General features: G+C 45.4%; 49 protein-coding genes and 2 pseudogenes (2 of these 51 only partly in view). 24 read left to right on the top strand and 27 right to left on the bottom strand.

Annotated features, from left to right (window positions below):
* Nucleotides 1-256, top strand: the 3' portion of a protein-coding gene (locus BLU97_RS10245; protein WP_074761458.1) for a UbiA prenyltransferase family protein. The gene continues 623 nt to the left of window position 1, outside the view; the window shows 256 of its 879 coding nt (coding positions 624-879); the start codon falls outside the window, past its left edge; its stop codon occupies nt 254-256.
* Nucleotide 257: 1 nt separating this feature from the next.
* Complete coding sequence (gene nth, locus BLU97_RS10240; RefSeq protein WP_074761457.1) at nt 258-893, top strand: endonuclease III; 636 nt, start codon at nt 258-260, stop codon at nt 891-893.
* Here the strand turns inward: nth and BLU97_RS10235 are convergent.
* From BLU97_RS10235 to mazG, 8 genes are all read right to left on the bottom strand, one after another.
* A complete protein-coding gene (locus BLU97_RS10235) occupies nt 883-1,323 on the bottom strand; it encodes a hypothetical protein (protein WP_074761456.1) in 441 nt (146 codons plus the stop codon). The genes nth and BLU97_RS10235 overlap by 11 nt on opposite strands.
* A gap of 13 nt (nt 1,324-1,336) precedes the next feature.
* A complete protein-coding gene (locus BLU97_RS10230; RefSeq protein WP_033149944.1) occupies nt 1,337-1,699 on the bottom strand; it encodes a hypothetical protein in 363 nt (120 codons plus the stop codon).
* A 31-nt stretch (nt 1,700-1,730) separates the two neighbouring features.
* Nucleotides 1,731-2,228, bottom strand: coding sequence for an RNA polymerase sigma factor (locus tag BLU97_RS10225; RefSeq protein WP_074761455.1), 498 nt, complete (start codon nt 2,226-2,228; stop codon nt 1,731-1,733).
* The gene (locus tag BLU97_RS10220; RefSeq protein ID WP_139208989.1) at nt 2,198-3,625 is read right to left on the bottom strand and encodes a L,D-transpeptidase family protein; all 1,428 of its coding nucleotides are present in this window, start codon (nt 3,623-3,625) and stop codon (nt 2,198-2,200) included. The genes BLU97_RS10225 and BLU97_RS10220 overlap by 31 nt, the downstream gene beginning before the upstream one ends.
* An 11-nt stretch (nt 3,626-3,636) precedes the next feature.
* On the bottom strand, nt 3,637-3,939 hold the full coding sequence (locus BLU97_RS10215; RefSeq protein WP_074761454.1) for a T9SS type A sorting domain-containing protein: 303 nt from the start codon (nt 3,937-3,939) through the stop codon (nt 3,637-3,639).
* Between the two features lie 87 nt (nt 3,940-4,026).
* Nucleotides 4,027-4,941 carry a ribonuclease Z gene (locus tag BLU97_RS10210; RefSeq protein WP_074761453.1) on the bottom strand — a complete coding sequence of 305 codons (915 nt, stop codon included), beginning with the start codon at nt 4,939-4,941 and terminating at the stop codon, nt 4,027-4,029.
* A 16-nt stretch (nt 4,942-4,957) separates the two neighbouring features.
* Nucleotides 4,958-5,641, bottom strand: a complete 684-nt coding sequence (locus BLU97_RS10205; protein ID WP_074761452.1) for a lipocalin family protein — start codon at nt 5,639-5,641, stop codon at nt 4,958-4,960.
* Between the two features lie 21 nt (nt 5,642-5,662).
* Entirely contained in the window at nt 5,663-6,520 is an 858-nt protein-coding gene (gene mazG / locus BLU97_RS10200) for a nucleoside triphosphate pyrophosphohydrolase (RefSeq protein WP_074761451.1), read from the bottom strand.
* 90 nt (nt 6,521-6,610) lie between these two features.
* Between mazG and BLU97_RS10195 the strand changes: the two genes are divergently transcribed.
* Nucleotides 6,611-9,382, top strand: a complete 2,772-nt coding sequence (locus BLU97_RS10195; protein WP_074761450.1) for a valine--tRNA ligase — start codon at nt 6,611-6,613, stop codon at nt 9,380-9,382.
* Nucleotides 9,383-9,413: 31 nt separating this feature from the next.
* Here BLU97_RS10195 and BLU97_RS10190 read toward each other — a convergent pair whose 3' ends face one another.
* Genes BLU97_RS10190 through BLU97_RS10175 form a run of 4 tightly spaced genes read right to left on the bottom strand, consistent with a single transcriptional unit; the run spans nt 9,414 to nt 15,494 of the window.
* Entirely contained in the window at nt 9,414-11,387 is a 1,974-nt protein-coding gene (locus BLU97_RS10190) for a protein-disulfide reductase DsbD family protein (RefSeq protein WP_074761449.1), read from the bottom strand.
* A gap of 15 nt (nt 11,388-11,402) precedes the next feature.
* Nucleotides 11,403-13,595, bottom strand: coding sequence for a glutamine synthetase III (locus BLU97_RS10185; protein WP_074761448.1), 2,193 nt, complete (start codon nt 13,593-13,595; stop codon nt 11,403-11,405).
* Nucleotides 13,596-13,638: 43 nt separating this feature from the next.
* Entirely contained in the window at nt 13,639-14,523 is an 885-nt protein-coding gene (locus BLU97_RS10180; RefSeq protein ID WP_074761447.1) for a carbon-nitrogen hydrolase, read from the bottom strand.
* Complete coding sequence (locus BLU97_RS10175) at nt 14,520-15,494, bottom strand: agmatine deiminase family protein (RefSeq protein ID WP_074761446.1); 975 nt, start codon at nt 15,492-15,494, stop codon at nt 14,520-14,522. The genes BLU97_RS10180 and BLU97_RS10175 overlap by 4 nt, the downstream gene beginning before the upstream one ends.
* Nucleotides 15,495-15,578: 84 nt before the next feature.
* Between BLU97_RS10175 and BLU97_RS10170 the strand changes: the two genes are divergently transcribed.
* Genes BLU97_RS10170 through BLU97_RS10160 form a run of 3 tightly spaced genes read left to right on the top strand, consistent with a single transcriptional unit; the run spans nt 15,579 to nt 17,838 of the window.
* Nucleotides 15,579-16,181, top strand: coding sequence for an ATP-binding cassette domain-containing protein (locus tag BLU97_RS10170; protein ID WP_074761445.1), 603 nt, complete (start codon nt 15,579-15,581; stop codon nt 16,179-16,181).
* Nucleotides 16,178-16,924 carry an ABC transporter permease gene (locus BLU97_RS10165; protein ID WP_074761444.1) on the top strand — a complete coding sequence of 249 codons (747 nt, stop codon included), beginning with the start codon at nt 16,178-16,180 and terminating at the stop codon, nt 16,922-16,924. Before BLU97_RS10170 ends, BLU97_RS10165 begins: the two co-directional genes overlap by 4 nt.
* Entirely contained in the window at nt 16,921-17,838 is a 918-nt protein-coding gene (locus BLU97_RS10160) for a nucleotidyltransferase family protein (protein WP_081352965.1), read from the top strand. Before BLU97_RS10165 ends, BLU97_RS10160 begins: the two co-directional genes overlap by 4 nt.
* Here BLU97_RS10160 and BLU97_RS10155 read toward each other — a convergent pair.
* Complete coding sequence (locus tag BLU97_RS10155; protein WP_175456358.1) at nt 17,835-18,848, bottom strand: acyltransferase family protein; 1,014 nt, start codon at nt 18,846-18,848, stop codon at nt 17,835-17,837. The two genes, BLU97_RS10160 and BLU97_RS10155, sit on opposite strands and share 4 nt — an antisense overlap.
* Nucleotides 18,849-18,918: 70 nt before the next feature.
* Here BLU97_RS10155 and BLU97_RS10150 point away from each other — a divergent pair, with 70 nt between their 5' ends.
* From BLU97_RS10150 to BLU97_RS10140, 3 genes are all read left to right on the top strand, one after another.
* A complete protein-coding gene (locus BLU97_RS10150; RefSeq protein WP_074761441.1) occupies nt 18,919-19,941 on the top strand; it encodes an acyltransferase family protein in 1,023 nt (340 codons plus the stop codon).
* 66 nt (nt 19,942-20,007) lie between these two features.
* Nucleotides 20,008-21,060 (top strand): glycosyltransferase, encoded by a 1,053-nt coding sequence (locus tag BLU97_RS10145; RefSeq protein WP_074761440.1) that lies wholly within the window; start codon nt 20,008-20,010, stop codon nt 21,058-21,060.
* Between the two features lie 3 nt (nt 21,061-21,063).
* Nucleotides 21,064-22,077 (top strand): stealth family protein, encoded by a 1,014-nt coding sequence (locus BLU97_RS10140; protein WP_074761439.1) that lies wholly within the window; start codon nt 21,064-21,066, stop codon nt 22,075-22,077.
* A 9-nt stretch (nt 22,078-22,086) separates the two neighbouring features.
* Here BLU97_RS10140 and BLU97_RS10135 read toward each other — a convergent pair whose 3' ends face one another.
* The 4 genes and pseudogenes from BLU97_RS10135 to BLU97_RS10120 all read right to left on the bottom strand — a co-directional run bounded on the left by BLU97_RS10135 (nt 22,087) and on the right by BLU97_RS10120 (nt 26,470).
* Entirely contained in the window at nt 22,087-23,172 is a 1,086-nt protein-coding gene (locus BLU97_RS10135) for a glycosyltransferase (protein WP_074761438.1), read from the bottom strand.
* A gap of 40 nt (nt 23,173-23,212) precedes the next feature.
* A pseudogene (locus BLU97_RS10130) lies at nt 23,213-24,060 on the bottom strand (glycosyltransferase family 2 protein).
* Nucleotides 24,061-24,335: 275 nt separating this feature from the next.
* Nucleotides 24,336-25,367, bottom strand: coding sequence for a glycosyltransferase family 2 protein (locus tag BLU97_RS10125; protein WP_074761437.1), 1,032 nt, complete (start codon nt 25,365-25,367; stop codon nt 24,336-24,338).
* A gap of 2 nt (nt 25,368-25,369) precedes the next feature.
* Nucleotides 25,370-26,470 carry a glycosyltransferase family 4 protein gene (locus BLU97_RS10120; RefSeq protein WP_254771700.1) on the bottom strand — a complete coding sequence of 367 codons (1,101 nt, stop codon included), beginning with the start codon at nt 26,468-26,470 and terminating at the stop codon, nt 25,370-25,372.
* Between the two features lie 131 nt (nt 26,471-26,601).
* Between BLU97_RS10120 and BLU97_RS10115 the strand changes: the two genes are divergently transcribed.
* Nucleotides 26,602-27,780, top strand: a complete 1,179-nt coding sequence (locus tag BLU97_RS10115) for a glycosyltransferase (protein ID WP_074761435.1) — start codon at nt 26,602-26,604, stop codon at nt 27,778-27,780.
* Here the strand turns inward: BLU97_RS10115 and BLU97_RS10110 are convergent.
* Nucleotides 27,777-28,916: a glycosyltransferase gene (locus tag BLU97_RS10110; protein ID WP_074761434.1), complete on the bottom strand. Its 1,140-nt coding sequence runs from the start codon at nt 28,914-28,916 to the stop codon at nt 27,777-27,779. The genes BLU97_RS10115 and BLU97_RS10110 overlap by 4 nt on opposite strands.
* Before the next feature lie 93 nt (nt 28,917-29,009).
* Between BLU97_RS10110 and BLU97_RS10105 the strand changes: the two genes are divergently transcribed.
* The 3 genes from BLU97_RS10105 to BLU97_RS10095 are packed head-to-tail and all read left to right on the top strand — an operon-like array spanning nt 29,010 to nt 31,907.
* The gene (locus BLU97_RS10105) at nt 29,010-30,215 is read left to right on the top strand and encodes a glycosyltransferase (RefSeq protein WP_139208987.1); all 1,206 of its coding nucleotides are present in this window, start codon (nt 29,010-29,012) and stop codon (nt 30,213-30,215) included.
* Nucleotides 30,178-30,768, top strand: a complete 591-nt coding sequence (locus tag BLU97_RS10100; protein ID WP_074761432.1) for an acyltransferase — start codon at nt 30,178-30,180, stop codon at nt 30,766-30,768. Before BLU97_RS10105 ends, BLU97_RS10100 begins: the two co-directional genes overlap by 38 nt.
* Complete coding sequence (locus BLU97_RS10095; RefSeq protein WP_074761431.1) at nt 30,765-31,907, top strand: glycosyltransferase family 4 protein; 1,143 nt, start codon at nt 30,765-30,767, stop codon at nt 31,905-31,907. The genes BLU97_RS10100 and BLU97_RS10095 overlap by 4 nt, the downstream gene beginning before the upstream one ends.
* Here the strand turns inward: BLU97_RS10095 and BLU97_RS10090 are convergent.
* The 3 genes from BLU97_RS10090 to aspS all read right to left on the bottom strand — a co-directional run bounded on the left by BLU97_RS10090 (nt 31,874) and on the right by aspS (nt 34,410).
* The gene (locus tag BLU97_RS10090) at nt 31,874-32,155 is read right to left on the bottom strand and encodes a hypothetical protein (RefSeq protein WP_013063982.1); all 282 of its coding nucleotides are present in this window, start codon (nt 32,153-32,155) and stop codon (nt 31,874-31,876) included. The genes BLU97_RS10095 and BLU97_RS10090 overlap by 34 nt on opposite strands.
* A 65-nt stretch (nt 32,156-32,220) precedes the next feature.
* Entirely contained in the window at nt 32,221-32,529 is a 309-nt protein-coding gene (locus tag BLU97_RS10085; RefSeq protein WP_074761430.1) for a winged helix-turn-helix domain-containing protein, read from the bottom strand.
* Nucleotides 32,530-32,649: 120 nt separating this feature from the next.
* Entirely contained in the window at nt 32,650-34,410 is a 1,761-nt protein-coding gene (gene aspS, locus BLU97_RS10080) for an aspartate--tRNA ligase (protein ID WP_074761429.1), read from the bottom strand.
* Between the two features lie 140 nt (nt 34,411-34,550).
* Between aspS and BLU97_RS10075 the strand changes: the two genes are divergently transcribed.
* Nucleotides 34,551-34,937, top strand: coding sequence for a DUF1573 domain-containing protein (locus tag BLU97_RS10075; RefSeq protein ID WP_074761428.1), 387 nt, complete (start codon nt 34,551-34,553; stop codon nt 34,935-34,937).
* Here BLU97_RS10075 and BLU97_RS10070 read toward each other — a convergent pair.
* A complete protein-coding gene (locus tag BLU97_RS10070) occupies nt 34,934-36,112 on the bottom strand; it encodes a DUF3078 domain-containing protein (RefSeq protein WP_074761427.1) in 1,179 nt (392 codons plus the stop codon). The genes BLU97_RS10075 and BLU97_RS10070 overlap by 4 nt on opposite strands.
* 109 nt (nt 36,113-36,221) lie before the next feature.
* Here BLU97_RS10070 and yidC point away from each other — a divergent pair, with 109 nt between their 5' ends.
* The 5 genes from yidC (at nt 36,222) to BLU97_RS10045 (ending at nt 44,810) form a co-directional block, all read left to right on the top strand.
* A complete protein-coding gene (gene yidC, locus BLU97_RS10065) occupies nt 36,222-38,111 on the top strand; it encodes a membrane protein insertase YidC (protein ID WP_074761426.1) in 1,890 nt (629 codons plus the stop codon).
* A gap of 5 nt (nt 38,112-38,116) precedes the next feature.
* On the top strand, nt 38,117-40,285 hold the full coding sequence (locus BLU97_RS10060; RefSeq protein ID WP_074761425.1) for an alpha/beta fold hydrolase: 2,169 nt from the start codon (nt 38,117-38,119) through the stop codon (nt 40,283-40,285).
* A gap of 105 nt (nt 40,286-40,390) precedes the next feature.
* Nucleotides 40,391-42,013, top strand: a complete 1,623-nt coding sequence (locus tag BLU97_RS10055; protein WP_013063985.1) for an MFS transporter — start codon at nt 40,391-40,393, stop codon at nt 42,011-42,013.
* A gap of 2 nt (nt 42,014-42,015) precedes the next feature.
* Nucleotides 42,016-43,479 carry a DUF1846 domain-containing protein gene (locus BLU97_RS10050; protein ID WP_033149916.1) on the top strand — a complete coding sequence of 488 codons (1,464 nt, stop codon included), beginning with the start codon at nt 42,016-42,018 and terminating at the stop codon, nt 43,477-43,479.
* A complete protein-coding gene (locus tag BLU97_RS10045; RefSeq protein ID WP_074761424.1) occupies nt 43,455-44,810 on the top strand; it encodes an MFS transporter in 1,356 nt (451 codons plus the stop codon). Before BLU97_RS10050 ends, BLU97_RS10045 begins: the two co-directional genes overlap by 25 nt.
* On the opposite strand, the gene BLU97_RS10040 is transcribed toward BLU97_RS10045, so the two are convergent.
* The 5 genes from BLU97_RS10040 to BLU97_RS10020 are packed head-to-tail and all read right to left on the bottom strand — an operon-like array spanning nt 44,800 to nt 50,853.
* Nucleotides 44,800-45,735, bottom strand: coding sequence for an endonuclease/exonuclease/phosphatase family protein (locus tag BLU97_RS10040; protein WP_074761423.1), 936 nt, complete (start codon nt 45,733-45,735; stop codon nt 44,800-44,802). The genes BLU97_RS10045 and BLU97_RS10040 overlap by 11 nt on opposite strands.
* Complete coding sequence (locus BLU97_RS10035; protein WP_028907628.1) at nt 45,732-47,129, bottom strand: Na+/H+ antiporter NhaC family protein; 1,398 nt, start codon at nt 47,127-47,129, stop codon at nt 45,732-45,734. Before BLU97_RS10035 ends, BLU97_RS10040 begins: the two co-directional genes overlap by 4 nt.
* Nucleotides 47,130-48,662: a peptide MFS transporter gene (locus tag BLU97_RS10030; protein WP_074761422.1), complete on the bottom strand. Its 1,533-nt coding sequence runs from the start codon at nt 48,660-48,662 to the stop codon at nt 47,130-47,132.
* Nucleotides 48,663-48,672: 10 nt separating this feature from the next.
* Nucleotides 48,673-49,482: a porin family protein gene (locus tag BLU97_RS10025; RefSeq protein ID WP_074761421.1), complete on the bottom strand. Its 810-nt coding sequence runs from the start codon at nt 49,480-49,482 to the stop codon at nt 48,673-48,675.
* 18 nt (nt 49,483-49,500) lie between these two features.
* Nucleotides 49,501-50,853: a LysM peptidoglycan-binding domain-containing protein gene (locus BLU97_RS10020; RefSeq protein WP_074761420.1), complete on the bottom strand. Its 1,353-nt coding sequence runs from the start codon at nt 50,851-50,853 to the stop codon at nt 49,501-49,503.
* 214 nt (nt 50,854-51,067) lie between these two features.
* Here BLU97_RS10020 and BLU97_RS10015 point away from each other — a divergent pair.
* From BLU97_RS10015 to BLU97_RS09995, 5 genes and pseudogenes are all read left to right on the top strand, one after another.
* A pseudogene (locus BLU97_RS10015) lies at nt 51,068-51,364 on the top strand (gliding motility-associated C-terminal domain-containing protein); the annotation flags it as partial.
* Entirely contained in the window at nt 51,348-54,188 is a 2,841-nt protein-coding gene (gene uvrA / locus BLU97_RS10010) for an excinuclease ABC subunit UvrA (protein ID WP_074761418.1), read from the top strand. The pseudogene BLU97_RS10015 and the gene uvrA, both read left to right, overlap by 17 nt.
* A gap of 367 nt (nt 54,189-54,555) precedes the next feature.
* Nucleotides 54,556-55,761 carry a tryptophan synthase subunit beta gene (gene trpB, locus BLU97_RS10005; RefSeq protein WP_074761417.1) on the top strand — a complete coding sequence of 402 codons (1,206 nt, stop codon included), beginning with the start codon at nt 54,556-54,558 and terminating at the stop codon, nt 55,759-55,761.
* 23 nt (nt 55,762-55,784) lie between these two features.
* Complete coding sequence (locus tag BLU97_RS10000) at nt 55,785-57,233, top strand: anthranilate synthase component I family protein (RefSeq protein ID WP_074761416.1); 1,449 nt, start codon at nt 55,785-55,787, stop codon at nt 57,231-57,233.
* 33 nt (nt 57,234-57,266) lie between these two features.
* Nucleotides 57,267-57,671, top strand: the 5' portion of a protein-coding gene (locus BLU97_RS09995; protein WP_073044142.1) for an anthranilate synthase component II. Its footprint extends 159 nt past the window's final position; the window shows 405 of its 564 coding nt (coding positions 1-405); its start codon is at nt 57,267-57,269; the stop codon falls past the right edge of the window.

Raw genomic sequence — 57,671 nt, 5'->3', positions numbered from 1 at the left:
AACAGCCATCATTGCATCTGTTACTCTGGTATGTTACATCATGTACACCATGTCGCCAGAGGTTATTCATCGCTTAGGCACCCGTTATGTTTACCTCACATCGGGCTGGGTATTGGCAGGTTTACTACGCTATCTGCAGAATATGATTGTGTTCGGACTGAGTGGAAGTCCTACAAAATCGTTAGTAAAAGACCATTTCGTGCAGTTCTGTATTCTGGGTTGGATAGCCTCGTTCTTTGTAATTATCTATCTGTAAGATGAAGAAGAAAGAAAGATACGACCTGATTCTGGGGCATTTCCGTGAAAGAATGCCACTGGTAACTACCGAGTTGGACTTTGGTAGTACCTTCCAACTGTTAGTAGCAGTAGTATTGAGTGCGCAGTGTACAGACAAGCGCATCAATCAGGTAACACCCGATTTGTTTGCCCACTACCCTGACGCTCAGTCGATGGCAAAGGCCGAAGAAGAGGATATCTTTGAATGGATCAGAAGCGTATCATATCCCAATGCCAAGGCTAAACACTTGGTAGAAATGGCCAGGGTGCTGATGGAGAAGTTTAATGGTGAGGTGCCAAGTACACTCGACGAGCTCCTAACATTGCCAGGCGTCGGCCGTAAAACAGCGAATGTGATTCAGAGTGTAGCTTTTGGCAAAGCCACCTTAGCCGTTGACACACATGTATTCCGTGTGGCACATCGACTTGGTTTGGTAAGCAAGAGCGATAATACACCTTATAAAGTAGAAATGGCGCTCACGAAGTATATCCCTGAAGAGGATATTCCAAACGCGCACCATTGGCTACTGCTGCATGGACGTTATGTTTGCACAGCGAGAAAGCCTCACTGTGAGAAATGCGAAATTAGTAAGTATTGCGCTAAGATTATTTCTTAGTTTCACGATTACGTTGCTGACCGAACTTACGAAAAGCACGACGATGGAACTTATCTTCGGCAACAATCGTTCCGATAACCTTTGAAGCTGGGATTACACGCAGAAACTTATTATGATAGGTCTGTGCAATCTGCTTCAATTCAATCTCCAATTGGTCGCGACGCTGAATAGCACGTTTGCACGAAGCTTCATCATGGGGCAACTTAAAGAGTTCGTGTATCTTATTATATACCACACGCTGTTTCTGCTGCATCTCACGATACAACGGAAAGAACTTTGCGGCCTCTTCGTTTGTAAGACCAGCTTCGGTAGTGATATACTGCTCTAAGTCAGCCTGGAACTTCTCAGGAGAGAACTTCTGCTGTTCCTCGGCTGAAGCACCAAGCACAACCATTATCATTATAACAGTAGAAAATAGTAGTTTTCTCATCTTTCAAATACTTTTAATTTTCAGCTAAGTAAGCGTAGATTTCGTGATTATCAAGCATCATGTAGTCAACAGCCTCATCCATATATTCGCTGCTGGCATCCTGTTGCTGAGGCTGAACTGCGGTCTGAGCCTGTATGCTATCAGACGAAACGGCATCATTCGCCTGCCACATCCAGACAGCACCTGCTACCAATAAAGCACACACGCTGGCTGCCGCATAGAATATGGGACGCATAAATACAGACTTGGCACGACGCTTTGGCTGCTCTGGCAGATTCTGCATCACCTGGGCAGTCAGATTATCAAAATAACCTTCTGGAACACGGAATGGATTCCGCTTTCCAACCTTTTCCTGTATGTACATTTCTTCGTTCATCGTATATATGACGTATTGATATTCAAATAGTTTAATCGCGCGACTTAAAAAATTCTGTAATCTTTTTCACCGCAATATGATAGGACGCTTTCAATGCTCCCTCCGACGTATCGAGCAGCTGACTGATGTCGCTGTATTTCATCTCCTCAAAGTATCGCAACTGGAATACCGTACGCTGCACATCGGGCAACTGCGATACGGCTTGCTGCAACATCGCCTCGGTCTCATTACCATCAAAATACTCATCGGCCAACAGCGAGTTGGCTACCGACAAATCATCAGAGGTTGCTGAACCCTGATGCTTATTGCGACGCAGAAAGTCGAGACTCTCGTTGATAGCGATTCGCGACAACCAGGTTGAAACCTTCGACTCGCCATGAAAATTATCAAAACCATTCCATGCCTTCAGAAAAGTATTCTGAAGCACATCGTTGGCATCGTCGTGGGAAAGCACGATGCGACGTATCTGCCAGTATAGCTGCTCGCTATATTCGCGCACTATCGACTCGAACTCCCTTCGCTTATCCATTTTAATTCTTTACTGATAACCTTATCAAATCCATACAAGTCGGGCCAGTAATCGATGGCACCAGTCTTAGGATTCGGGAAGGTGGTATAATATAATATGTATAACGGCACATGAGGTTTTACGGCATGATAGGATATCAGGCGATACGGATGCGGAGCATCGGCATGCTTGCGCAACCACTCACGACCACGATCGCTTACCGGTGGGATATCCATCGAGATGCGAAGACTCTCGAGTGTCCATTCATCGACATCCGAAAGCAGGAAACTGGCCAGTTCAAACGGTTTCTGCACACGAACACAACCATGCGACAGGGTGCGACGATCGCGCTGGAAAGCGCTGCGGTTATTGGTATCGTGAAGATAAATCGAGAAATCATTCGGGAAACGGAATACGATACGCCCCAAAGAGTTGCCAACGCCACCCTTTTGGCTGACGCGTAGTTTACCAGAAAGCAACGCGTTAGCACCAACACTGGAAACATTCAATGTATCACCCGATTCCTTATCGATAATAGAATAACGGTTACGTGCAAAATAAGCCGAATCGCCTGCATGATGCACCACTTCGGTCTTCACGATATTCTGAGGAATCACCCACTCCGGGTTTACCTGCATATAGCTGATAGCACTATGCAATAACGGCGTCTTGGTAGGCACAGCGCCACAACAGATACGCATATCGAGCACACTGTCGGTACCTATGGCCCAAAGCTGCTGAGCAGGAATATTTACCAATATCTGACGTTTCACGTCCTTAGGATGCTCAATCTGCCAGCGGCAACGCTCCATATTCACTGCTAACTGATGACGCTTATCTGCATCGGTAGTCTTATCCATTTCACGCTGCAAAGCCTTATAGATATAAGTATCAGGCGCTGAAGACACGAGATAAGCCAAACGATCGCTTTCCGTCATTTTTTTTGCCGCAACTGTTGTATCCGGTAAAGCGGGTTCATAATCAAACACACGTGCGAAAATGCCAGGATTACCCACCTTGGGATCCATGCGATTAAACACGCGAGGTTTCATAAAACCATAACGCTGACCAGTTGTATAGCGGATGTATGCCTTGGACAGATGAGCATCCAGACGAGGAAGAACCTCGTTGATACTTACACCTACCGAATCAAACAATAGCTGATGAACAATCTCTAAATCCTTGGCAATCTCGGGTACAAAAAAAGCTGCTGTATCCAAGCCATTACGTGGCACCTCACGACGCAGATAGGTGAGAACGGAATCAGCATCTGCCGACACCCCCATTCTATCAAACCAAGCACCAGTAATCGTACTGTCTAACTGATTTACATATTCACCAAAAGCAGAACGTTCAGCCTCAGAAAGTTCTTGGCTTCCATGACCGAAGCAGGAAACCAGCACCAAACAGATACTCAACAAACCGAAACTTATCGGATGGATACCTTGCGAACTACTTTTCCTACCTTTAATATGTAACACCCTTTAGAAAGATTTAGTTCCAAACGCTGAACGGGGGCATCAATCTCATATTCTGCCACCAACCGACCTGTGAGCGACACCACCTGAAGCGTTTTGCCCTGAGCACCACTTACAGTAACAGTATGCCCTTCGACCGCTATCGATGGTTCATCGAATTGCGCCGAAGAAGCCGGATCCATCAGCATTCCAGTAGCCAAAACCGGGGCTGCCAGAAGGAACAATATGGTTGATATGAGTAGAATTCTCCGCATAAGCAATCTATCTATATTCGGGGCAAAGATAGGCAAATCTTCCGAAATGAACAAATTTTCGGCTAAAAAAGTAGCTTTTCAAGGCGTTTACACATCGAAAACAGCCATTTCGTTCGTCAAAAAACTATTCTCAAATACCTCTTTGGCCTGATTCAGCAATACTGTTTCATCCTCATATCGTGAGCTATAATGCCCCAACAACAACTTGCCTGCACCAGCATCGCGAGCCACCATGGCTGCCTGACGGGCTGTGGAGTGGCAGTACTTCTCGGCCTGTGGCAAATGATCGTCACCATAGGTACTCTCATGATAAAGGGTGCTTACCCCTTTCACCTGTTGCCAGAGATCGGGAATATAACGGGTATCCGACAGATAGGCATAGCTGCGAACAGGATCGGCAGGTGTAACCAGTCGTTCGTTGGGAATCACATCGCCATCGGGAGTGGTCCAATCAGCCCCGCACTTGATATTGTTAACCTGTGAATTAGGTATCTGATAGGCATCCATCATGTCGCGACGGATATGAGGTTGCGATGGTTTCTCGCTAATCAGATAACCACAACAAGGCATACGATGAATCAACGGGATACTCTCAACCGTAATGCTACGATCTTCGTAAACTACCTGGCGCTGTGTGGTATCAACAGGATAGAATACCACCTCGTAACCCAAGTCGTGGGTATAGAACTTGAGCTGTCGGTCTAATTCCTCTCCCAGCTCCTTGGGAGCATGAACATGCAACTTAGCTGTACGTCCTAACAAACCGAACGTAGATATCATGCCAATAAGGCCGAAACAGTGATCGCCATGCAGATGGGTAATAAACACATGACTGAGTTTATTAAAACGCACCCTGCACTTTCGCAACTGCATCTGGGTGCCTTCGGCACAATCAAGCATCAATACCTTCTCTCGTACCTCGACCACCTGTGACGAAGCATTATGGCGGAGTGTGGGCAACGCACTGCCACATCCTAATATATGAACTTTAAAAGGTTCCAAATCGTTATAATTATATTTACAATTTCATATACTCATCCTGATGTTCCTCCAGCTTCAAGCCATGAAGATCAGGCTGTTCTTTCTCACGCCAACGACTATATTCATAAGTATCCACCTCATCCTGAGGTTTACCAATAGTTCTATAAACGAGGGAATCACCTGAAAGTTTCAGAATGTCATAACTAGTTGTTTCCTCTGACTCGCCACCATCTTCACGGATAGAGACAATCTCCAATTTACCATTAAAGATGCGCCAAGTACGATAGGTAATGTTGGTCATCTCGATTGACTCAGCCACACCACCCTCTTTGATACGGATACCAATCTCGTCACTGCCATCCAATGGATCTGGCATCACCCAGTCACCTAACAGCAGGTTGATATTAATCACTTCTGTAGCCATAGTCTGATTCTTGTTAGTCATCACCGCCAAGCGATCACCCACTCTTACAGAGCCTAACATCTTACGGTTTTCAAGAGCGGGCGTGATATCAAGTGTCAACGTGTCGCCGACATCTGTTATCACCTTCAATTGAGATGTAGAAGGAATCGCGCCACAGAGGCCATAGAGGGTGTGATCGCGAATCTGATCCATCACATCTACCGTATCCTCCTCACGCTCAGCTTGATGACTGTTACCACCACAACTTAACATCATCATAGCGGCCATCGCCACACTCAGAAAAACTAACTTTTTCATATCGTTTCAATTCTTCAATTTTCAATCTTTCAATGTTTTCTTCGCTTCATTCCAGAGGGCATCCATCTCGCCTAAAGTCATATCCTTAAGCGGTTTACCAATCTTGATGCTATGCGCCTCGATATAGTTAAACCGATTGATGAACTTGCGGTTCGTCTTTTCAAGGGCATTATCAGGATTCAGTTTATACAGTCGGGCTGCATTAATCACACTGAACAAGAAATCGCCCAACTCCTCGGTTGATTTTTCTTTATCTTCTTTATTCAGCTCTACCTCCAATTCTGCCAGTTCCTCATGCACTTTTTTCCATACATCCTGGCGGTCCTCCCAATCAAAGCCTACATTGCGAGCCTTGTCCTGGATGCGATAAGCCTTGATGAGTGATGGCAAGGCATCGGGCACACCAGAGAGAACAGATTCGTTACCATCCTTCTCCTTCAGCTTAATCTGCTCCCAGTTTTCAAGCACCTGACCTACCGAATTCACCTTCGTAACCTCTACATCAGTACCATTCTCGGGTACGTATGGCAGTGGTTTGGGATTCTCGGCCTCAATCTGCGAAGGATGATAAACATGCGGATGGCGGGTTATCATCTTACGAGTAAGGGCGTTACATACATCAGCCATATCAAACTGCTCTTTCTCCTCAGCTATCTTGGCATAGAAACAGATGTGCAGCAACACATCGCCTAATTCTTTACAAATGTCAGGGATATCATTCTTAATGAGAGCATCGCAGAGCTCGTAAGTCTCCTCGATGGTATTGGGGCGAAGACTTTCGTTTGTTTGTTTTTTGTCCCATGGACAATTTGTTCTCAACGCGTCTAAAACGTCAAGAAAACGACCGAAAGCCTGCATTTTTTCTTCTTTTGTATGCATAAAACTATCTTTTTCCGTGCAAAAGTACTAATATTAATTGGAAATTTAGTAATTTTGCAGCGATTTTTGCAAAATATTAAAATATTATATATGGAATTAGCTAGCAAATACGACCCAAAAGAGGTCGAATCGAAATGGTATCAGTACTGGCTGGACAACAAGCTCTTTGCCAGTAAGCCCGACGGACGTCAACCTTACACAATCGTTATTCCGCCACCCAATGTAACGGGTGTGCTGCACATGGGACACATGCTGAACAACACCATCCAGGATATTCTGGTGCGTCGTGCTCGCATGGAGGGAAAGAATGCTTGTTGGGTTCCAGGTACCGACCATGCTTCTATCGCTACCGAGGCTAAGGTGGTGAAGAAACTCGCCGGCGAGGGTATCAAGAAGCGCGATCTGACCCGTGAGCAGTTCCTGAAGCACGCTTGGGATTGGACCGATGAGCACGGTGGCATTATCCTGAAGCAGTTGCGCCGTCTGGGTGCTAGCTGCGACTGGGACCGTACCGCATTCACTATGGACGAGACACGCAGCAAGAGCGTGATCAAAGTATTTGTAGATCTTTATAACAAAGGTCTCATCTACCGTGGTCTCCGCATGGTAAACTGGGACCCCAAGGCATTGACAGCACTTTCAACCGAAGAGGTGATTTATAAAGAGGAGAAGAGTCACCTGTTCCATCTGAAATATTACGTGGATGGCTTGACCAGCCTCGATAACGAGGAGGCCCTGAAGGCCGAAGGCAATATCATCCACAAGGACGAGAAGGGCTACTACGCCGTAGTTGCTACAACACGTCCTGAGACCATCATGGGTGATACCGCTATGTGTATCAACCCTAAGGACGCCAAGAACCAGTGGCTGAAGGGCCGTAAGGTGATTGTACCTCTGGTTAACCGCGTCATCCCTGTGATTGAGGACCGTTATGTAGATATCGAGTTTGGTACCGGTTGTTTGAAGGTAACCCCTGCACACGATACCAACGACTATATGCTGGGTAAGACTCACAATCTGGAGACCATCGACATCTTTAACCCAGATGGTACCATTTCAGAGCAGAGCCCACTCTACGTAGGCATGGACCGCATGGACTGCCGCAAGCAGATTTCGAAGGACCTGCAGGAAGCTGGACTGATGGAGCGCATTGAGGACTATATTAATAAGGTAGGCTACTCTGAGCGTAATCCTGATACTGCTATCGAGCCACGTCTCTCACTGCAGTGGTTCCTGAAGATGCAGCACTTTGCTGATATCGCTCTGCCACCTGTAATGAACGATGAGCTGAAGTTCTATCCTGCCAAGTATAAGAACACCTATAAGAACTGGTTGGAGAATATCCAGGACTGGTGTATCTCTCGTCAGTTGTGGTGGGGACATCGTATTCCTGCTTACTACATTGAAGCCCCCGCCAACCTCCCCCAAAAGGGTGAGGCTATCCCTGAGGATGCATTTGTAGTAGCCGAAACAGAAGAAGAAGCCTACAAGTTGGCAGTAGAGAAATACCCACAGTTGAAGGACCTCCCCTCTTTGGGGGAGACTGGTAGGGGCTTTACCTTGCGTCAGGACGAGGATGCCCTCGATACCTGGTTCTCATCATGGCTGTGGCCTATCTCACTGTTTGACGGTATCAACAACCCTGGCAACGAGGAGATTAAGTACTACTACCCCACCAGCGACTTGGTAACAGGTCCAGATATCATCTTCTTCTGGGTAGCACGTATGATTATGGCTGGTGAGGAGTACATGGGCACCTTCCCATTCAAGAACGTATACTTCACTGGTATCGTTCGCGACAAGCTGGGTCGTAAGATGTCTAAGTCGCTCGGTAACTCACCCGACCCAATCGAACTGATTGAAAAGTTCGGTGCCGATGGTGTACGTATGGGTATGATGCTCTCTGCACCTGCTGGTAACGATATTCTGTTCGATGAGGCTCTGTGCGAGCAGGGACGTAACTTCAACAATAAGATTTGGAATGCCTTCCGCTTGGTTAAGGGCTGGAAGGTTGCAGATATCGAGCAGGCTGAGGCTGGCAAGATTGCCACCAAGTGGTTCGAGGCTAAACTGAAGCAGACTAACGCTGAGGTTGAGGATCTGTTCAAGAAGTACCGTATCAGCGAGGCCCTGATGGCTGTTTACAAGCTGTTCTGGGATGAGTTCTCAAGCTGGTATCTGGAGATGGTTAAGCCCGCCTATATCAATGGTGAGCCCCAGCCAATCGACAAGGCTACTTACGATAAGACACTCGAGTTCTTCGAGATTCTGCTGAAGATGCTGCACCCATTCATGCCATTCATCACCGAGGAGCTGTGGCAGCACCTGTACGACCGCAAGGATGGCGAGAGCATCATGAAGGTGAGTCTGAAGCTTGACGCACCTACTAAGGCCGATGATGAGCTGGCCGCTCAGATTGAGAACGTGAAGCAGATTGTATCAGGTGTTCGTATGGTTCGCAACCAGAAGAACATCGCTCCAAAAGAGCAGCTCGACCTGCAGGTTGTTGGCAAGAACGACTATGCAGAGTTTGATGCAGTAACCATCAAGATGGCTAACCTGAAGAGCATCAACGTAGTTACCGAGAAGGACGCCACCGCGTCTGCCTTCATGGTAGGAACCGACGAGTTTGCAGTTCCTGTTGGTGACATGATTGATGTTGAAGCCGAGATTGCTAAGATGGAGGCTCAACTGCAGCACCTCGAAGGCTTCCTGGCCGGTGTAAAGAAGAAGCTCAGCAACGAGCGATTCGTAGCCAATGCTCCTGAGGCCGTGGTTGCACTTGAGCGCAAGAAGCAGAGTGACTCTGAAGAGAAGATTGCAGCGCTGAAAGAAAGCATCGCTGCTTTGAAGAATAAATAATAATAAATCCCCGCAGATTGGCGGGGATTTATTATTTCAGACCTTTATTCAAGAATTCGATATAACCTTGAATATCCTCATCGTAAGAACGGCTGCCCGCAAGCGGGTGGCCTTCTTCGTTTAATAGTACATAGAACGGCTGGGCATTAGCACCGAACTTCACACGCTGCAAATAACTCCACTTATCGCCAACGGTACGCAATGTACGCTTCTGACCATTCTCCTCTACCTCGATAGGCGTAGCCAATGGTGTCTTGTCGTCCACGTAAAGCGATATCAAGATATACTTATTATTCAGAATATCAGCAACCTGAGGATCGCTCCATACTGCAGCCTCCATCTTACGACAGTTGACGCAACCGAATCCAGTAAAGTCGATGATCACAGGTTTGTGCTCTGCCTTAGCTGCAGCCATACCTTGTTCGTAATCCTTGTATTTGGCCTCGGTCACTGTCTTTTGCAGATTAAAATCCTGTGTACTCATAGGTGGCGCGAAAGCAGAGATGGCTTTCAGCGGAGCACCCCACAAACCAGGAATCATATAAATGGTGAAAGCCAACGAAGCCATAGCCAGGAAGAACTGTGGCACATTGGTACGATGCTTATCGTCGTCGTGTGGGAACTTAAGCCAGCCCAACAGGTAAGCACCAAGCAAGCCGAAGATGACAATCCACAGCGACAGGAACACCTCGCGATCGAGAATATGCCAACCGTAAGCCAAGTCAGCCACACTCAGGAACTTAAGTGCAAAAGCCAACTCAATAAAGCCCAAGGTTACCTTGATGGCATTCATCCAACCACCCGACTTAGGAGCCGACTTCAACAAAGAGGGGAACATGGCAAAGAGTGTGAAAGGAATGGCCAAAGCAATGGCGAAACCTAACATACCGATGGTAGGTGCCACGATGCTTCCCTGCGTAGATACAGCCACCAATAGGAAACCGATAATTGGACCGGTACATGAGAAAGACACCAAAGCCAAGGTGAACGCCATCAGGAAGATGCTAAGCAATCCAGTGGTACTCTCGGATTTCTCATCTATCTTTGTTGACCATGATGCTGGCAGCGTAATCTCGAAGGCCCCCAAGAACGAAGCCGCAAAGACTACCAACAACAGACAGAAGAAGATATTGAACACCGCATTAGTAGCCAAAGCATTAAGCGCACTGGCTCCAAACAGCAAGGTGACAGCCAAACCTAACAGCACGTAGATAACTACGATGCTAGCACCATAAGTAGTGGCCTCGCGAATGGCTTTAGAGCGATCTTTATTACGCTTGAGGAAGAAAGATACCGTCATTGGAATGATTGGCCACACGCATGGTGTGAACAAAGCGATGAAACCGCCCAGTAATCCTTCGATAAAAATCAGCCACAGAGCCATATTCTCGGTTGGAGCCGTATTGCCATTGAAAGCCTGCAGTTCAGAAACAACAGGTGTCCACAGATTGTTTGCTACAACCGCTGTATCGACAACTGCAGTATCTACTGGTGCTTCAACTTTGGCAGTATCCACATCGGGCGTTTCTTTCAATTCTGAAGACTCCTCAATGAGACTTTTACCACTCTGTTTGAATGCAACCTCGGATGGAGGCAGACAAGCCTGATCGTTGCAGGCACCATACTCAATATAGCAATCGATATCATACTTGGCTTTGGTAAACTTAATCTTCTGCACAAAGGTCACAGCTTGTTCGAAGTAGCGAACCTCCATCTCAAAGAGTTTATCAAACTGCTTGATTTCCTTACCACGAGCCTGTAGTTTTCCTACAGGTTCGGCACCATCCATCTTGACCTTATGGAACGAAGCCGAAATAGGGCCATCGTTTCCCAAGCCTGTAGAATAGACATGCCAGCCTGCATCAATCGTTGCCTTGAATACCAGCTCAGCCTCACCATTCTTCAAATCCTTCATCTGAGTAGTGAAGTGAACCGGGTCCATCATCTGAGCCTTGGCTGCTACGAAAGCAACCAAGAGCACCAGTATAGTTAAGAGTTTCTTCATTTTTGTGCACAAGTTTTATCTGATGAATAATAACTCACGATACTTAGGTAATGACCACAGACCATCCTCGACAATCATCTCCAGATGATCGATTTCATAACGGATGGCATCCATCTTGGGGCATACGGTATCATGATACTTCATGGCACGCTCGTGGATGTTATAGATGCGATTAGCCACGCGACGAGCCTCTGTGAGATCATCAACCAACTGCTCGATACGCTCGGTGCGCTCAGCAATCTCCTTAATCAGTTTCATATTACGGGCAGACAAACGCTCAGCCTCAGCCTTTGCAAACACATCCTTCATCCCCTGTACATTCTTAATGAGCTGACTCTGATAGTGTGTGCTCACAGGAATGATATGGTTCATCGACAAGTCACCCATCACACGGGCCTCAATCTGAACGGTCTTTACATATGTCTCCCATTTCACCTCGTTACGAGCCTCTAACTCCTTACGGTTCATCACCTTGACCGATTCGAACATCTTAACGCTGTCCTTATCCAGATAGTGCTCAATAATCTTTGGTGTAGACTTCTCGACATCCAAGCCACGCTTGGCAGCCTCAGCCACCCACTCGTCGCTATAGCCATTACCATCAAAACGGATTGGCTTACAGGTCTTGATGTCCTCACGCAGAATATCTACGATAGCCGAGAGTTTGCTCTCACCCTTGGCAATACGCTTATCCACACGATGCTTGAAGTTCTGCAAAGCCTCAGCCACAGCCGAGTTAAGTGCAATCATGGCTGATGCACAGTTTGCCGACGAACCTGGTGCACGGAACTCGAAGCGATTACCCGTAAAGGCAAATGGTGATGTGCGGTTACGGTCGGTATTATCGATAATCAGATCAGGAATCTGTGGAATATCGATCTCCATACCCTGCTTACCCTTAATAGTAAAGAGGTCGTCCTTATCAGAGAGTTCGATATGATCGAGCAACTCAGTGAGCTGCTTACCCAAGAATGAGCTGATAATGGCAGGAGGTGCCTCGTTACCACCCAGACGATGTGCATTGGTAGCACTGACGATTGAAGCCTTCAGCAGTCCGTTGTGCTTATAAACACCCATCAGGGTCTCGACAATGAAGGTGACAAAGCGCAGATTCTCCTCAGGCGTCTTACCAGGCGCATGGAGCAGTACTCCGCTATCGGTAGAAAGACTCCAGTTGTTATGCTTACCGCTACCATTGATGCCATCGAAAGGTTTTTCGTGCAACAACACACGGAAGCCATGCTTACGAGCCACCTTCTTCATCAGCGACATCAGCAGCATGTTATGATCGACAGCCAAGTTACACTCCTCGAAGATAGGAGCCAACTCAAACTGGTTAGGAGCCACCTCGTTATGACGGGTCTTACAAGGAATAGCCAACTCGAGTGCCTGGATTTCCAAATCCTTCATGAAAGCCTGTACACGATCAGGGATGGTTCCGAAATAGTGGTCGTCCATCTGCTGGTTCTTGGCACTCTCATGGCCCATCAAAGTACGACCAGTGAGCATCAAGTCGGGACGTGCCGAATACAAGCCCTCATCAACCAGGAAATACTCCTGCTCCCAACCCAAGTTAACCTGGACCTTGGCCACATCATTATAGAAATACTGGCACACATCGGTAGCAGCCTTGTTAACAGCATGCAAAGAACGGAGCAATGGTGCTTTATAATCAAGCGCCTCTCCAGTATAAGCAATAAAGATGGTTGGGATACAGAGTGTATCGTCGATAATGAATACTGGCGATGTAGGATCCCAGGCAGAATAACCACGAGCCTCGAAAGTATTACGGATACCACCATTAGGGAAACTTGAGGCATCTGGTTCCTGCTGAACCAGCAGTTTACCACTGAAGTTCTCAACCATACCACCCTTACCATCATGCTCTACAAAAGCATCGTGCTTCTCGGCAGTACCCTCTGTTAATGGCTGGAACCAGTGTGTATAATGGGTTGCCCCCATTTCCTGCGCCCATTTCTTCATACCTTCGGCTACTTCGTCGGCAATCGAACGGTCCAAACGGGCACCATTGTCTATCACATCAATGAGTTTGTTGTACACCATGATGGGCAGATACTTATACATCTTCTCACGGGTGAACACATACTTACCGAAATACTCTGAGGGACGCTCTGCTGGCGTTTTTACCTCTACAGCTTTTTTCTTAAAAGCCTCTTCTACAACCTGGAATCTAAGTTGATTTGACATAGTCTTATAATAATTTATCTTTTTACCTTTTACTTTCTAACCTTTAATCGATGAAGCGCTTCGTGATGTCACCATAAGCATCGATACGGCGATCGCGAAGGAAAGGCCACCAGCGGCGCACCTGTTCAGAGCGATCCATATCCATCTCTACCACGATACTCTCCTCATCATCAGTAGAAGCTTCGTAGATAATCTCACCCTGAGGACCAGCCACAAACGAGGTTCCCCAGAATTGGATGCCAGCAGTCTGACCAGAAGGATCTGGTTCGAAACCTACACGATTAACAGCAATCACAGGCAAACCGTTGGCCACAGCATGACCACGCATCACCGTCTGCCAAGCCATTCGCTGGCGCTGCTGCTCTTCGGGGGTATCATTATCGGCATAACCAATAGCTGTAGGATAGATGAGCATCTCAGCCCCCTGCATCGCCATCAGACGAGCAGCCTCTGGATACCACTGATCCCAGCAAACCAACACACCCAATTTTCCCACCGAAGTCTGGACGGGATGGAATCCCAAGTCACCAGGTGTGAAGTAGAACTTCTCGTAATAAGCAGGATCATCGGGGATATGCATCTTACGATACTTACCAACAATCTCACCATTACTCTCGATGACTACAGCTGTGTTATGATATAAACCTGGTGCGCGTTTTTCGAACAACGAGGCTACGATAACCACACCACATTTCTTGGCCAGTTCGCAATATAACTTGGTAGATGGACCAGGAATAGTCTCAGCCAAATCGAACAGTTCCACATCTTCCGTCTGACAGAAGTAAAGTGTATTATGCAACTCCTGCAGAACAATGAGTTGTGCACCACGTTTTGCCAGATCGGTGATACCTTCACCCAATCTCAGGATATTGTCCTTGGTGTCAGCAGTGTTATGCTGCTGCAAAAAACCTACTCTTAACTCTCTCATAATTTGGGGTATTGCATGGTGCAGCAATGGAGCGAGCCATGCTGCTTAATGATACTTCTACAATCTATACCTACAACCTCCCTACCCTCGTGGGCCTCACCAATCAATTTCAGAGCCTCAGCATCAAGATCGGGCTGGTTATAAGTAGGCACTAATACAGCGCCATTCATAATTAAATAATTAGCATAGGTAGCTGGCAGACGCTCACCTTCGTCAAAGATAGCTCGAGGCATGGGTAACTTAACCAAATTATAGGGTTTACCTGCCATGGTACGGAAGGTCTTGAGCTGTTCTTCCATCTTCTTCAAATCCTCATAGTGCTCATCTGTCTCATCATCGCATCCTATATATAATAAGGTGTCGTTAGGAGCAATACGGACCAACGTATCGATATGTCCATCGGTATCATCACCTACCAGATGACCATAATCAATCCAAAGCACACGCTCTGCACAAAGGTCGCGCTTTAATCGCGCTTCGATCTCTTCTTTCGTCATCGGCTGATTACGATGAGGAGCTAACAAGCAACATGAGGTAGTAAAAATGGTGCCCTGACCATCGCTCTCAATCGAGCCACCCTCGAGCACAAAATCCAAGCAATCCACATATTCGCCTTTAACCTTACCTTCATCGTAGATACGTCGATTAATAGCGTTATCCAGCTCAGACTCAAACTTTTCGCCCCAACCATTAAAGCAGAAATCCAATAAGCGTGCACCACCTTGGTCGTCAACCAAAGTAATGAAACCATGGTCGCGAGCCCATGTATCGTTTGAAGGTTCGCCAACAACCAATAATGTCTCGCGTTTAGAGATTTCACGAGCCATTTCTTCATAAGTCTCTGTGATTTCATCGAGCATGGGTGCCCAGTCTGTTTTTGCATGCGGCCAAGTTAGCTGCACCATTGATTGTGGCTCCCATTCAGCAGGCTGTCGCCACTGTTTTGTTGCGTTATTTTTTTCTATGCTCATAATTTTGGCGCAAAGTTACAAAAAAATGAGTAATAACTGATGGCATGATGAGATTTTTTTGTATTTTTGCACAAACAATTTAATATGTTAGAGGTTAAAGACGCTACAATAGCCGTTTCGGGGAAGGTTTTGGTGAGGAACCTGTCCTTTATTGCGGACGACGGAAAGATAACTTGCATCACGGGCCCAGAAGGTTCGGGCAAGACTACTTTTCTACGTACCCTGATGGGATTCCTACCTGTTACTGAAGGATTTGTGAGTGTTGACGGAGAACTATTAACCGTGCAATCGGCTTCTGCATTCCGCAAGATCATGTGCTATCTGCCTCAGAATATTGACCAGCTGCGTAACCAACTTTACCAACCGCAGCCGCCACAAGTAGAAGCAGACGAATATGGTGTATGGAATGGCATCTTGCCATCTGCGACAGAAATAGCAGAGTCAGAGCTATTATCGCCCGAAGAAGTGCTACGTTTGGCAAGCATAACCATAGCAGAGGCAGCCAACAAACCGATTCTAGTGGCAGACGAACCAGCCTCGCACCTCTCACCAGAGTTAACGCCCCAAATGTTACAGTTATTACAACAGCAAGCAACACAAGGCAAGTGTGTTTTGATAGCCAGTCGCAATCCTCAACTCATAGCATATGCTCATCATGTAATTGATTTAAACCAGTTTCAGATATGACTACAACATTGATACTACATACCATTTTAGCGCTTTTGCTACTAATATTGCCTTTTGGAGCCCTTTATTTGTTAGACCGCCCCACCATGAAACCACTCGCCGTGGCATTATCGAAAGGCTTTGTGCAACTATTGTTTTTTTCGCTGATAGCTTGGTGGGTATATAAGGTAGATAACATCTGGCTATCCATTGGATGGCTATTAGTGATGGCAGTATGGGCAGGATTCTTGGTTATCAACAAATGCAAGCTCACCATCCAAAGTTATCTATTTCCAACCTTTGCAGGACTTTTTGTAGGCGTGCTACTGATCGGACTATGGCTATTGGCAGTAGTACTGCCTATTGACCATATAGGCGCCCGTTGGTTTATACCCGTCATGGCTGTACTATTAGGCCATTCGACATCCATGTTAGTTAGAGGTCTCAGTCATTTTGTGACGATGCTACAGCGCAACCGTGGGCAATATGATTTCATGTTAGGTAATGGTGCTTCGCAGTGGCAAGCCCTAGTGCCTTTTATGCGCACCAGTCTGTTGGCCATCCTGTCACCAACTATCGCCAACCTTTCTGCGTTAGCATTAGCCTCTCTCCCACTATTGTTCTGTGGCATGCTCTTGGGCGGCTTTACCCCCATCAATGCTTTCGCTATGATGGTTTACGCCGTACTGGGATGTATCGCGTCATCGGTATTAGCGTTAGGAATTACATTGGTTATCATTAAGTACATCAATCGATTATCATGATAAGGAAACTATTTTTCGAATTAATGCAGGTTTCTGTGGGCCAGTTAGATTGTGTAAGTCGATTTCCTGAGCCCGACGAGTGGAAGAAATTGTTCGAGCTAGCCAAGCACCACACGGTTGCTGGTATCTGTTATCATGGTATCACCAAACTTTTCGACTACGGTTTGGTGGCTCCCCAAGAGTTATCTCTCGACTGGATGGCAGAGGCAGAGGAAACAAAAGAACAGAATCGCGGCAGGAGTCGCAGACTAGTTACACTACAAGACGAGCTACACTCGCATCATCTACGTTCTTCGATTGTTACCGGACCAGGCTTGGTTCGTTTCTATGATCGTGAGCTACAACCACTTCGTTATACTAAGGGTGTCGACCTCTATGTGTTCGGCTACAAGAATCAGGTTGACCTGAACCAGTGGGCCGACCTCAATGTACGCATTCATACCGAACTGCATGCAGGTAAATCAAGCCAACGAAACACCCGCCTTGAGAAATGGATGTTGCAGAACAACGACCTGATGTTTCGCAAAGCCGGCGAGCTGACAGTTCCCTCACATGCCATGACGATTGTACTACAGATAGTTCATCTATACAATCTATTTCTTGAAAAAGGCATACAGATGCGCAACTTGATGGATTTGTTCTATGTACTCCGTTTTGGCGATGGTAGCGGTAAACTGTTCCAATTCTCGCAGAATACTATTGACGGTGAGATCAAAGAATTAGGGTTGACTCGTTTCTCACAAGGAATCATGTGGTTGATGAAGGAAATATTTAATTTGGATACTAACCACATGCCTGTTGAACCACTGGAGGAAGAAGGACAGTATATCTTGAGCATGATGATGGGCGAAGGTTTTACCATTCGCAACTGGTGGCACAAACTCAGGTATTACACCTGTCAGAACCTGTTTTAGGTCGCCTTATCATACTTTACACCAAACAGATAATGTCCTAAGAAAGGACTCAGGCGGATAGCATAGCTGGCTACTAAAGTTAGCGCCAAGACAACGAGCGATACAGCCAGTATCACCCAGAATTCGATAAAACGACTATCAAAAGCGGCCAATTGCGGAGAATAAGCCATCAGTAATCGCGGCAAGAAGAAGAAATGCAACAGATAGATATCCAATGTTCGCGTTCCCACGTATTGCAAAGGCTGTGAGATATGCCAACGTTTAAGCCATGAGGCAGAAAGTCGGAAGAACGTAAAAACCATAACCATACCTGAAATGCCCCCGACATAAAACCTGAACATCTCGAACATCAGATTGTCATGATGCGAGGTGGAAGCTATCATTGCAAAAACCGCAGTGATTAATACGATTACAACAGGTTTATCCGTCCATCGAATAAAAGTATCGAAATATCGCCTGATACAGGTACCTAAATAAAAGAATAAGAAAAGACGCCATGTGGTTACACTCAGGAAACCAGAGAAATCAATCAACCACAATTGATAGCCATCGGCTGTAGAACGAAGACTATCGTAATATCGGGCATATAAGAATGTTCCAATAGTTAACGCCACCGCCATCAACGGTGTCCACTTCCTGCTGATACGTATCATCAGCATATAAAGAATAAAATACTCAAAAAGTGCAAAGGTAAACCAATAACCACCTTTAAGTGCCCCCAACTGATGAAAGAACTCTGGTGGTGGTGCCAAAAGCAGCAGGAAAATAAAGGTAGGAATCAGTTGTACCATCGCTTTATGTTTAGCTACTTCTTTGAACGGACGTTGTGCTACGGATTCAAACAGCCAACCGCTAATCATAAAGAAACATGGCAATCGAAAGAGGATAAAAACCGCATTATAGCCCATCCTCGAATCACCCAAACAAAAATGGCATACATGCGCAAACACTACGAGAATCATCGTAAATCCTCGCATCGCATCAATGTATTCAATCCTTTGTTTAGCCATTTCGCCCACAAAAGTACAGAAAATTATTGGAACATTTGTGCATTTAAGCAGAAAATAGTAATTTTGCACCATGAAAGAACGTATAAACTGGATAGATTGGGCAAAAGCATTCTGCATGACGGTAGTGGTATTCTGCCACTTACCCCAGAAAGGAGACACTTTTCATCTACAGTTTTTGGCCTCTGTCATCCTCTCTACATTCTTCTTCGTATCAGGCTATCTCAAGAAAAAAAATCTATCTTTCAAAGAGTCAGCCAAGAAATATGGCCATGCGCTTTTGATACCTTATATAATATACAATGCCATATACTACCCATATTGGTTAGCGAAATTCTACATAGAGCACGACGGCATAACCTGGGAAGATGCCATCAAGCCTATTATAGGCACCATACTTGGACAGCTAAACAGCAGTTTCTCCTGCGAACTCAACGGTGTAACCTGGTTCCTGATAGCACTGTTCATCATGCACATTCTAACAGATGTGCTCAACAAGAGCAAACACGGCAAAACTATCATGCTGATACTTTCCATCATCACCATGATTCTCTATGGAGCCAATAAGTACTACCACTACGCCCCATATATCACCTATCATGGACTGATCCGTTGCCTCTGTTTCTTCTTTATGGGCAATCTCTTCCAACAGAAAGGCTATCTCCAAACACAAAATCTACGAAAAGATGTTGTAATCGGCACCACTGCCCTATTATTCTGCCTCATCTTATTCTATTGGCATATCCACGAAGATAGATTCGTACTCCACATCTTTTTATATTATGTAGTAAACTTCGCATCAGTATATGCATTCATCTACCTTTCCAAGTCACTCAACAGCATCAAGAGCCGCATCATCACCATAATCTCCATCGGCACAATGCTTATCTTCGGTCTCCACAGAATGATGATTGGCATAATCAATTTCATAGTTGAAAAAACAATGTACACATCAAGCATTACCTACGATTGGTACGAATGTCTCATAATAGCTCTCGCTATAGAATTTACAATTATGCCTCTCATAATCTATAAAAAAAGTCCAAAATCTATATTGAAAAGCAACTTTATAAAGGTTAATCAAGAAAAAAACTGATAAATGTTTGGTTGTTTGTAAAAAAAAAGCTATATTTGCCCAAAATAACAACAATACTATCTACCGATGACAAAACTTTCAATTATAGTTCCAGTATACAACGTAGAGGATTATATTCGCCCATGTATTGAAAGTATCTTTAAACAAGGTCTATGCGATGACGAATATGAAGTTATCATTGTTAATGATGGCTCAACAGACAATAGTATGGGAATGATTGAGGATATTATCAGTCAACATAATAACGTCACAATCATCAACCAAGAAAACCAAAGCCTTTCAGTTGCAAGAAATAATGGAATTCAAAATGCAAAAGGAGAATACATTTACATGCCAGACTCTGACGACGTACTAATAGAAAACAGTCTATCTTCGCTATTGGAACTAGCACTAGAATCAAAAGTAGACCTGCTTGTTGCGGATTTTTTAAAAATGAGTGACAGTGAAATAAAAAACTACAAACATACCCAACAACCCCAAATCACAGTCATGAAAAAAACGGGGGAACAACTCTTCATTGAAGAACTAAATCCTCATCATTGCTATGTTTGGAGAACACTATACAAGAGGGATTTTCTTTTAGATAACCATATCAGCTTTATCCCCGGAATTAACTATCAAGACATACCTTTTACCCATGAGTGTTGTTTAAAAGCAAAACAATGCATAAAAACTTCACAGTTATTATATATCTACAGATTTGACAGGCCAGGAGCGGCCTCGTCATCCTTTTCTATTCAAAAAGCAAGAAGTTATTGTGTTGCCATAGGAAACACTTGGAGACTAAGGAACTTAGACAATATAACCCCAAATGCACTTTACAAATTAGAGGAGAATGTTTACTGCTCATTTTGTATAATGATGTATAAGGCATCATTCTGCATAACAAAACTTTCCGAGAGAAGAAAAATTGTCTCTCTATTAAATCAGGAAGCTCCCGGCATACACTTTTCGCACGGAATCAGACAGAGGATATTGACATTTATGATAAAAAAAATGCCATATACTTATGTTGAACTATACTATATATATTCGCAAATAATATATAAAAAAGTTCCCTTCATTCCTTTTTTCAGCAATTACATGCATAAAGAAAATACTCAATATAGTTTTAGATAAAAAATGGAAAAAATAGATTTTGTAGTAACTTGGTTAGACTCCAACGATCCCGAGTGGCAAAAGCAATATGAATATTACAAGCATAGTTCTAAAGGAGATAATTCAAAAGCTCGTTTTAGGAGTATGAGCATTTTCAGATACTGGTTTCGTGCTGTTGAAGAAAATGCTCCTTGGGTAAACAAAGTATTTTTAGTTACTAACGGGACTTTTCCAGGTTGGATTAATCCCAACAATCCCAAGCTTGTACTTGTAAAGCATGAAGACTATATGCCCCAAGAACTTCTTCCAACATTTAGTTCCTGTGCTATAGAACTCAACTTGCACAAAATAAAGGGGCTTTCCGAGCATTTTGTTTATTTTAATGACGATGTATTTATAAACAGCCCCATCTCGCCAAATTATTATTTCAAAAAGGGCCTTCCATGTGACTGCAACAAAGAAACATGTTTCAATGTTCCAATTTTTACAAAAAAAGAAAGATTTAGTATCTATATGTCTATGCTTTCAAACATTGGAATTATTAATGCATATTTTAACAGATGGAAAACAGTTTGTCAAGCGCCACGAAAATGGTTTGGCTTACACCTTGGCATTAAAGGCATTATCATGAGCAGTATACTCATGAAGCAAAGACTATTTGTAGGATTCTCAAACTTTCACATAGAGCAAGCATTCCGTAAATCTTCTTTTGAGGAAGTATGGAATAAAGAACCTGACTTCTTGTATCGCAGTTGTACGCGCTTTAGAGAAGAAGTAATTGCAAATCCGTATATTTTCCGATATTGGCAATTTGCCAAAAATATGTTTTATCCCCAAAAGAGAAAATTTGGGGTATTTCACCTTACAGGAAGAGATTGTATCGATAAGATTGAAAAGGCTATCAATAATACTAGCATCGCATCAATTTGTCTTAATGACACTTCCTTCTGTTCTGATGATGACTTTGATTTCATCAATAAACATATAGAAAAGATGCTTAATCAGAAATATCCAAATAAGTCATCCTTTGAAATCTAGCGAATTGCTCTATTGAACCAATGAAGCAAATAGCCTTTTCCACAAAGGCATTATGATATCTGCAGAATACTGAGAAGAAGACAACAATGCTTTTTTCCCCATATATTGGCGTAAAGAAACATTACTGATTAGCAAGTTTATTTTACTTATCATTGCTTCTCGGTCATTCATGTTCACCAAAAAACCATTAGTTCCATCAAGAATAATGGAAGCGGGACCATACGAACAATCATAAGCAATAACAGGCAAACCGCAACTCATTGCCTCAGGGATAACAAGACCCAATGGTTCAAATAATGAAGTTGAGATTAAAAGCGAACTATGGCGATAGCAATCAAAAATATCACCTACAGGTTTATGAATATGAATATTCATATTCAACTCTTTTGCTTTTTCTATCAAGTCTACCTCCTGCTCTCCTTCGCCATAAATCTCCAGGTGCCAATCAGGATGTTTAGAAAACACTTTTTTCCAAATCCGAATTGCCTCCATTGGTTGCTTTTGATAATCAAAACGACCAACAAAAATAACCCGTTTTTCAGTAAGAGACGATAAAGAACCATTATTCAGATGAACAACATTCGGTATAACCTCCACATGTGGATGAATTTTCCGCCACTCAATCGCATCCCCTTCTGTCAATGCAACTATACAGGTGGACTTTTGCAATCCGTTGCGCAACAAAAAAGTACGAAATCGTTGATAGCATCCCTTTGCAAACAAAGTACGTTTACAAATAGAATGAGACTCTACTATGAGAGGGATTTTGCCTTTAACCTTTGCAATAGAATAAACTGGGTCAGAAGTCGTACATATAATTATATCAGGTAGAATTTCATGCAACTTCTCTTTAAAACGCTTTTCAAACAACTTTGTTCGAAGATAGCTATCAACCAACCTTTTTAAGCCTTTATACTGATACTGCTTATGAAATTGAATACCTAAATCATCTAAATGTACTCGAGTATCCAAAGCATAAGGAATCACATGCCTTCCCTGGCATGTTGTCAACATATAGACATCATAACCTAATTGTGTGGACAAATAATTCATCTTATCTATTAAGACGCGCTCTATCCCTCCCCAAATGGCCAATGATCTATATGTATAAAGGATTCGCATGTGGCATTATATGTTATTTAACCAGATTATCATCAGAATCAACATAATGGTCGGCCTGGTGAAAAATACGCCCAATACCTTTGCATTAAACTTAACGTGATCCAAGAAACTATTCAATAGAGATTGCTCACCAATAGTTCCATATCCAGTTACAGCCTTACAGCGACGATCACGAACGAACACTATCTTTCCATATTTCTTCAATGAAAGAGCCATAGAACCATCCTCACCTCGGATTATATCAACACGGTAGCCCTCCTTCTTTCCTAACTCCGCATCGTAAGCAAAAACCAAGCCACGCACGCTTAATTCTGGACGTTTAAAATGTTGAATCCACAAAAATAGATCCCTACAAATCTCATACAATCGTAGTCCAAGTTTTGAATGATTTGCATCTGGGAAATAAGTCCATGTTGCAGAAACAGCCACAACATCAGGTTTCATCAACTGCTCTAACATCAATTCGTAATACATAGGTGGATATAAAGTATCACTATCCACATCAAAATAGTATTTTCCTTTGGCATGCTGGAGGCCGCAACGACGAGCATATCCACAACTATGTTGGTATTCTGTATAATAAGGAATACCCGATTTCTCAAATATCTCAGATGTACGATCCTGTGAATCATTATCCACACCGATAATCTCAACCGGATATTTGCATTTTATCTCACTCAAAGCCCAAAGACATGCCTGAAGATGCTTTTCTTCATTATATGCAATCACAACTATACTGACTATCGGCACATCACTCTGCAATGCCGCCAACCTATCATGAGTACCATTGACGATATCCTGCGGAACATCACCGAATGGTATTCCATAAATCGACAAATATTTTTCGTACCAGTTTACCATTTCTAATTATTAATGCTACAAAGATAAGAAAATAATTTATGATTTCAAAGAAAACAGAGAAAAATATTTAAAATCAAAATTTAATAGTATCCCATCAATTGGGGTATTTATTAATTAAATACCTGATTTTCAAAAAGATAGAACGTTTTATCTTAATTTATTTTTTTTACTGCCTCATATATAAGATAACACAGGATATGAAATGTCTGAAATACTATATTCTCGTAACTAATGTCTCTCCCCCCGGACTATGAGCTCTGGGGCACAACACTTTTCTATAATACTCTTTTATATTTTCCTAGTAGTTTTACGCATGACATTATTAAAGGGAATGACATTCGATTCAACAACCAAAAGAACATATTATGGAAAAGCTTTCTACGAAAATGAAGGATCTCAATCAAGCTTAACGGGTGCTGCAAAATATAGCGAATCTCTGAATATGAAATGGGGGGAAATATTCTACCCGAAGACTTCAAAACATAACAAACGATATAAAAACTATTCATTTCCAAATTATAACACAAATATGGAAGATATGGTTTGTCAAGCAATGCCTTACATCTGTTTTTAAGATATCCTATTGTCTGAACATTCTTCATTATTTCTGTTTTATCTAGCACTGCCCTATCCTGATAATGCGAAAGAGAACCTGACCGACATATATAATGATAAGTTATCTTGGATAAAAGGGCACCTCTTTTTACTTTTGTAACCATCTCATAACTAAAAGCCAAATCTTCCCAAAAAATAGCATTGATAAAACGCAACTGATTAGAGCGTAAGAAATCCATGTTCATCAAACAATTGCAAACTGAAATTTGGAAAGAGCTATAATTCTTGAATGCATAATATGCCATTTCATTATCTGATAGAAGGTATATATCAGGAAATACATATAGCTGATCTGGATGAAAATGCACTTTGTCTATTCTTTTTAATGAGCCATAGACAACATCCAATTGTTTATCCCTCATTTCATCTACTAAACACTGAATAGCATCAGATTCCAACAAATCGTCCGAATCAAGAAAAAACAGATACCTACCTCTAGCTTCATCCAGAATACGATTTCGAGAACCACCAGCTCCGACATTATGAAAGTTACATATGATACGAATACAATTTCCACGAGGATGTTCTGCTTTTAGTCTGTTAACGACATCCATAGAACCATCCTCTCCACAGTCATCAACAACAAGAAACTCAATGCTTTGGAAAGTCTGATTCAGCGCTGAAATCAACGTATTTTCAATGAAGTCAACAGCTCTATATACTGGTATACCTATCGTTACATCGTATTGCATGTTTACAAATTATCAAATAAAGATTTCCACAACATAGCTATTTGATCTATTTCGTAACGACGAACATTTTGAGCTGCACGATTTGCCATTTCGATTCTTATTTCCGGATTCGTCATTAATTTAACCATAATGGTTGCCAATTCATCAACATTTCCATTCTCAACAAGCACACCGTCATTGCCATTATCTATAATAGAGCGTGGTCCCCATGGACAATCAAATGAAACAACAGGAAGGCCACAGGCCATAGCTTCAACAATAACAAGTCCAAATCCTTCGAAACGAGAACTACATACAGCCAGCGAGCTATGTACATATTCAGAGTGGACATCAGATGTCCTTGCATTCAATTTACATCTCATCCTATCTATATTCAACCGATCTATCTGCTGCTCATACTCAGTGCGATTACCATCACCAAATATTACCAACTGCCAATCAGTACACTCTGCTTGGACCTTAGCCCAAGCAGACAACAAGAAATCATATCCCTTTTCATGGCAATATCTTCCTACTGCAATAACTCGCTTTTCTGTCTGTGGACTCATTCTACTTGGAGAAAAAGACAGAGGATTGGGAATTGTTACAACATTATCCAGTTCTTTCCATGCAAGCTTATCATAGTCAGTCAAGACAACCAATCGTTCCAACTTCTTTAACTTATTGATCAAACTGTACATCCACAATTTGGAGAACAACAATTTAAATATATTTGAACGACTTTCTTCAAAATTTCTATAATTCTTTCGGTTAATATGTAATTCACCAACCTTTTTACTACCATCTTTAACTGATGTAATGAAATTTATCTCACGACGAAGCAAGCTAATAGTTATGTCGGGACGAATTCGCATCAATTCTGTCGTCAATGACTTCTTAAAGAGACGTTGTTTTCTCAAATAAATAATTATTTTCTTGAAGAAAGAACATGTCCATAGCTCCTCAAAGTTAATATCCAAATTAATAACTTTCACTTTATCAGACAAAGAATAAAACAAAGGCTTTCCTTTACCCTCTGTTAAGATTATCGTAATATCATATCCAAAGTGTTCTGCAAAATAATTTGCTTTGAGCGTCAATACACGCTCAACACCTCCTGCCATATACAACGCTGGAGTACAATATACGATTTTATATGGTCTGTTGCCATCTATCATGATGCAAATATACAAAAAAAAACACAAACATCTTTGTTTTTTGAAGAAAAAAATGTATTTTTGCCCCAAAAACAACAATGAGGCATATTTGTTTAATAGTTGATAGTATATTCTCTATAGGGGGCGTGCAAAGAGTTACAGCCGTTATTGCCAAAGAATTGGCAAAAAACTACGATGTAACAATTATGACTTTTGATAAACCAGAAATTGAGGACACCACTCTTTACGACTTGAATAAAGCCTCTATAAAATATAGATATATAAAATATCCGAAAACAAATACATTCAAAAGAAAAATCTGTAAGATATATAGCGGATTATATATAAAACTCCGCCCTCAAATGAAATGGTGTTCCGATCTCTATGCCAAGAGTTCTTTTCCTTCGGAATTAAGACATTACCTAACAAAAGAATTAAAAAAAGAAAACTTCGATACCATCATTGGAGTTCACGCGCCTTTGGCAGCAAGATTAGCAACCATAAGAAATAGTTTTCCTAACACAAAACTCATTGGATGGATACATAATTCTTATGAAGCATTATTCAGTGATGAATCACTATATATTGGATCCGAAAGAAAACGACATTATGTTTACCAATTTAAGAAACTTGATGAAGTTGTGGTGTTATGTCATCATGATGCTGATTTATATCATCTATATGATCACAATTTTTCACCAACAGTAATATACAACCCCTTAACACTTGAACCTGGCTTCATCTCTAAAGGAGAATCAAAACGATTCCTTGCCGTTGGACGATTCTCAAAAAAACATAAAGGATTTGATTTACTTATTGAAGCTTTCCATTTATTTGCGGAGAATAACAACGAATGGAAACTAGACATTGTTGGAGAAGGTATAGAAGAAGCACTTTACAAACAACTTATAAAAAAATATCATTTGGAAGAAAGAGTATTAATACATCCATTTACTAAAGATATACAAAAGTATTATACAGAAGCACAAATTTATGTTTTGAGTTCACGCTGGGAAGGATTTGGACTGGTCTTGGTTGAAGCCATGGCTCATGGCCTACCAGTGGTTTCATCTGACCTACCAACGAGTTTGGAAATCATGGGCAATTTTGGCATATATTTTAGGAATGGAGATTTTGCCGATTTAGCACTAAAGTTAGAAGAAGCGACACGTATAGATTGGAATAAAGAATCAGAAAATGCTTTGGCGATTGCACAAAAATTTGATATAAAAAGTATTACTTCACAATGGGAAAAACTCATCGAAAAGGAGAATTAACACTCTTCTATCACTTTTCTCATTTGAATCTTCCATGAAAGGCGTTCAACTGTTTTACGAATATCTTCGGGCTTGAAGTAATGATTATCTACAAAATCAATTATCTGCAGGACATCTATTGGAGATTCATCTGCAGGCGCTTTCAATATATAAGATTGGCGATCGAAATCACTATCTTGTTCACTATAGATAAAAGGTATTCCACGAGTGGCATATTCACGATTTTTCAAAGTTTTAATAACAGTAATACCACTTCGATGCCGACCTAAACTACCAACAGCAAAACAGCACTGATTAAATACTTCGTCAAGCTGATCACCAAAAAGTTGTCCATGAAAAACAATACTATCCTGAACTCCATATTTATCGATGATAGCCTGCAATCCCGGATGAAATTGATTTGCTTTGTATCTCTCATTAGGATGAACGCCACCAACAATATGGAACACGACCTTACGAGGGTTCTTTGTATTTCTATAATACTCACCTATCCCAGACACCATACGATCAAAAGCATGCCAAATATGGACTTCTGCAACGCCTATCAAATGGATAGATCCATCAGCAGGAGCATGATAATTATGCAAAGGTATACTGTCAAAATCAACACCATTACTTATTCGGATAGTGCGTTGGCCAAAAATCTGTTCAGCATCAGAGAACGTCACAATACCAACCATCTCCTTTGCCAATCGATTCCGGAACAACTGATCTATTTTCAATTCATAACGCTGTTTTCTAGAAAACAAAACAAACTCTTGATCATACGGATAGGTTGGAATCTCTGTAACACACTTAATTCCTAATTTGTTTAGTTTCTTAAAGAAATGAATCAGAAACGGGTTCGCATTCTGAGCACAACGAGCATATACGAACTCTATATGATGTTGTTTGCAATATTCATACACACAGTTGTAGTCGATGCGCTGACGGAGTCCTGCTATTGCACCTTTTCCGTAATCCTTGATAACTTGTCCATCAACATAGCGACATCTGTGTCCATTATCAGAAAAGTCGTAATAGCATAGATGCACTTCGTGACCATTTTCACGAAGTCCCTTTACCTGGTAATGAATCTTCTTAGTAATGCCACTGGCATCAGAAAAGCCGTGATAAACAAGGAAAAGTATGCGCATAATAATATTTTTGCTGCAAATTTAGCATAAAATTTGGAAAAATCCAAAAATATTTGTACTTTTGTCAACGATAATTTGGCTGATTATACATGTATGAAGAGAATTTGCTTTATAACAGATAGTATTTTTAAGTCGGGCGGCATGCAGAGAGTGACTGCCGTGATTGCAGAGGAGCTGACTAAATATTATGATGTAACCATCGTAAGTTTTGAGGATCCAAAGCAACAAGACTTATCGATGTATAGTTTGAAAGACTATCCCGTGAAGGTGGTGTTTACACACTTTCCTGAACTAGGCAAATGGAAACGTATGTCGTATAATATCTATAGCTATCTGTATAAAAATCTTCTGCCTAAAACAGCCTTGACTTCGGATTTGTATGCTCACAGTTCTTTCTCGAGAGAAAAACGCGAGGCAGTGGTGAAGGTGTTGAAAGAAGGCGATTTCGACACGATTATTGCCGTCAACTCGTATCTCTCTATGCGATTGGCCACCATCAAGAGAGACTTGGGTGGTGTGAAAGCCATCGGCTGGATATACAACTCGTTTAATGCTTTCCTGAGAGAGGCATCACCTTACTTGGGTACTGAGTTAAAATACCACTACGGCCGACAGTTACAGAAGTTGGACGAAACCGTGCTGCTGTATCTGCAGGATTCGGAGATGTACTATCATGCCTACGGATTCTCACCATTTGTGATTCCAAATCCACTAACACTCAAACCAGGCGCTCCGTCGACTGGAAAGAATAAGCGATTCTTAGCTGTAGGAAGATTAACCCCAAAACATAAGGGATTTGACCTGCTGATAAAAGCTTTCGACAAGTTTGCCCAGCGCAATTCCGACTGGTATCTGGATATTGTAGGAGACGGACCAGAGAAGGAAGCACTGAACAAGATGATAGAGAATCGCTATCTGACGAAAAGAATAAAGATACACCCATTTACCGAGAACATCCAGATGTTCTACTCGCAGGCCAGCATCTATGTATCGAGTTCGAGATGGAAAGACTTCGGACTGGTACTGGTACAGGCTATGGCACATGGACTACCCGTAATTTCGTCGGACCTGCCATCGAGTAAAGAAATTCTGGGCGATTTCGGCATGTACTTTAAGAATGGTGATGTGGATGATCTGGCCAAACGACTGGAGGAAGCCACTTACATGGATTGGCAGTTAAAATCGAACGAGGCAATTATGATATCGCAACGTTTCAATGCGAACGTGATTGCTGAGCAATGGAAGACGCTGATAGAAAGTGATGGACAACGAAACCGTAAGAGCAAATTTAAAAAATAGTCCCAAGCTTAAAAAGCTGATTGACTGGGTGATTATGAACCAGGTGCAGACAAGACCACGCTGGTTCATAAGATTATTGGCTCCATTATACCAGAACCGCGGTAAGCACTCGGTGATTCACCATTCGGCCAGGATGGACACGCCACCCTACCGTAAATTCTCACTTGGAGATTACTCGGTGGTAGAATCGTTTGCCTGCATCAACAATGCCGTGGGTGATGTGCTGATTGGCGATTACACCAGAATAGGTCTGCACAATACGATTATCGGGCCGGTAAAGATTGGTCACCATGTAAACTTAGCGCAAGGCATTACCGTAACGGCACTGAACCACAATTTTGATGACACCAACAAACGGATAGACGAGCAAGGTGTAAGCACCAATGCCGTAACCATCGAGGATGACGTATGGATTGGAGCGAACGCCGTGATACTGCCTGGTGTAACAATAGGTAACCATTGCGTAGTGGCAGCAGGTGCAGTAGTAACCAAGGATGTACCACCCCACTCGCTTGTAGCAGGGGTACCTGCAAAAGTTATCAAGCAAATATGAGAATAGGTATCGAAGCGCAAAGGGTGTTCCGCCGTAACAAGCACGGTATGGACTACGTGGTTCTGCAAGAGATTAAAGAGCTACAGCAGATAGACACGCAGAACGAGTACTTTGTGTTTGTGGCACCTGGTATTGACCAATGCCTGAAGGATACCAAAAACGTACACATCATCGTTATCGGCGAAAGCTTTTATCCTGTTTGGGAACAAATAACCCTTCCGAGGGCTGTAAAGAAATACCATCTTGACATCCTGCACTGCACCAGTAATACAGCGCCGATATTCTGCGACGTACCATTGATACTGACGCTGCACGACATTATCTTCTTAGAACCAAGAGACAAGAACAACAAGTCTGTCTACCAGAACCTAGGCTGGCTGTACCGACGCAAGGTAGTACCAAAGATTCTGCAGAAATGTCGCCGTATCATCACAGTGTCGAACTTTGAGAAACAGAATATCATTAACAAACTGCACATCCCCGAAGAGCGGATGGCGATGATTTATAATGGCTATAACGAATGGTTCAAACCTTTAAGGGATGTGGCAGATATCTACCAATCGTATATCGAAAAGCCCGGCTATTTCTTCTTCCTAGGTAACACCGACCCCAAGAAGAATACAGAGCGTACACTGATAGCTTATTCGAAATACCTGAAGGAATCGACCGTAAGACGCAAGTTACTGATGGCAGATTTAGACCAGACCTACCTGAATGGCATTATTGAACGAAACAACATTGAGAACATCAGACCGCATATCGTGATGCCAGGTTATATCGTAAACAGCGATCTGCCATACATCTATAACAGCGCCTTTGCCTTTCTGTACACCTCGCTCAGAGAGAGCTTTGGTATTCCACTCCTTGAGGCGATGGCCTGCGGTACACCCGTGATTACTTCGAACACCTCGTCGATGCCAGAGATTGGTGGCAGCGAGGCTATCCTCATCAACCCAGAGAATCCTGATGAGATTGCCGCACAGATGTTACGTCTGGAATACGACGAAGCCTACTATGAGGCACAAAAAGAGATTGGACTAAAAAGAGCAGAAATGTTCTCATGGCGTAAAACCGCGGAGCAACTGCTAAAACTTTACGAAACGGTTTACAAAGAGCTACCGAATTCCAACATCAGCTGACGAGCATCGGGGTTGTTCTGGGTATTTAAACGGTAATACCCACGACGACCTGTGGACTCGATGAGCGACTGAGGCGACTTGGAATTCTTAAGCAGATACTGCTGCACATATGCACGGATTTCATTGAGATCGGGTGTGTAGAAAAAACTCAAATTCATATTATACACATGCTTGGACACCTGCATAACGCTGATGCCCTTATCACCCACACTGGTAAGTATACTTAATATCTGCTGATCGTATGTCATTATATTCGCTTAAAAAAGGCCGGTAAAAGCGATTACCGACCTTTTTCTATCATTCGTTAAAAGGCTTAAGCCAATGTAACTTTTTCACCATCATTAGCGAGCTTGCCCTCCTTGAAGAGCCAACCCAAACCGAGAAGAGTCTCCTCCTCAGAAATCTTTGCAGCCTTAGCAATCTCCTTTACAGTGAGAGCCTTACCTGCTGCTGCAAGTGCCTGATATACATCACCTGCCTTGAAACCTACATTCTCAGCGTTGATTGCGAGAACTGCCTTTGCAGCTGCCTTAGGAGCTGCGGCCTTCTTTACGGTTGTCTTTTTAGCTGCGGCTGCCTTTGTCTCAGTAGCCTTCTTTGCTGTTGCTTTCTTTTCTGCCATAGTTCTAAAAAATTAATACTCTATTTGAAGTGTTATACTTCTGTTAATTTTCGAATGCAAAAATACCGCTTTTATTCCGGACAACTTGCTGATTTTTAGGCTTTTTTAGCAGAATGTAAATTATTCTTGATGTAGGTCAACCATCAGGTTCAGTTCGTCAAGTTGTTTCTGATCCAACTCACCTGGGGCATCGAGCATCACGTCGCGACCGCTGTTATTCTTGGGGAATGCGATACAATCACGGATGCTGTCGAGGCCAGCCATGAGGCTGACGAAACGATCGAGACCGAAGGCCAGACCTGCGTGAGGAGGTGCTCCGTACTTAAAGGCATTGATAAGGAATCCGAACTGAGCCATAGCACGCTCGGGAGTGAAGCCCAGAATCTGGAACATCTTTTCCTGCTGCTTGCCATCGTGGATACGCAGTGAACCACCACCGACTTCGACACCATTGCAAACAAAGTCGTAAGCTACGGCACGGACCTTAGCAGGATCGGTATCCAACAGAGGAATATCGTCGGGGTTAGGCATCGTGAATGGGTGGTGAGTAGCCATCAGGCGCTGCTCCTCATCGCTCCACTCAAAGAGTGGGAAGTCGACAATCCACAAGCATACGAACTTATCCTTATCGCGCAGTCCGAGACGGTCGCCCATCTCCAGACGGAGTGTGCAAAGCTGTACACGGGTCTTGTTGGCATTGTCGCCACTGAGAATCAGTACAAGGTCGCCATCCTTGGCACCACATGCCTCCTTAACCTGAGCCCAAACCTCAGGAGTATAGAACTTATCGATAGACGACTTAACAGTACCATCCTCGTTGAACTTAACATAAACCAAACCCTTTGCACCTACCTGAGGGCGCTTTACAAACTCGGTGAGCTCATCGAGCTGCTTACGAGAATAGTTAGCACAGCCAGGCACGCAGATACCACCGATATAAGTTGCCTCATTGAATACAGGGAAGGTACCTGTACCCTTGAGCTGATCCATCAGCTCAACAAACTCCATGCCGAAACGCAAATCTGGCTTATCGCTACCGAAGCGACGCATAGCCTCGTGCCATGTCATACGCTGGAGTGCAGGCAGTTCGATACCACGAACCTCCTTGAACAGATGACGAGCGAGATCCTCGAAAATCTGGAGTACATCCTCCTGATCAACGAACGACATCTCACAGTCGATCTGAGTAAACTCAGGCTGACGGTCGGCGCGCAGGTCTTCATCACGGAAGCACTTGGCAATCTGGAAGTAACGGTCGAAACCTGATACCATCAGCAACTGCTTCAGGGTCTGTGGTGACTGTGGCAGGGCATAGAACTGACCTGGGTTCATACGTGAAGGAACCACGAAGTCGCGAGCACCCTCAGGTGTAGAACCAATCAGGATTGGGGTCTCTACCTCGATAAAGTTCTGAGCATCGAGGAAGTTACGAATCAGGATGGTCATGCGGTGACGCAGTTCGAGATTTTTACGAACAGCAGCACGGCGCAGATCAAGATAGCGATACTTCATACGGATATCATCACCACCGTCGGTATTGTCCTCGATGGTAAATGGAGGTGTGAGACTCTCGCTCAGCACGTTCAGTTCCTTTACCAGAATCTCAATATCACCAGTTGGCATCTTGGGATTCTTACTCTGGCGCTCGCTTACCTCACCCTTAATCTGAATACAAAATTCACGACCAAGTTTGTTGGCACGCTCGCACAGTTCAGCATCGTCAGCCTCGTTGAAAACAAGCTGAGTCAAGCCATAACGATCGCGAAGATCAACGAAGGTCATACCACCCATCTTACGACTTCGCTGTACCCATCCGGCCAGTGTTACAACACTACCGGCATCCTGGAGCCTAAGCTCTCCACAAGTCTTACTTCTGTACATATTTAATTGCTATTTATTCATTTAAGGTGCAAAATTACATAAAAAATTGATAATAGACAAACATATTTCTTAATTCTTCGTCATTAATTCATATTTTTATAGTAACTTTGCACTGATTTAATCATTTAAACGACAAAAAGATGAAAAAGATTGCATTTATAGCATTGATGCTGGTTTGCGGATTAACAGCCGCATTAGCACAGAAACCTGCTGAAATCAAGTTCGATAAACTGACACATGATTTCGGTAGTTTCTCTGAGAAAAGTCCTGTTGTTACTTACACCTTCACCTATACCAACGTAGGCGAGCAGCCATTGGTTATCAATCAGGCAGTGGCCAGTTGTGGCTGCACCGTACCCGAGTACACCAAGGCTCCTATCAAGCCAGGCGAGAAAGGCGCGATTAAAGTAACCTATAACGGCGCAGGCAAGTTCCCCGGCCATTTCAAAAAGTCGATCACTATCCGAACCAATGGCGTGGTAGAGATGACTCGCCTCTATATTGAAGGCGAGATGACAGAGAATTAAAAGGCGTAAGAAAAGCCAACCGAGCTATACTCTTTGAACTGCAGGTAGCCCAGGTCATCATCCTTCTTACCTGTATCGTCGAAGCGAGGGAAGAGGAACAGGTTAGCTGAGATATATTTTGATACTCGCAGAGCAAAAGTGTTTTCCCACTCAATCTCTGTACGCTTATACGATGTGAATGCATAGAGGCGCGACTTCCATGTAATCACATCGTTTATTTTCCAGCTTACATCAGCAGTGAGCTGCGAACCGAAATCAACCAACGAGTGCTTACCTTCCTTCAAACCATTGTCGGTGGCCAGCGACAAGCGATCCACATAGCGATAGTTGATAGCCAATGGCGACAGGTTGACGGTACCCGACCATTTCTTATCCTTGGTAGCCAGTTTGTAATCCATACCAAGACCGAAGTTGAGGTTGAATGGCGACATAAAATCGGAATAGACATTACGATCGTTTGACTTCAAACCCTGTGTAAACTGGCTATAAGCCAGAACCTGCAAGGTATAGTACCAATTCTTGGCAGCCTGCAAGCCGACCTTACTGGTGAGACGAATCAGGTCCTCATTCGACTTGAACTTATGAATCGAGTCTGTACGTGAACGCAGGAAACCTAGTTTCATCTCCAACTTATTATCCCACTTCCATTTGTTACGGTTATCGTAGTTGGCCTCTAAGGTCAGCGAACCCACCATCGAGTAGTTACTTTCACCACCCTTATACCAGTTACCACTTACATAGTTCTGCATAAACTGCAGATAGCCATCACCTTTCTTTGTCCAGAAATCAGGCTTCTGAACCAGAATGGTAGTAGGCACATCGTCGGGGGTATCGATAACAGGACTTTCAACCTTTTCAACCAGCTTTACCTGGTTCTTAATGGGCTGATCCACATCCTTACGAATATTTCCTGTTTTCTGGAGTTCCGACTCGGTGGTATTCACCAGATCAGGACGGTTCAGATAAATATGCAACAAGGCTTCGTCGATAGCATCAGCCACAGGGTCCTGACCAGCCGAATCGGGCTGGATTGAAAGTGATTTGTTTGCCACATTGTGGTAGAAAGTGACTGGTGCGAACAAACGAAAATAGCGTCCGTCTAATGTATCTTTTGGTTGAGCAGCAGAGGCGCTAAGCACCCAAAATGCTGCGAATAACAATGCAACTTTTCTCATATCTGGTGCAAAGATACAATTTTTTGGCTATAGAATGCATTCTTTTCGCATTTTTTTCGTAATTTTGCACCTTGATTTACGCGTACATTAATAAAAAAGCAAAATAGAAATGAATAAAGACACTATTATCGGCTTCGTCCTCATTGCGCTGGTGCTTATCGGCTTCAGCTGGTACAACCAGCCTTCGCAGGAGGAAATGGAAGCTGCGAGAAAACAAGACAGCATTGCTACAGTGATGCAACAGGATGCCGCCAAGAAGCAGAAGGCTGAAGCGGCAGCACGTAAAGCACAGGCTGCAGCAGCTGCTCAGGGTGACACAACAGCATTGTTCTATGCCGCACTGAACGGTAAGAACCAGCCCGTTGTTCTGAAGAACGACAAGGTTGAGCTGACCTTCAACACAAAAGGTGGTACACTTGCTAAAGCAGTGATTAAAGGTTTCGAGAACCTGGAAGATGGTATGGGTGTAACACTCTTCGACGAGAATACCCAGCAGATGAACTTTATGCTGGCTGGTAAGTCGGAGAACATCATCACCAAGGATTTGTTCTTCACGCCATCAAACGTTACCGATTCTACTCTCACCATGACTGCTCAGGCTGGCAATGGTGGTAGCATCGAATTCAACTACGTTCTGGGCAAGGACTACATGCTGCACTTTAATGTAAAGGCCAACGGACTGCAGGGTATGTTTGCTCCTAACTATCAGGAGATGAGCATTGAGTGGACCGATATGGCCCGTCAGCAGGAGAAGGGCTTTACCTTCGAGAACCGTTACACTTCGGTTACCTACAAGGAGAAGAATGGCGGTACCGATTATCTGAGCGAGACATCTGAAAAGATTGACGAAAATATTGATGAAGCTTTGGACTGGGTGGCTTTCAAGAACCAGTTCTTCTCAGCCGCACTGATTGCTAAGGATGAGTTTGCAGCCAATTCACTGCTCACCAGCATTCCCCAGCAGAAAGGTTCTGGCTATCTGAAGCAGTTTAACGCCAAACTGAAGACAGCCTTCGACCCGACAGGTGCTAAGGCTACTGAGTTCGAGATGTATATCGGTCCTAACGACTTCCGTTTGATTAAGGACGTGGAGCAGCAGAGCGCATTCGGTAAGGACCTCGACCTGGAGCAGTTAGTAAATCTGGGTTGGTGGCTGGTACGCTGGATTAACCGCTGGTTTACCATCTACGTATTCGACTGGCTCACCTCATGGGGCTTCTCAATGGGTATCGTACTGATTCTGATCACCCTGTTGCTGAAGGTCATCACCTTCCCAATGGTGAAGAAGAGCTACATGTCATCTGCTAAGATGCGTGTGCTGAAGCCAAAACTCGACGAGGCTACCAAACAGTACGATAAGCCCGAGGATCAGATGAAGAAACAGCAGGCCATGATGCAGCTTTACTCACAGTATGGCGTATCACCTCTGGGTGGCTGTCTGCCTATGCTGATTCAGTTCCCAATCTGGATGGCTATGTTCTTCTTCGTACCAAACGCTATCCAACTGCGTCGCGAGTCGTTCCTGTGGATTAGCGACCTTTCTACTTACGATCCAATCATCGAATGGGGAACCCAGATCTGGGGTATCGGCGATCACCTGTCGCTTACCTGTATCCTGTTCTGTGTAGCCAACGTGCTTTACAGCTATATGACCATGCGCCAGCAGCGCGACCAGATGGTTGGTCAGCAGGCTGAGCAGATGAAGATGATGCAGTGGATGATGTACTTGATGCCAGTAATGTTCTTCTTCATGTTCAACGATTACTCATCAGGTCTGAACTTCTACTACTTTATCTCATTGTTCTTCTCGGCAGCCATCATGTGGACACTCCGCAAGACTACCAACGACGAGAAACTGCTCGCCATCCTGGAGGCTAAGTACAAGGAGAACAAGAACAATCCTCAGAAGAAGACTTCTGGTCTGGCAGCCCGTCTGGAGGCTATGCAGAAGCAGGCAGAGGAACTGCAGAAACAGCGTATGAACCAACAAAAAAGATAAACTTTATGAAGAAATTCAGAATTCCAGTTTTACTATTGGGAATGATGCTTTTAGCTAATCCCGTTAAAGCAGCAGAAAACGTGAAGATAGGGAAACAGAACATCAAGCTTGCCAGCAATCTGATGACACCCGAGGCACTTTGGGCCATGGGTCGTGTAGGTGCTGCCGAGGCTTCGGCCGATGGTAAGCAGATTGTTTATCAGATTGGCTACTACAGCGTAAAGGCTAACAAGAGTCAGCAGAAGATTGCCATCATCAATGCCGATGGAACAGGCAACACTACTCTGACCACTGGTAGTAAGAGCGAGACCGATCCTACCTGGTACAACGGTAAGATTGCTTTCCTGACAGGTGGACAGTTGTGGACCATGAACCCCGACGGTTCTGACCGCAAGCAGATTTCGAACACCTCGAAACCTATCGAGGGTTTCAAGTTCTCGCCTGATGGCAAGAAGGTGATTCTGCTCCACTCACTCGAGTTCAATGAGATTATCAAGAAGAATCCCGACGACCTACCAAAGGCTACCGGCCGCTTGGTAACCGACCTGATGTATCGTCACTGGGACCACTATGTAGAGAGTATCCAGCACCCCTTCGTTGCAGATGTAACAGAGGATGGCATCAAGGATGGTATCGACATTCTGGAGGGCGAGCCCTACGAGTGCCCCATGGAGCCATTCGGTGGTATCGAGCAGTTAGACTGGGCACCCGACTCTAAGTCGATTGCCTATACCTGTCGTAAGAAGACCGGTCTGGAGTATTCTATCTCAACCGACTCAGATATCTATTTATTTATAATAGGTACGCGCGAGACCAAAAACCTTTGCAAACCTGCCGATTACAAGGCACCAAAGGTTAATCCTACCAAGACCCTGAAGTATCAGAGTGTGAATGCCAAGGAGAACCTAAAGAATAACGTAGGTTACGATCAGAATCCTAAGTTCTCGCCTGATGGCAAGTATATTGCCTGGACTTCGATGGAGCGCGATGGTTATGAGGCTGATCGCCTGCGCCTGTGTGTTTACAACCTGGCTACTGGTGAGAAGAAATATGTAACCGAGAGCTTTGATTCAAGTGTTGAGGACTTTGTTTGGAGCGATTCTAAGGACGCGATGATTTACTTTATCGGTGTTTGGCACGCTACCATCAACCTCTACGCCGTAAACTGGAAGGGAGAACTGAAGCAGTTGACCAACACTTGGGACGACTTTGGACAGATTCACCTGATGAACAATGGAAAGCAGCTGCTGATGGAGCGTCATAACTACACATCACCTGCCGATCTGTATATTGTTACTCCAAACTTCAAGAAGCCTGAGAAGACTCAGACCAAGCAGCTTACTTTCGAGAACAAGCACATCCTTGATCAGCTGGCTAAGCCAACCGTACAGCAGCGTTGGGTAAAGACCAGCGATGGCAAGCAGATGCTGGTTTGGGTAATTCTGCCACCAAACTTCGACGAGAATAAGAAGTACCCCACCCTGCTGTTCTGCGAGGGCGGTCCTCAGAGTCCTGTATCACAGTTCTGGAGCTACCGTTGGAACTTTATGATTATGGCATCACAGGGTTATGTAGTGGTAGCACCCAACCGTCGCGGTCTGCCCGGATTCGGTCAGGAGTGGCTCGAGGAGATCTCTGGCGACTGGACTGGTCAGTGCATGAAGGACTATCTGGCAGCTATCGACGACGCAGCCAACAATCTGCCATACGTAGATAAGGATAAACTGGGTGCCGTAGGTGCATCGTTCGGTGGATTCTCGGTTTACTATCTGGCAGGTCATCACGATAAGCGTTTCAAGGCCTTCATCTCTCACGATGGTGCCTTTAACCTGGAGGCCATGTACACTGAGACCGAGGAGAACTGGTTCTCTAACTTCGAGTACGATGATGCCTACTGGAATAAGGATCGTACCGCAAATGCCGACAAGACTTACAAGAACTCACCTCATCAGTTTGTTGACAAGTGGGATACACCTATCCTTGTGATTCACGGCGAGATGGACTACCGTATCAACGCCACTCAGGGTATGTCGGCCTTTAATGCAGCACGCATGAAGGGTATTCCAGCCGAGCTGCTCATCTTCCCCGATGAGAACCACTGGGTACTGAAACCACAGAACGGTGTACTGTGGCAGCGCACCTTCTTTAACTGGTTGGACCGCTGGTTGAAATAAGCAAGCAATATATTCCCACCTTGGGAACAATTCATTCCCAGTGTGGGAATAATATGTTCCCAAGGTGGGAATAAATACGAAAAGTAATTAAATATAAACAAAATAATGACTCAAGCAATTCAAAAGACCCTTCGCGACAGCGCTGGTATGCGCTGGACTGCGCTTTTACTGCTGGCACTGGCCATGTTCTGTGCCTACATCTTTATGGACATCCTCTCACCTATCAAGGACCTGATGCAGGAGACCCGTGGTTGGGACTCTACCGCATTCGGTACCATGCAGGGCTCGGAGGTATTCCTTAACGTATTCGTGTTCTTCCTCATCTTCGCAGGTATCATCCTCGACAAGATGGGCGTTCGTTTCACCGCTGTGCTTTCTGCTGCTGTAATGGTGGTTGGTGCCTGCGTAAAGTGGTATGCCGTAAGCGAGAGCTTCATGGGAACCGGACTCGAGACTTGGTTTAACAACCATCTTAATTATATCCCCGTATTCGACGAGCTGGGTGTATCGCCATTCTATGCCGGCATGCCTGCTTCGGCTAAGTTTGCAGCCTGCGGCTTCATGATATTTGGTTGTGGCTGTGAGATGGCTGGTATCACCGTAAGTCGTGGTATTGTAAAATGGTTCAAGGGTCGTGAGATGGCTTTGGCTATGGGTTCAGAGATGGCACTCGCCCGTCTGGGTGTTGCTACCTGTATGATTTTCTCGCCTTTCTTTGCCCGTCTTGGTGGTGAGGTTTCAGTAAGCCGTTCAGTAGCCTTCGGTGTTGTACTGATGTGTATCGCTCTCATCATGACCATCGTATATTTCTTCATGGACCAGAAGCTGGATGCACAGACTGGCGAAGCTGAGGAGAAAGACGATCCATTTAAGATCAGCGACCTGGGTAAGATTCTTACCGATGCTGGTTTCTGGATTGTAGCTCTGCTTTGCGTGCTTTACTACTCAGCCATCTTCCCCTTCCAGAAGTATGCTGTAAACATGCTGCAGTGTAACCTGACTCTTACAGCCCCCGATGCTAACTCATTCTGGGCTCAGCCCGATGTTACCATCGTTCAGTACATCATCATGCTGATTGTGGCTGCTGCAGGTTTCGCCTCAAACTTCCAGAAGAAGGCCAACCTGAAGTACGGTCTGCTGGCTCTCTCAATCTTAGCACTTATCACTTACTGCTATATGGGCTTCATGCGTCAGTCAGCCGAGAGTATCTTTGCCGTATTCCCACTGCTGGCAGTGCTCATCACACCTATCCTTGGTAGCTATCTCGACCACCACGGAAAGGCAGCCACCATGCTGGTATTAGGTTCTATCCTGCTGATTGCCTGTCACCTCACCTTCGCCTTCGTTCTGCCTATGTTCAAGGGCAATGCTGTAGGTGGTATCATCATCGCTTACACCACTATTCTGGTGCTGGGTGCTTCGTTCTCACTGGTACCTGCAAGCCTCTGGCCTTCAGTACCCAAGTTGGTTGATGCAAAGGTAATCGGTTCGGCCTACGCTCTGATTTTCTGGATTCAGAACATCGGTTTGTGGTTGTTCCCACTGCTGATTGGTAAGGTACTCGACCAGACAAACCCTGGCGTAACCGATCCAACACAGTTCGATTACACTGCACCTCTGGTTATGCTGGCCTCACTTGGTGTAGCAGCACTCATCCTGGGCTTCGTACTCAAGGTGGTAGATAAGAAGAAAGGTATTGGTCTTGAACTTCCAAACATCACAGAATAATTATGAAAATAGGTTTCGATAACGACAAATATCTCAAGATTCAGTCTGAGCACATCAAGGAGCGCATCGCTCAGTTCGATGGCAAGCTCTACATGGAGTTAGGTGGCAAACTGTTCGACGATCACCATGCATCGCGTGTACTGCCAGGTTTCAAACCCGACAGTAAACTGCGCATGCTGGGCCAGCTGCGCGACAGCATCGAGATTGTCATCGTGGTTAGCGCCGAGGACATCGAGAAGAACAAAGTACGTGCCGACCTCGGCATTACCTACGACGAGGATGTACTGCGCTTGCGCGATGAGTTCATGGGCCGCAACTTCATGGTGGGCAGTGTGGTTATTACCCACTACAACGGTCAGCATGCTGCCGATCAGTTCCGTCATCGTCTGGAGCGCGAGGGTATCAAATCATATATCCACTACCCCATCGACGGTTACCCTCACAACGTGGAGCTGATTGCCAGCGACGAGGGCTTTGGAAAGAACGATTACGTAGAAACCTCACGTCCACTCGTTATCGTAACAGCTCCTGGTCCAGGTAGCGGTAAGATGGCTACCTGTCTGAGTCAGCTCTACAACGAGAACAAGCGTGGCATCCGTGCCGGATATGCTAAGTTCGAGACCTTCCCCGTATGGAACCTGCCTTTGAAGCATCCTGTAAACATCGCCTACGAGGCTGCAACTGCCGACCTGAACGATGTGAACATGATCGACCCCTTCCACCTGGAGGCATACAACAAGACTGCCGTGAACTACAATCGCGACATCGAAATCTTCCCCGTACTCAATGCACTCTTCGAGGGCATCTACGGTGAGAATCCTTACAAGTCGCCCACCGATATGGGTGTGAACATGATTGGTTTCTGCATCAGCGACGATGAGATTTGCTGCAAGGCTTCGAAGGATGAGATCATCCGCCGTTTCTACGATGCTACCAACAAGATGGCCGACGGTGCTGATAACGAGAGCGAGGTAAACAAGATACGTATGCTCTTTAATCAGGCCAAGATTACTACCGCCTTCCGTCCGGTTACCACAGCTGCCTACGAGAAGAAGATCGAGACAGGTCTGCAGGCTGCTGCTATCGAGCTTGAGGATGGTACTATCATCACCGCCAAGTCATCGCCACTGTTAGGTTGCAGTGCCGCTCTGCTTATCAATGCCATGAAACATCTGGCAGAAATAAATCACGAGGAGAAGCTGATACCACAGAGTCTGATTGAACCCGTACAGAAAACCAAGATTGAATACTTAGGTGGTAAGAACCCCCGCCTGCATACCGACGAAGTATTGGTAGCCCTGAGCGTACTCTCTAACGACGACGAGAAATGTCGCAAAGCCTTGGAGCAGTTGCCCAAGCTGCGCGGCTGTCAGGTACACACCACGGTTATGCTGAGCGAGGTTGACCGCAAGATCTTCAAGAAATTAGGTTGTGGATTGACATGCGACCCAGTAAAGAAAAAATAAATAACTCGCCTTTTGCGAGATGGACAGTGCTCATCATCGTGGCAACCGCCATGATGATGGGCTATTTCGTTAACGACGTTATGTCGCCACTCGAAACGCTCCTCGAACTGCCCAAGGAGCAGGGAGGCTTAGGTTGGACACCATCCGACTATGGTTTCTTTTCAGGCGCAGGCAGTTTTATCAATGTTTTTCTGTTGATGCTCTTCTTCTCGGGATTGATTCTCGATAAGATGGGTATCCGTTTTACAGGCACGTTAGCCTGCTCGCTGATGGCCTTAGGCACACTCATTAAGTATTATGCCGTAACGGCCGAATTCGGTAACGAGCCCATAGCATTTCTCGATTATCAGCTGCCCGCCTCAGCCGTTTGGGCATCCTTGGGATTTGCTATATTCGGTGTAGGTTACGAGATGACAGGCATCAGCGTATCAAAAGCTATGGTACGATGGTTCACTGGTCATGAGTTAGCCTTGGCCATGGGCATCCAGTTGGCCATGGCCCGTTTGGGCACCGCTGCAGCCCTGAGTATCTCAGCACCCATCGCCCGCCACTACACACTCTCCATGCCACTATTAATATCGCTGGCATTCTTAATCATCGGTTTGCTGGCATTCCTGGTATTCTGCGTAATGGACCGCAAGTTAGATGATAGTGGACAAACAAAAGAGGATAGCGCTGATAACACTCAGTATGAGGAGCAATTCCATTTCTCTGATATCCTCGTCACCCTTCGTAATCCCGGTTTCTGGCTCATTACACTGTTCTGCGTTCTGTTCTATTCGGCCGTATCGCCATTCCTCAAGTTTTCAACCAAACTGATGGTGATGAAATATGGTGTTGATCCCGATATCGCAGGATTTTTCTCATCGATTGCACCCTTCGGTACCATCCTGATGACACCATTATTCGGACTGATTTACGACCGCTATGGCAAAGGCGTAACCTTAGTGATTACAGGTGCACTTATGCTTACAGCCGTTCATTTTGGTTTCTCACTGCCTATGCACAGCAGCACCATTGCCATCGCCTTGATGGTCACACTCAGCATTGGCTACTCGTTGGCACCTGCCGCCTTATGGCCTTGCGTACCAAAGATTATCCCACTAAAGTGTTTAGGCACCGCTTACTCCATGATTTTCTTTATCCAGAACTTCGGACGTGCTGTGATTCCCATGTGTGTAGGACGAGCTAATGAAACTGATCCTACCTACACTACCTCGATGCTGATTTTTGGATTTACGGCATTAGGCGCAGCTGTAACAGCGATTGCCATACTGGTAATCGACAAGAAAAAGAACTACGGGTTGCAACTGCCGAATATTAAAAAATAAGTCGTACAACTAATGGCAGGTGGTCGCTGAAACCACCCTGGTAACGAGGACCGATATACGTTCTTCGTGGTCGATACCTGCCATATCTGGCATCCTCTTCTAATAAGAACTTCGGTGCGTGAATAAAAACAGTATCCACCTTATTATTAATAGAGGAACTGCCTAATATATGATCGATACTCTCCCACTCGCCTTTGTAACGATAGGTGCCACGAACACCATTGGCACCCTTGGCATGTTTGGTCAGGTTCACCAAACCATGTTGCTCGTACTGTAACAAACTCGGACTAAGGGCATCATCATTAAAGTCGCCCGCAACCATCAATTTGGCATCAGGAGAGATGGCACGGATAGAATCTATCGATTGGCAAAGTCGATCTGCCACAGCCAGTCTGAATGGGCGACTATGTTTCTCGCCACCAAACTTACTGGGCTGATGCACCACAAATACATGGAGTGTATCACCCGAAACAGTTTCGCCACAGGCATACAGTATATCTCGTGTAACACGCATGCCCTCGACAGGATTCACACGAATAGCATAACTACGGATGGGTGCAAACGAAGCTGGCGCATAAAGTAGCGCCACATCAATGCCGCGCTCATCGGGCGAAGAAGTCATCAGATACTGATAGCCGGCATTACGCAACAGCGAGCGACGCGTGAAATCACGCATCACCGAATCGTTCTCAACCTCACATAGTGCCACTAAATCAGGGATACCATTACCTTCATCCGAACACGAAAGCAATTCCTGAGCCACCATATTCAGTTTATGCCAATAACGTTTCGACGTCCAATGTCTGTCTGATTCTGGAAGAAATTCAGTATCCTGCTTACCAGCATCGTGAGTATAGTCGAACAAGTTTTCGCAGTTCAACTCTACAAATGTCAAGAAGCCCGATAACAGCAGACTGAGTATCATTTACGCTTGATTTTCCAGCCAAGACCTGCCACAAGTATACTCGTGATAGGCGACAGGATATTAAAGAAACAATAAGGCAGATAAGTGAGCGTAGCCACACCAAGCACAGTGCTCTGGGTAAGTCCGCAAGTGTTCCAAGGCACCAGTACCGAGGTTACCGTTGCACCATCCTCGCAACTGCGACTCAGCAAACGGGCCTCGTAGCCACCTTTCCTATATACATCCTTAAACATCGAACTGGCCAGCATAATCGACAGGTACTGATCGGCCATCGCGATATTGCAGAACAGCGAGGTGCCAACCGTCGAAGCTACCAACGAAGCTGTACCACGCACCCAGCGCAGCACCACCTTCATCAGGTCGGCCAGCTGTCCGGTTGCTGTCAGCGCACCACCGAAAGTCTGTGCACAGATAATCAGCCAGATGGTCGGCATCATGCCCCCCATACCACTGGTCTGCACCAGATCGTTCAGCATCGGCACACCCGTCTCAATATTCGTACTGCCGTAACATACCTGCATCATACCTTTGTAAGATGACAGGAAACCATCGTGACCCGAAATCTGTCGGATCAGGTCGGGCTGTACCAATAAGCCTACCACAGCTGCCAACAGGATGGCCAAGAACAGTACCACCATCGACGGCCAACGACGCGCAATCATCACACCCGTCAGTACAGGTACAATCAGCAGCCAAGGCGAAATCACAAACGTATGCTGCAAGCCGTCCATAAACTCCTGTACATTGCCATGCCCCGATACGTTCATCATCAGTCCTGCAATCAGGAAGATAGAAAGCGATACCAAGAACGAAGGCACCGTGGTATAAAGCATATAACGGATATGCGTAAACAACGGCGTACCCGATACACTCGAAGCCAACACAGTAGTATCGCTCAATGGCGACAACTTATCACCAAAATAAGCACCTGTGATGATAGAACCGGCAATCCAGCCATCATCAAAACCATGTGCCTTACCGATACCCATCAGCGCTACACCGATGGTAGCAACGGTAGTCCACGACGAACCAATCATCAAACTCACCAATGCACACAGCACACTACTGCTCACCAAGAACACCTCGGGGCGGATAATCTGCATGCCGTAATAGATCATCGTAGGCACAATGCCCGATACCATCCAGGTTCCACCGATGGCACCGATCAACAAAAGGATAATGATAGCTGGTGTACAACTGGCTATCTTATCCGTTATCTCTTTTTCCAGATTCTCCCATTCCAGTCGTTTGGAGAAATGGCCTATTAACACACTAACTGCCGATGCCGCCAACAACGACACCTGACTGGCACCATCTAAAGTTGCGTTGCCAAAAACGGCAACGCAACATGTAATGAGTACTATCAGTACTATGAATGGGATAAATGAAATCATTTAGCAAACTTTTTCGAGACGCTTCATCATAGCGAACATGAATACTGCAGCTACCAAGCAAACGCCCAGGAACACACTCCAGCAGATCCAGAGGGGTACTGCACCCCACAGCAATCCACCTACTACAACAAGCTGATTACCGATGGCAGTAGCAACAAACCAGCCACCCATCATCATACCCTTGTACTTTGGAGGTGCAACCTTTGATACAAATGAGATACCCATTGGGCTGAGCAGCAGCTCACCGAATGTCAGCACCAGATAAACCATAATCAGCAGGTTTGGTGTAACATCAGCTACATGAACAGCAACAGGGTTACCATCAGCACCAACCTCGGTCTGAGGCATTGGCAAGCCAAATGATGAGAAGGCCATCAGTGCATAAGCGATAGCAGCCACAATCATACCATAGGCAATCTTACGGGGAGCAGATGGCTCCTTGCCTTTAGCTGCCAGCGAACCGAAGATAGCCATCGAAACTGGTGTGAGGGCTACTACATAGAAGGGGTTGAACTGCTGGAAGATAGGAGCCGAAACTGTTACTGTACCCTCAGCATCATACTGAATAAACAGGAAAGCCAGTGCCAACACAATCACACCCAGTGAGATACCCTTTGCTTTTGGAGTCTTCGACTGGAACAGTGAGAACGAAGCATACACAATGAATACGATGGCTACCAGGTTCCATACGTCGAAGCACATGGCCTGCAGGCCCTGAGCACTCTGAGCAGTAAACTCATCGGCAAAGTATGTGAGCGACAAACCGTTCTGGTGGAAGGCCATCCAGAAGAAGATTACCACAGCAAATACCAGGCAAAGAGCCACAATACGCTGCTTGGTTTCCTCCTTGGTGAGCTCAGGCTCGGTGCTTGCAGCATCAGCCTTAGCAGCCTTCTTAGTTCCACCCTCAGTATGACGGAAGGTTGAACGGAACATGTAATAGATGGCAATCGAGAGTACCAGCGATGCACATGCCACAGCAAACGAGAAGTGGTAAGCATCGTTAGATGAATAACCAAGCACGGTCTCGGCATACTCCTTGATACGGATGGCAGCAGTAGGTGCAAACAGGGCACCGATGTTGATAGCCATGTAGAAGATAGAGAAACCGGCATCGCGCTTATCCTTATACTGCGGATCGTTATACAAGTCACCCACCATTACCTGCAGGTTACCCTTGAACAAACCGGTACCAAAACCAATCAGCAACAGGGCAGCCAGCATCACTACCAGCGCTACGGTATCGCCACCAAGGGGCACCGACAGCAACAGATAGCCGGCAAACATAATGATGATACCTGTGGTAACCATCTTTCCGAAACCGAACTTATCAGCCAGGATACCACCAATCAGGGGCAGGAAGTAAACCAGCATAAGGAACGAACTGTAGATTGTACCTGCCATAGCTGGCGACAATCCGTAATTAGCTCTCAAGAAAAGAGCAAACACGGCAAGCATGGTATAATAACCGAAGCGCTCGCCTGTGTTGGCCAGGGCCAACGCAAATAAACCTTTGGGTTGATTTTCGAACATAATTAATTATTTATTTGATTTTAGAATTCTTTGTTCTGATGATGTCAAACAGATAAGTACACTTAATCACGATGTTACCGAAGTTAGATCGCGAAAAATAGTCGCGTTTTGTGTTGCCATATATGTTACCTAATCCGTAGTAGTAGCGGCCTTCTATCATGAAATGACCAAAGTGGCGATTGCTGAACTCAAGTCCTGCACCTACCGCAATACCATAATCAAACTTATTCTCGACGGCCATGGTATCCTGTGCCACCACATGCGAGGCACGCAAATCGCCATACAGGTAGTCGGGACCAAATGTACCATTTTCGATAGCAGGATTAAAGGCAGGATCACGTACATCAAAATTACTCTCTACCTTATCGTTCAGATAGAAGCCGATCTGAGGACCCAGATGGATAAAGGCCTGCACACCATTGCGCTCACGGCCCCAGCCCAGTCGGGCCAGCAGTGGTATCTGCACGTAAGTCATCTTACGTTTATACTCCAGATTCTGCGTAGGATCGGTATGCAGGGGCACGGGCTGATCGTTCATATCCCATATCTTTTCCTGCCAACCTATCTGCGCAAAGTTCAGCTCAGCCGTTACGGCACAGATACTGCTGAAATATTTCTCACATGTGTAACGGGCCGTGATACCACCGGTAATGCCACCTAACATCGACTGTGGTACCTTCGACACAAACGACACATTACTCATCACATAACCGCCGTTCACACCAACAGCCAAGTCGTTACGATAGTCGCCTACCTGAGCAACAGCCGCTGCAATGAAAAAATGGAAAAATGAAAAAATTACAAATATACGCTTTATCATCCTTACATCCCTCATTCTTTAGAACTTAATCGTTTCCACGCGGCTATCGCGGGTGTAGTGAACAAACAATTGTGTATGGTTACGCAATCCGCCATTGCCATAACGCTCAAACTGCAACGGTGTCTGCACATAGTCGGGATTACTCTCTGCGCCCAAGAACTTACGTCCCTCGCGGTGCAAGCCCATCAGGAAGAAGTAGGCATGGTCGAAACCGGTAAGTGCAAAACGTGGCAGATTATTCTGCATATCGGTATGGAAATTCCAACGGAACTTCTGCTGCAGACGCTTGGTTGATGCCGACAGCGGATTATAGTAGAACACCGACGGAATATAGGTATTAAACTTGTAGAAGTTCTCCAAATGTGTACGGGTGTACATCAACCACTCGGTATAACCGAACATCGTAATAGCCAGATCAGGATCGGTAACCTTCAAGCCGTTCAGTTTAGAGAAAGCAACACCCAGCTCAGGCGAACGACCGGTATTCAGTATTACCACATTAGGCTTGGTACGACTGAATGCCTTTGAGAAATCGCTCTCGCCTGATTTCAGGTTGGTAATGTTACATGTCATCTTCTGCTGCTCCAACTGGCGGCGCAGGGCTGTGGTAAACTCACCCTTATTACTGGTAGAGTCGTTACAGTCGATAATCACCGTATGGTAGTTCTTGAATCCCTTCACAAAATGCTCGATAGTGGCCGAGTTCTGGGTAATATGACTCTGGTACACCTGATAGATGTACTTATTATCGGCCAACTGGGGCGCATTGATAGAGAATGGAATCAGCAGTTTAATCTTATGTTTCTCGACGAAAGCCGACAGGGCAGCCATCTGCTTAGAGTAGAGCGGACCGATAATCAGGTCGCACTTGGCAGCAGCCTCATCGTTCAGAATCTCGTTGATATTGCCGTCCTCAGCTGCATTCCAGGCATGGATATCAACCGAAACGCCACGCTGCTTCAAGCTGTCGCAAGCCATCAGCACACCACGGTAGTACTCTAGCATGCGCTTGCCATCGCCATTCACATTGTGCAGTGGCAGCATCACACCCAGTCGGATGGCACGCTTACGAACATCATCGGTAGCATCCATATCGGGTTCTTTGGCCACGGGGTCAGCTACCTGCAGGGTAGCAAACGGAATCTTCAGCACGTCGCCTTTCTTCAGTTCGTAGCCAGGCTCGCTCATCTCAGGATTAGCCTTCATCAGCTGTTCGATGGTGAGATCATACATACGCGATATGCCGAAGATGGTTTCCTTCTTCTTCACCTTATGCAATCCGCGTATCTGTTCACCCTCTTGAGCCGAGGCCACACCAACTGTCAAACAGAGGGCAGCTAAGAACAAAAAATATCTTAAAACTCGCGTCATATTTTCAAAATTTAGTCATTTCGCGTACAAAAGTACTAAATAATTATCAAATATCAATTGCCAATTATCAATTTTTTAGTATCTTTGCACTTTAAATGAGTAAAAAATGATATTTCGACAGATAATTCCTACCGTTTTAGCCTTGTTTGCATCGCTTTCGGTCAGCGCACAGACCGATTCGGCTGCCATCGACTCGACTACCAATACAGGCGTCGAAAGCAAGCTCATTATGCCCAATACCTTTACCCCCAACGGCGATGGGCATAACGATATTTACAAGCCCAAGGAGTACCGGAACTTGTCCGAGTTTCGCGCGTACATATTTAATAGGTGGGGACAGAAACTCTACGAGTGGACCGATCCTGCCGAGGGATGGGATGGCAAATATCATGGAAACGATGTGAAACCCGGTGTTTACTTTGTGCTGGTAAAAGCCCGTGGCACCGATGATGTGATATACAACATACGCAAAGACGTAAACTTACTAAGAGGAGATGAACAGAGAAGATGAAAAGATAAATGTGTACGGTGCTCGCGTACACAACTTAAAGAATATTGATGTAGAGATTCCCCGTAACTCGCTCACGGTGATTACGGGATTGAGTGGCAGCGGCAAATCGTCGTTAGCCTTCGACACCATTTTTGCTGAAGGCCAGCGCCGCTATATCGAAACATTCTCGGCCTACGCCCGCAACTTCCTGGGTGGTATGGAGCGCCCCGATGTGGATAAGATTACAGGTTTGTCGCCAGTTATCAGCATCGAGCAGAAAACCACCAACAAAAACCCACGTTCAACTGTTGGTACTACCACCGAAATTTACGACTATCTGCGTCTGCTCTTTGCCCGAGCCGGTCGTGCTTACAGCTTTGCTACAGGCGAGGAGATGGTACGCTACACCGAAGAGCGTGTGCTGGATATGATTACGCACGACTATGCCGGTCATAAAATCTACATCCTGGCACCACTCGTTCGTAGTCGTAAAGGTCATTATCGCGAACTGTTTGAGAGTATGCGCCGCAAAGGCTATCTGCATATCCGTGTGGATGGTCAGATGCTCGACATCGTACAGGGCATGAAGGTAGATCGCTACAAGAATCACGATATCGAGGTAGTGGTTGATAAACTTAAAGTGCCCGACACACCAGATGTGGAGCGCCTGCAGAAGTCAATTTCCCTGGCTATGAAACAGGGCGATGGACTGATTATGATTCTTGATCAGGACACGGACTCCGTGAAGCATTTCTCAAAACGTTTGATGTGTCCCACCACGGGCATCAGCTATAGCGATCCTGCTCCAAACAACTTCTCGTTCAACTCGCCCCAAGGCGCCTGTCCGCATTGTAAGGGTTTGGGCGTTATCAACGAGATCGACCTCGACAAGGTGATTCCTAACAAGCAGGCCACCATCCGCGAGGGCGGTATCGTACCTCTTGGCAAATACAAGAACCAGATGATATTCTGGCAGGTAGAGGCTATTCTGAAGAAGTTCGAGTGTGATTTAAATACCCCTATCGCCGACATCCCCGACGATGCGATGACCGAACTACTCTATGGTTCGCTCGAGGATGTACGTATCGATAAGGACCTGGTACGCACATCGAGCGATTACTTTGTGTCGTTCGATGGCATCATCAAATACCTGCGTGGCGTGATGGAGAACGACGATTCATCAGCCGGACAGAAATGGGCCGACCAGTTCCTGGCCGAAATCACCTGTCCTGAATGTCACGGTCAGCGACTCAATCGCGAGGCCCTCTCCTACACGTTCGGTGGTCGCAATATCGCCGAACTGGCCAATATGGACCTGATTGATTTGCGTAAGTGGATCGACGAGCTGGAAATCGGAAATAATTTATCAAAACAAGAATATACCATCGCCAAGGAGATTCTGAAGGAGATTAAAACCCGTTTGGATTTCCTGCTCGATGTAGGTCTCGACTATCTGTCGCTCAACCGCCAGTCGGCAACCCTGTCGGGTGGTGAGAGTCAGCGCATCCGACTGGCCACACAGATTGGTTCGCAACTCGTTAATGTGCTTTATATTCTCGACGAGCCATCTATCGGATTGCACCAGCGCGACAACGAGCGACTCATCAACTCGCTCAAGGAACTACGCGATATCGGTAATACTGTGATTGTAGTAGAACACGACGAGGATATGATGCGCAGTGCCGATTACATCGTGGATATCGGTCCCCGTGCCGGTCGTAAAGGTGGCGAGGTAGTGTTCCAAGGGACTCCTGCTGAGCTGTTAAAGACCAATACCCTTACAGCGCAATACCTCAACAAATCGCTCACCACTCACGTTGCACCTCTCACCCCGAGAAAGGGTTCTGGTCAGAGTCTGGTACTGCGTGGTTGTACAGGTAACAACCTCAAGCATATCAATGCCGAATTCCCATTGGGTAAGCTCATCGTGGTAACCGGTGTGAGCGGATCAGGTAAGAGTACCCTCATCAACGAGACGTTGCAGCCTATCCTGTCACACCATTTCTATCGCTCGCTCAAACGCCCTATGCCCTACGAGAGCATCGAGGGCCTCGACCTGATAGACAAAGTGGTGAGTGTGGATCAGAGTCCTATCGGTCGCACACCACGCTCTAACCCAGCTACATATACAGGTGTCTTCTCCGATATCCGCTCACTGTTTGTGAACCTGCCCGAGGCTAAGATTCGTGGTTACAAACCTGGCCGTTTCTCATTCAACGTCAAGGGTGGTCGTTGCGAAACTTGCGGCGGTAATGGCTATAAGACCATCGAGATGAATTTCCTGCCCGATATCCAGGTGCCTTGCGAGGATTGTCATGGCAAACGTTATAACCGCGAAACCCTCGAGGTGCGTTACAAAGGTAAATCGATTGCTGATGTACTCGATATGACTATCAATCAGGCCGTAGAGTTCTTTGAGAACGTGCCCGACATCCTACGTAAAATCAAGAGTATTCAGGATGTAGGTTTAGGCTACATCAAGTTAGGTCAGCCATCTACCACCCTTTCTGGTGGTGAGAGTCAGCGCATCAAACTCGCTACCGAACTCTCAAAGCGCGATACAGGTAAAACCATGTATATTCTCGACGAACCTACAACCGGTCTGCACTTCGAGGATATCCGCATTCTAATGCAGGTGTTGCAGCAGTTGGTTGATCGTGGTAACACAGTGATTATCATCGAGCACAATCTCGATGTGATCCGTCAGGCCGACTGGATTATCGATATTGGGCCCGAAGGCGGTCGCGGCGGTGGCGAGATCCTCTGCGCCGGCACACCTCAGCAAGTAGCAAAAAGTAAGCGAGGCTACACCCCCCGCTTTATCAAGGAGATATTAGGCAAATAAGAATTGTAAAGTGGAAGGCAACTCCACCTCTACCCTAACACTAACCTTGTTCTACTATCAGGGTAAAGCATGGTTAGTATTAGGGTAAATTTGTAAGCAAATAGCAACTTTTGCTTACTTTTTTATTAAAAATTTGGCAAAATGTTTGGCGGTTTGAAATTAAATATATACTTTTGCAGCCGAAATGTTATAAAGACAACATAGAATATGAACAGAATTCAGAACAACTATTGGTGGTGGCAGAGCTCGAGATTAAATAGTCGCGAGGTTTAATGCCGTATACCTATAAATATAGTATAAAAAGGCTCGTCGCGACAGCGACGGGCCTTTTTTAATTAAACATTGAACATTGAAAATTGAACATTATATGGAAAATTATTTTGCTGACGAGAAAGGTTTTTACGGAGAGTTCGGTGGTGCCTATGTGCCCGAGATACTCTACAAGTGTGTACACGACCTGCAGGAGGCTTACCTGCCCATCATTGAGAGTGAAGAGTTTAAGGCAGAATACCATGCCCTGCTGAAAGACTACGTTGGTCGCCCCAGTCCACTGTATTACGCTAAGCGTATGAGCGAGAAGTATGGCTGCCAGCTGTACCTGAAGCGCGAGGACCTGAACCATACTGGTGCCCACAAGATTAACAACACCATCGGACAGATTCTGCTGGCCAAGAAGATGGGTAAAACCCGTATTACCTGCGAGACAGGTGCCGGACAGCACGGTGTGGCCACCGCTACGGTATGTGCACTAATGAATATGAAGTGCGAGGTGTTTATGGGTGCAACAGATGTGGAGCGCCAGCACACCAACGTAGAACGTATGAAGATGTTGGGAGCCACTGTAAATCCTGTACGTACAGGTAACATGACCCTGAGCGATGCCTGCAGCGCTGCTATCCGCGACTGGTGCTGTCACCCACGCGACACCTACTATCTGGTTGGTAGCACCATGGGCCCACACCCCTACCCCGACCTGGTAGCCAAGATGCAGGCTGTGATCAGCGAAGAAATCAAATGGCAGCTAGAGGCCCAGATTGGTCGCGACTATCCCGACTATCTCATCGCCTGTATCGGTGGCGGTAGCAACGCAGCCGGCACCATCTACCACTACGTAAACGAGGAGCGTACCAAGATAGTACTGGCTGAGGCTGGCGGACACGGTTGGCAGACCGATCATACTGCAGCCACCATCCATAAGGGAACTACCGGTATTCTGCATGGCTCAAAAATGCTGGTGATGCAGGATGAGAACGGACAGATACAGGAGGCATTCACCATCTCGGCAGGCCTGGATTACCCAGGCGTAGGACCTATGCACTGTAACATGGCCAAGAAAGGTCGCAGTAAGGTACTGAGCATCAACGACGATGAGGCTATCCGTGGCGGTTACGAACTGACACGTATGGAGGGTATCATCCCCGCCATCGAAAGTGCACATGCCATTGCAGCACTCTCGAAACTCACGTTCAAGAAGGACGATGTAGTAGTGTTGACGGTAAGCGGTCGCGGCGATAAGGACGTTGAGACCTATCTGAAGAATAAGGCTATGGCTGGTGAATACGGGAATTTTTGATTGAACATTGAAAATTGAACATTATGAGTACTTTCAATTATACAACTACAAGCAAAACCATTCTGGCGGATTTGTATACGCCAGTGGGGGTATATATGCGACTGAGAGATTTGTACCCACAGAGCGCCCTGATGGAAAGTTCGGACTATCACGAGAAGGACAACTCACGCTCGTTTATCGGTATCGAGCCCATGGCCAGCGTAGCTATCGGTCACGGCATGGCTACCATCACCTATCCTGATGGCACCACACTGCAGCACGAGGTAAACAAGGATTACCGCAGCGATAAGGCTATCCACGAACTGATTGACCGCATACACGTAGAGGGCGATGATGCCAAGCTTTGCGGATTGTTTGGCTATACCAGCTTTAATGCCGTACGCTACTTTGAGGATATCAACGTAAAGGACGAGACTCAGGCTAAGAACGATGCCCCCGACTTGCTCTATATATTATATAAGGTGGTGATTGTGTTCGACCACTTTAATAATACCATCAAGCTTGTTTCGCTGGAAGCCCCCTCCAACCTCCCCCAAAAGGGTGAGGCTCAGGTGGATGTGATTCTTAAAGCCATGAACAAGGCAAATGTAAAGGCATACGATTTCCATCCTGTAGGCGATGTGCGCTCTACCTTGACAGATGATGAGCATCGTGAGAACATCCGTCGAGGCATTAAGCACTGTCTGCGTGGCGATGTGTTCCAGATTGTGCTGAGCCGCCGATTCATCCAGCAATACGAGGGCGACGATTTCAAACTGTATCGTGCCCTGCGTTCAATCAACCCAAGCCCCTATCTGTTCTACTTCGACTTTGGCGGTTTCCGTATCTTCGGTTCAAGTCCCGAGACGCATTGTCGAATAGAAGCCTCCCCCCTCCCCCCTCCAAAAGGAAGGGGAGCAATGCGGGCATATATAGATCCTATTGCTGGAACAACAAAGAGAACGGGCGATGCTGAGGCCGACCGCAGGGGGGCTGAGTACCTGCGCAACGATCCTAAGGAGAATGCCGAGCACGTGATGCTGGTTGACCTGGCACGTAACGACCTTTCGAGAAACTGTCATGGTGTAAAGGTTGATTTCTACAAGGATTTGCAGTATTACAGTCATGTGATTCATTTGGTATCGCGCGTATCGGGCGAGCTCGACGAAGGCGCCGATCCTATCAAGGCGTTTATCGACACCTTCCCTGCAGGTACCCTTTCAGGTGCACCAAAGGTACGCGCCATGCAGCTTATCAGCGAGTACGAGCCACATAACCGCGGTGCTTACGGCGGTTGTATCGGCTACATCGGACTGGATGGCAGTCTGAATCAGGCCATCACCATCCGTACCTTCGTATCACGTAATGGCGAGTTGTGGTTCCAGGCAGGAGGCGGCATCGTAGCTAAGAGCGATGTAGAGTACGAACTGCAGGAGGTGAACAACAAGCTTGGCGCCCTGCGCAAGGCCATACTGATGGCGGAGAAGATGTAAGGCACGGATTACACGGATTAACACGGATTTATTATGAAAATAGTCATTATTGATAACTACGACTCGTTTACATACAACTTGAGTCATTTAGTAAAGGAGCTGGGCGCAGAGGTAACAGTACTGCGTAACGACCAGTTTAAACTTGAGGACCTGGAGCCATATAGCAAGATTATCCTGAGTCCGGGGCCTGGTATCCCCAGCGAGGCAGGTCTGCTGCTCGACGTGATTAAGACCTATGCCGGCAAGAAGCCCATCCTGGGTGTATGCTTAGGCCATCAGGCCATCGGCGAGGCATTCGGTGGTAAGCTGGAAAACCTGAGCGATGTGTTCCACGGCGTAGCAACACCCTGTCATATTACCGTTGAAGACCCCATCTTCAGTGGCATAGAGCGAAATATCACCATCGGTCGCTACCACTCGTGGGTGGTATCAAAAGAG

It is taken from the genome of Xylanibacter ruminicola (assembly GCF_900107775.1).
Classification (GTDB): Bacteria; Bacteroidota; Bacteroidia; order Bacteroidales; family Bacteroidaceae; genus Prevotella; species Prevotella ruminicola_C.
Note: the sequence above shows the minus strand (reverse complement) of the source record. Positions and strands in the feature narration are given on the sequence as shown.

Coding starts and splice junctions, on each gene's coding strand:
- nth (WP_074761457.1), top strand. CDS start 258: ATGAAGAAGAAAGAAAGATACGACCTGATTCTGGGGCATTTCCGTGAA.
- BLU97_RS10235 (WP_074761456.1), bottom strand. CDS start 1,323: ATGAGAAAACTACTATTTTCTACTGTTATAATGATAATGGTTGTGCTT.
- BLU97_RS10230 (WP_033149944.1), bottom strand. CDS start 1,699: ATGAACGAAGAAATGTACATACAGGAAAAGGTTGGAAAGCGGAATCCA.
- BLU97_RS10225 (WP_074761455.1), bottom strand. CDS start 2,228: ATGGATAAGCGAAGGGAGTTCGAGTCGATAGTGCGCGAATATAGCGAG.
- BLU97_RS10215 (WP_074761454.1), bottom strand. CDS start 3,939: ATGCGGAGAATTCTACTCATATCAACCATATTGTTCCTTCTGGCAGCC.
- BLU97_RS10205 (WP_074761452.1), bottom strand. CDS start 5,641: ATGAAAAAGTTAGTTTTTCTGAGTGTGGCGATGGCCGCTATGATGATG.
- mazG (WP_074761451.1), bottom strand. CDS start 6,520: ATGCATACAAAAGAAGAAAAAATGCAGGCTTTCGGTCGTTTTCTTGAC.
- BLU97_RS10195 (WP_074761450.1), top strand. CDS start 6,611: ATGGAATTAGCTAGCAAATACGACCCAAAAGAGGTCGAATCGAAATGG.
- BLU97_RS10190 (WP_074761449.1), bottom strand. CDS start 11,387: ATGAAGAAACTCTTAACTATACTGGTGCTCTTGGTTGCTTTCGTAGCA.
- BLU97_RS10185 (WP_074761448.1), bottom strand. CDS start 13,595: ATGTCAAATCAACTTAGATTCCAGGTTGTAGAAGAGGCTTTTAAGAAA.
- BLU97_RS10180 (WP_074761447.1), bottom strand. CDS start 14,523: ATGAGAGAGTTAAGAGTAGGTTTTTTGCAGCAGCATAACACTGCTGAC.
- BLU97_RS10175 (WP_074761446.1), bottom strand. CDS start 15,494: ATGAGCATAGAAAAAAATAACGCAACAAAACAGTGGCGACAGCCTGCT.
- BLU97_RS10170 (WP_074761445.1), top strand. CDS start 15,579: ATGTTAGAGGTTAAAGACGCTACAATAGCCGTTTCGGGGAAGGTTTTG.
- BLU97_RS10165 (WP_074761444.1), top strand. CDS start 16,178: ATGACTACAACATTGATACTACATACCATTTTAGCGCTTTTGCTACTA.
- BLU97_RS10160 (WP_081352965.1), top strand. CDS start 16,921: ATGATAAGGAAACTATTTTTCGAATTAATGCAGGTTTCTGTGGGCCAG.
- BLU97_RS10155 (WP_175456358.1), bottom strand. CDS start 18,848: ATGGCTAAACAAAGGATTGAATACATTGATGCGATGCGAGGATTTACG.
- BLU97_RS10150 (WP_074761441.1), top strand. CDS start 18,919: ATGAAAGAACGTATAAACTGGATAGATTGGGCAAAAGCATTCTGCATG.
- BLU97_RS10145 (WP_074761440.1), top strand. CDS start 20,008: ATGACAAAACTTTCAATTATAGTTCCAGTATACAACGTAGAGGATTAT.
- BLU97_RS10140 (WP_074761439.1), top strand. CDS start 21,064: ATGGAAAAAATAGATTTTGTAGTAACTTGGTTAGACTCCAACGATCCC.
- BLU97_RS10125 (WP_074761437.1), bottom strand. CDS start 25,367: ATGCAATACGATGTAACGATAGGTATACCAGTATATAGAGCTGTTGAC.
- BLU97_RS10120 (WP_254771700.1), bottom strand. CDS start 26,470: ATGGCAGGAGGTGTTGAGCGTGTATTGACGCTCAAAGCAAATTATTTT.
- BLU97_RS10115 (WP_074761435.1), top strand. CDS start 26,602: ATGAGGCATATTTGTTTAATAGTTGATAGTATATTCTCTATAGGGGGC.
- BLU97_RS10110 (WP_074761434.1), bottom strand. CDS start 28,916: ATGCGCATACTTTTCCTTGTTTATCACGGCTTTTCTGATGCCAGTGGC.
- BLU97_RS10105 (WP_139208987.1), top strand. CDS start 29,010: ATGAAGAGAATTTGCTTTATAACAGATAGTATTTTTAAGTCGGGCGGC.
- BLU97_RS10100 (WP_074761432.1), top strand. CDS start 30,178: ATGGACAACGAAACCGTAAGAGCAAATTTAAAAAATAGTCCCAAGCTT.
- BLU97_RS10095 (WP_074761431.1), top strand. CDS start 30,765: ATGAGAATAGGTATCGAAGCGCAAAGGGTGTTCCGCCGTAACAAGCAC.
- BLU97_RS10090 (WP_013063982.1), bottom strand. CDS start 32,155: ATGACATACGATCAGCAGATATTAAGTATACTTACCAGTGTGGGTGAT.
- BLU97_RS10085 (WP_074761430.1), bottom strand. CDS start 32,529: ATGGCAGAAAAGAAAGCAACAGCAAAGAAGGCTACTGAGACAAAGGCA.
- aspS (WP_074761429.1), bottom strand. CDS start 34,410: ATGTACAGAAGTAAGACTTGTGGAGAGCTTAGGCTCCAGGATGCCGGT.
- BLU97_RS10075 (WP_074761428.1), top strand. CDS start 34,551: ATGAAAAAGATTGCATTTATAGCATTGATGCTGGTTTGCGGATTAACA.
- BLU97_RS10070 (WP_074761427.1), bottom strand. CDS start 36,112: ATGAGAAAAGTTGCATTGTTATTCGCAGCATTTTGGGTGCTTAGCGCC.
- yidC (WP_074761426.1), top strand. CDS start 36,222: ATGAATAAAGACACTATTATCGGCTTCGTCCTCATTGCGCTGGTGCTT.
- BLU97_RS10060 (WP_074761425.1), top strand. CDS start 38,117: ATGAAGAAATTCAGAATTCCAGTTTTACTATTGGGAATGATGCTTTTA.
- BLU97_RS10055 (WP_013063985.1), top strand. CDS start 40,391: ATGACTCAAGCAATTCAAAAGACCCTTCGCGACAGCGCTGGTATGCGC.
- BLU97_RS10050 (WP_033149916.1), top strand. CDS start 42,016: ATGAAAATAGGTTTCGATAACGACAAATATCTCAAGATTCAGTCTGAG.
- BLU97_RS10045 (WP_074761424.1), top strand. CDS start 43,455: ATGCGACCCAGTAAAGAAAAAATAAATAACTCGCCTTTTGCGAGATGG.
- BLU97_RS10040 (WP_074761423.1), bottom strand. CDS start 45,735: ATGATACTCAGTCTGCTGTTATCGGGCTTCTTGACATTTGTAGAGTTG.
- BLU97_RS10035 (WP_028907628.1), bottom strand. CDS start 47,129: ATGATTTCATTTATCCCATTCATAGTACTGATAGTACTCATTACATGT.
- BLU97_RS10030 (WP_074761422.1), bottom strand. CDS start 48,662: ATGTTCGAAAATCAACCCAAAGGTTTATTTGCGTTGGCCCTGGCCAAC.
- BLU97_RS10025 (WP_074761421.1), bottom strand. CDS start 49,482: ATGATAAAGCGTATATTTGTAATTTTTTCATTTTTCCATTTTTTCATT.
- BLU97_RS10020 (WP_074761420.1), bottom strand. CDS start 50,853: ATGACGCGAGTTTTAAGATATTTTTTGTTCTTAGCTGCCCTCTGTTTG.
- uvrA (WP_074761418.1), top strand. CDS start 51,348: ATGAACAGAGAAGATGAAAAGATAAATGTGTACGGTGCTCGCGTACAC.
- trpB (WP_074761417.1), top strand. CDS start 54,556: ATGGAAAATTATTTTGCTGACGAGAAAGGTTTTTACGGAGAGTTCGGT.
- BLU97_RS10000 (WP_074761416.1), top strand. CDS start 55,785: ATGAGTACTTTCAATTATACAACTACAAGCAAAACCATTCTGGCGGAT.